Here is a 56,227-nt window from a genome sequence, read left to right on the forward strand (position 1 = left end):
AACCGAATGCACATCAGCCACAGCAACCACAGCCTCAATATGGCGGACAAGCATACGGAAATAATCAACCAAATCAATCATTTGGTGGCTCTATGCCTGGACAGGGTTCATTTGGCAGCAATCCAGCTTATCAGCAAAATCAGCCTCCTATGAATCAGCCGAATTATACGCGGGTGGATGAAGACCCATTCGCGAATAATAGGGGCCCAATTGAAGTATCTGAGGATGATTTACCATTTTGAGATGATAAGGGGGAAGGACCATGGCATCACAAGTAGCAGAGCCAAAGTTCTTTTATGAACTACTTAGAATTTTAAAAAATGCTTACACAGGTGATCGAATTAATATAGCTCATGATGCTGAAAAAATTGCTGAAAAATATGAGAAAAGAGGCTTGCAGGAAAAAGCAGATAAGCTTCGAGTACAAGTTCAGCGATTAGGAAACCAAAGAGGCAACAGTAACCTAGACGAAATGGCAAAAAAATTAGGTTATGAATTATTTTACCCGAATGAAGCGGCTATTCGAGCAAGAGATTTTGTGCCAACACAAAAGAATAAAGAAAAAATTGCAGAGTTAATTGCTGTGGTAAGAAAAAAAGAAGTTTTTTGGGAAGCTGAAATACCGATACCTAACAAAACACTCCTGTTTGGTCCACCAGGTACAGGAAAGACGATTAGTGCTCACTACATTGCCAGTTTATTGAATTTACCGCTCATCCTTGTTCGATTGGACACGTTGATTGACAGTCATTTAGGAGGCACAGCCAATAACCTGCGAAAACTTTTTGATGTAGCTAATAAACAATCATGTGTCCTGTTCTTGGATGAATTCGATGCGATTGCTAATAATCGTAATGCGCTAAAAGGAGATGGACCAGAGAGTGAAATGAAACGAGTAGTCAACTCATTACTTCAAAATTTAGATGCTTTGAATGACGAGGTAATATTATTAGCTGCTACAAACCTTGATAGTGATATAGATCCCGCTGTATGGCGCCGCTTTCATAATCGTATGGATTATGAGTTGCCAAATGAAGATGAGTTGCTTTTCTATTTGAGTAAGAACTTAACAGATAATTTCCTAATACATGAGATATTAACGTATCTAATTGGCAGAAGCTTTTCAGACATTGAAATAATTTTAAACAAGGCTAAAACTAAAAGTATTTTAAGGTCTGTTGAATTGTCTGCAGCACTCATTCAAGAATCTTTAGACGAGCTAATACTTCAAGATAGGAGTACATCATGAGTCGTTGTAAAAGATGTAACAGACCTTTAAAAAGTGGTGAATCCATAGTACGACAATATGGGTTCACATGCTGGCAACGGCATTTGGATGACCTCGAGGAGGAGTTTTTGAAAAATCAGCTCACCATATATGACCTGTTAGAAGCGGAAAATCAAGAAGAAATGGGGACACAGGATGTTTCATAATCAATCAACTAAACAGCGTGCGAAATCAGTAACACATGCTAACCGTGGCAAATTTTTAGAGCATGTCATTGATATGGCTAATGAAAAATACCGCAATGCAGGGTTAGCCGATATTCGCAAAATACCCACACCTATACAGGTGACAAAGGATAAAGGCCAAACAGTTGAGGGACGAAAGGAAAAGCCGGAATGGGTGGACTATGCAGGTGTATGTAATGGGCGAGCTGTAGTATTTGACGCAAAGGAAACGAAAGGCAAAAGTTTTCCGCTTCAAAATTTACATGAGCATCAATATGAACTGCTCCGCTCCTGGTACGAGAAGGGGGCTATATCCTTCTTACTCGTTTATTTCAAAGATCTGGACAAATACTACCGCTTGCCATTTCCACCGCTTCAAGCAGCTTGGTTAGGAGCAAAAAGAGGGGAACGAAAATCAATTCCACTTGTTACGTTTGAAGAAAGCGCAAGTGAAGTCAAATCCATGGATGGGTATACATTGCATTATTTATTGCCATTTATCGAAAGTAGGTGGTAAGGATGCTGCAAGGAAAATGCATTGATGCAGGTGCTTGTACCAATTTAAAAGTGGGAGAGGAATATTACCTTTTCCCACACGGGGGATTGGCTTATAACGTAAGCAGATTTCCACATACTGGTGCTCATTTCGGCACCTACCAAAAGAGCCGTTTTGAATTAGTAGATGCTGCTATGAAAGTGTCAACACAAATTAAAAGCAAATACCTAGCTCGTGTAGTGAAGCCTCCATCGCATTTTTATAGGGTTGGCGAGGAATATGTCATCACGGAACCGAAAGCAAACGGCTACTACGATGTGTTTTTGAAATCCCGCCCTGATGTTGCTCCTGTTGGTTCTTACAAGAATACTAGTTGCTTTGAACGTATAGAGCACTTAGGCGATTCAGAAGCGTCTGTGGTCGGTGACATCGTAGAAATTATGGATGAATCGCTCATAAGACGTAAACATTATGAAAATGGTAAACAGGCAACAGTGATAGAAAACTTTTATGGCTGTATATCAATTCAACTAAACAAGCAGCCAGTAGATAAAAAGGTCATAGGTAGCGTGCTCTTAGTAGGCTCAGAACTACAGGCGATTAAAAAAGTTGTATCAGATCCTGTACTAAAAGAAGCGGACATGGCGAACGATATGCCAAAAAAGGTCCGAAAAAAGACGGAAACTGTGAACGAACCTGGCAAAAAACAAAAATATGAACAATTGAGCTTATTTTGAGATAAAGGTGATGAATATATGAAAGCTATCACAATAAAGCAACCTTGGGCGACATTGATCGCATTGAGGGAAAAACAGTTTGAAACACGTAGTTGGCAAACGAAGTATAGAGGAACTTTAGCTATTCACGCTGGTAAAACAATTGATAAAGAATATTGCGAATATCCACCGATTAAGAAAACACTGCAAAAGCATGGAATTGAAATTGCAGATTTACCATTGGGTGCTGTCATTGCTACCACTGAATTAGTTGAATGTCATTTGATACCGAATGAGTTAAGTGTTGCTGGCATTGAATTCGGAAAAAAATTAGAGGGTGATGAACTGTACTTTGGTGATTTTATGAATGGTCGATATGCTTGGGAGCTGAATACAGTGAAAGTGTTACCTGAGCCAGTGCCAGCAAAAGGCAAATTAAGCCTATGGGAATGGGATGGTGTCTGATATTCAATTGAACAATTTTGTGCAGCAAAAAAGGCAAAAACAACCGTCATTTTAAACGGTTGTAAAGAGTTACTATTTACTTGCTTACTTTAATAATAGTACCTTGATTGATTTTTAATAAGTCTTGAACATTTATTTTAACTAAAGAGTTTTCTGAACCACCACCAGTATATACGTAATCCATATTTGTCACTTTTGGATCAACTAAAAAATTTGCTTGAAAACCAAAAGAAGGAACTCCACCTGGTGGGAAACCTGTACGTTCAATAATTTCAATTCCATTAGCAAGTCTAGGCTTTTCTATATTTAATGATTTTGCAACACGAGTTGTACTAGCTCTATTGTTTCCTTTAACAATAGCCACTATTAATTCATTATTTGAGTCAATCATGCAAATATTTTTTACAAAATCGTCTTCCGAGCCATTAACTGCTTCAGCGGCTTCTTTTACGGAGTGACAAGATTGATTAAATACGAAGTGTTCAGCTTTTACATTATTAGAACTTAAAAATTCCTTTACTTTAGTTTCATGAGAATTCATAAAGGTAGCCTCCTAATATTTTTATTTATGTAAATATTAGCACAATAATGTAAATCTTAAAATCACTACTGAACAATATGAGAGGCTAATAAAGGAAGGGTCACTTGTCCGGAAGTGACCCTAAGCACCAAAATAGAAGAAAGACTAGAAAGCTTCATACTATTAAAACGTATGATTGATAATTAAAAATTAAGTTTGTGTAACTAATTCTACGGCTTCCACTACTAATGGAGTTCCTGCTGTGATTGTACCAGTAACACCGTTAAATGTTAATTCTGTTGCAGAAATTGTATATGAATCACCTTCTTGTAATACGCCATTAATATAGAAATTATAGTAGCCATTAGCTACTACAGGGAAAGCAGTAGCGGCAGTTCCACTATCGTCTAGAAAGGCAGTTGCAGCAACAGTAGTACCGTCTGTGACAGTTAAATTTGCTGCTAAAACATTAAAGAATCTTGTCGAAGTGCCTGTAACATTTACATGAATATTGATAATTGAAAGTGCCATTTTTTTCACCCCCTTTCAAGGGATAAAGGAATTTTAGATTACATTTGTTGGAAACCTAATGATTCGATAATTATTGGAGTTCCAGCATATATAGTTGCATTAAATGGGTTAAGAGTTAATGAATATGGGGTTACTTTATATGCACCGCCCTCTTGCATTACAGCATTGATGTAAAGATTAACATATCCATTAGGATAAAAAAGTTTGAATTCTGTTACTGGATCGCTATTATCATCTGTAAATAAACTAGCCGGAATGATTGTTCCGTTTGTTAAATCAATATCTTCTGTAACAATATAGAAATATCTATTTATCGTTGGAATAATTGTTCCGCCAGGAATTACGACTGAAGGAGGTTGCATAGAACAAATGTCAACAGCTTTTATACGGGGCCAAAGAACTCGGTTTTTTTCACAACAACTATCACAAATTAATTTTTGTGGGTCCATTTTTTGTCACCTCCATTCCGTAATATGTTAGTAACCCCGCAAGTTATAGGCGTTTGTTACTTATTAATTGTGAAAACTGTTCATTCACTAATATTCTATGAATTAATGTTGGAAGGTGATTGGTAATATGTCTATTAAAGAGAAATAAATAATATTTTTAAGGAAAGCTGTGAAAATAGAGTCTTGAAGAAGTATAGCGGAGATAGTACTGAACAATATGAAAGAAACTATAAAAGGGTCACTGTGGCATCATCAGCGACCCTTAAAAATGGAGGTATAAAGTAAATGGGTTAGCTTTATACACTACTTTTTTATGATGTGATATGTATTTTTGTATGGATGTTTGTCTGTGAAGAAGAAAGAACTTGTTAAACAATCTGATACTGCACAATATGAGTAAAATGAGAAGGATGGTGAGCAGAATCATGAGCAGAATCATGAGTAAAGTGTCTGTAAAAATCGGTAAAGAAATAGTTGAAGGTGAATTAATAGGTGTTTTTCAGTATTCACAGCCTATTGGAGAATCTCCAATGATTGGTGGTCATACAGGCGGCGTTGTTGCTTATCCAGTAGCTGTTGTAAAAATTGAGAACGAATTAAAAGAGGTTCCAATAAATAGAGTGAGCTGTTTATAAGTTGGCATTCTGAGGATTTTGCATAGGAGGGGGGAATATTTATTGTTTATTATCAGTCGTAAAGATGAAGCGAATTTCCCGAAATTTAAAAACCATATTGAAGCTAGAGAATATTTTCAAAAGCGCTATGGTGACAAATACAATTTAGGTTACTGGGAATATATCGAAGGTTGGGGAAAAGTTTATTTCGATGATTTAGATGGACAACCAGTACAAATTCGAGAAGATGGATTTGTGCATGTAGTTTATTAATAAAAATAAAAAGCTGTAGTGTGTGACGACACTACAGCTCTAAATTGATTCCTGCCCTTTTTTAAGTTCAGTCAGATAATTGATTATATCATAGGGGGCAAAACTATGACAGAAACAACAACTCTAACAACAGAACAAATTGAATTGATTACAAAAATAGCTTCTCAAACCGCTTCACAAACAGCTTCTATTGTTGCTATTGAGCAGTACAAACAGGAGCAAATTCAAAAAGAGAAACTAAAACATGATCGCAGGCTTCGAAATGTAAAAGTTCTATTGCGTAATTATCGTTCTTTCGTAAAGCATGCTGCTGATATTAGAAACGACATTGTTAAAATTGATCGCAAATTAGCTCTGGATGAATTAGACACTGATGAATTTGCAGTTGAGGCAATCAAACGATCTAAAAAAAGAACATTGGCTTTAATTAAATTTATTGACCGTATGCTCAATGTATATAAAGAGATGTGTGAGGAAGCTTCCTCAGAAGAAGAAGTAAGACGGTACAATACAATCTATCATTTATATATATCACCTGAGAAAAAAACGCATGCGGAGGTTAGTGAATTTCAGTTTTTAACCGAAAGAACTGTTTACAATGATGCAAAGAAAGCCTATGAGGACTTGACAGTACTGATTTTCGGGGTAGATGGTCTACGCTTTCAACAATGATATGCCATTTCAAAAACACTTCATTTTATTTTCATTACTAACAAAGTATGATGATATTGTAAGACTAATGTGTATAACTGGAAGCGGAGGAAATTAGTCTTTTCTTAACTGAAAGGAGTGGTTTTTATGTGAATGTCACACCTTCTTTTTAATTCAGTCAAACTTACTACAAGCAAGTGCACGGAAATGCACTAAAAAATTAAAACACAATTCTGCCTTACAATAATAAATACTTACAGCTCTTTAATGTGAGAAAATGAGCTGTCTCGACAATTAAATATTTTTATCATGTAGAGCCTTACACCTAGCACGGTAAGGCTTTTTCTTTTGCTTTGAAAAGCAAGTATTGATTAGAATAGCTTCCTCCCTATTCAATTTCGGTGCTTGCTTTTGAGAGTTTATGAAAGGGAGTTACTGTATGAAGATAAAAAATATACCTGTAGAAAAAATCAATCCAGCACCATATAACCCAAGGGAAGAACTTAAACCTGGTGATTCGGAATATGAAAAGTTAGTAAGATCAATTAAAGAATATGGTTATATTGATCCTCTCATTTGGAATGAACGAACTGGCAACCTTGTTGGTGGTCATCAAAGATTTAATGTACTTTTGGCAGAGGGATATACTGAGTTGGAAGTATCAGTTGTAGATTTTTCTGAGGAAAAAGAAAAGTTTGCTAACCTAGCCCTTAATAAAGTAAGTGGTAAATGGGATGAGGAAAAACTTGCTGATCTTTTGGCGGAACTTGAAGGAAGTGAATTAAATCTCGGGAGCGGTTTTGACCAAAAAGAGATTGAATCACTAATTAAGCAATTTACTGAACAGGATGACGAAATGACGGAATTTTTCAATCAAGAACTGGCTTTAGAAACATTTGAAGAGGATAATTTTGAATGTAAATGTCCTAAGTGTGGTTTTGTATTTGATCCTAAGGAGAATAATCAATGAATGAGTGGAATTGGTCATTATGTGAGTTGAAAAATGTTGAGAAAAACAATCTCAAAGTGTTTAGTTGTTTTTCATGTGGTGGCGGTTCAACTATGGGATATAAACTAGCTGGGTATGATGTCATTGGTAATGTGGAAATCGATTCAGAAATGATGGAGATATACAAAAATAATCACAATCCTAAATACTCGTTTTTGATGGGCGTACAGCAATTTAAACATATACCTAATAAAGAATTGCCCGAAGAATTATTTAATATCGACATTCTAGACGGCTCACCACCTTGTAGTGTTTTTTCTACAGCTGGAAAAAGAGAATCGAAATGGGGCGCAGCACATCATTTTCGAGAAGGGCAAGCTAAACAACATCTTGATGATTTATTCTTTGACTTTCTTGATGTAGCAGCGAAGTTACAACCGAAAGTTATAATTGCCGAAAATGTAAAAGGGATGATTATAGGGCAAGCAAAAGGTTTTGTAACTCTTATAATGAAAGCCTTTGAGGATATTGGTTACACGCTACAAATTTTCTTATTGAACAGTGCAACTATGTGCGTTCCTCAACGCCGTGAGCGAGTTTTTTTTATCGCGCATCGAAAAGACTTAAACCTACCAAAACTTGAAATGTCGTTCAATGAAAGACCTATCTTATATAAGGAGATTCGTTCAGGTAGAGGAAAGCCACTTAATCAAACGACTACGACCTATAAGCGGTGGTTAAAAAGACGTCCTATCGATAACAACATAGGTGACATTACTAAACGGACTGAGGGAAAAGATAGTTCATTTAATACAATCCTTGTCAAAGACAACAAAGTTCCATATACATTAGCTAGTAATTCGCAGTTCATCAGATATGATGAGCCTTTTTTTATTAGCGAGACAGATGTTATTCGAATTCAAAGTTTTCCTTATGACTATGATTTCGGAAATACTGATACACAATATGTATGCGGTATGAGCGTTCCGCCAGTAATGATGAAAAAAATAGCAGAACAAGTCTTTCTTCAGTGGTTGAAATAAAAAAGAGAGGTGCGCTAACACCTCCCTGAAGTATGTGCCGAATATCGGCAGAGATAGCGTTACACCGTGCACGGTTTTTTCTCAATGCGCTATCTCACTTTCATTATAGATGAGAGGTCGGTATGAGGCAATGAAAAATAGAACAAACGTTCCTTTGGAAAGTGAAGAGAATTCACTTTTATTACTACAGCATGAAATAGAAGTAGTGGAGAATATAAACGAGTCTAAGGAGAAGTACCGAAAAATTGTTCAAGCTGGCATTGCTCAGTGGATTAAGGATTTCAGAAGCGGTCACATAAAAATAAATACAGTGGATGATCTAAAAAAGCTAATCGAGCTTGACATCAACTTGTTAAAAGATGAGGAATTGTGAAAACAAACACAACTTAATGGAAGTGCTGGAGGTGGTGTTTATGACAGATGACTAACTGGGACGACATAAAGAAAGAGTGGGAAACCACAAGCATAACTTTAGCCAATTTAGCTAAGAAATATGATATTAAATTAGGAACATTAAAAAGCCGAAAAAGCAGAGATGCGGAAAAAGGCGAAGAGTGGATAAGGGTTGCAACCAATAACAAAAAGGTTGCAACCCTTTCTGATTCGGTTGCAACCAAAAAAGGAGCTCCCAAAGGCAATAAAAACGCTGTAGGTAATAGCGGTGGCGCTCCGAAAGGTAATAAGAATGCTGTAGGTAATAAAGGCGGTGCCGCTCCATACAGAAACAAGAACGCTGTTACAACTGGCGAATATGAAACGATTATGTGGGATTACCTAGACGATGAAGAAAAAGCAATCTTTGAATCAATTGAAACAGACCCGCTTTTTCAAATTGATTCAACCATACGTGTGTTGACAATAAGACAGCGCAGGATGATGAAGCGGATTAAAAATGTCGAAGATGGTCTTTCAGAAAAGCAAAGGCGTGTACTGAAGCAATTGCGCAAAGTGAAAGAAGCCGCTTCTACTTTTGATGAAGAAACAGGCGAAACTAAAATGGTGCCAATTGTTAAAGAACGATTGGTGACTGTTGAAGTTGAGGAAACCGACTTCAGAGCTATTGACGATATTTTAAGTATTGAAGATGCTCTAACTAGAATTACAAAACAGCTTGTTCAGGCATTAAAGCAAAAGCATGATATTGAAAAATCATATAGTGAACAGCAATCGAGACTCGAACATTTGCAGCTTAGATCAGAAAAGATTAAAGCTGATATTGCTAAAGTTCGTTCCGAAACAAAAGGTGCTGGTGGTAGCAACACCGCAGGCGTTGATTTAAGTAATTTAACACTGGAGGAGTTGAGAGCTATTGCAAACTCTAAGCGATGAGGAAATGAATGCACTAGCATATGAAGCGGAAAAAGAACTGGCAACCCGCTTCTATCGTGATTATGTTGAATACGTACATCATGGGAATTATACACATTTTGCACACACAGAACTTGTATGCAGCGTGTTACAACGCATAGCAGATGGAGAGCATTTATCTGTATTAATTGAAATGCCACCGCGTCACGGGAAATCAATGACCGTTACAGAATCGTTTCCTAGCTATTTTCTAGGAAGGAATCCGAGTAAGCGTGTCATTACTGCTGCCTATAGTGATGGGCTAGCAAAAAAATTCGGACGGCTAAACCGTAATAAATTTAATGAGTTTGCTTATGAGTTATTTGGTGAACAACTGTCTGAATCCAATTCTGCCGTTAAAGATTGGGGCATTGAGGATAAACCAGGAGGCATGATTTCTACTGGGATAGGGGGCAGTATTACAGGTCAAGGTGCTGACCTAATGATTATTGATGACCCCATAAAAAACGCAAAAGAAGCCATGTCACAAACTATCAGGGATAGTATTTGGGACGAATGGGAGGCTACACTAGCTACACGTTTGCATGATGGAGCTTCACTTATTGTCATTATGACGCGTTGGCACGAAGATGATTTAATAGGACGCCTAATAGCTCGCAGTCCTCGTAAATGGATACGCCTACGTCTACCTGCCATTGCAGAAGATGAAAATGACTTGCTCAACCGAGTACCAGGAGAGCCATTGTGTCGTGAGCTTGGATATGACGAGGAATGGGCAACTAACAAAAAGGTAGAAGTCGGCTCACGTACATGGGCTTCATTGTACCAGCAAAGACCCGCTCCTGCAGGCGGTAATATCTTTAAACGGGAATGGATTAAATTCTATGTACGTGATGAGCAAATGAAGCGGGATTGGGGCTTGAGTGATGATGTCATTGTATTACCGCTTCACTTTGATAAAATGGCTCAATCATGGGATTGTACGTTTAAGAAAACAGAAAGTAGCGACTTTGTTGCTGGACAAGTATGGTCACGTAAAAAAGCGCAGTATTTCTTATTAGATCAGGACCACAAACGAATGAACTTCCCAGATACAGTTAAAGCAATTCGATCTATGACTGACAAATGGCCGAAAGCTACAAGTAAATACATTGAGGATAAAGCCAATGGTTCTGCTGTCATAGATACATTAAAAGATGAAATCAGCGGTATTATTCCAGTTGATCCGGATGGTGGTAAGGAGGCACGTGCAAATGCGGTGTCTCCTTTATTTGAAGCGGGGAACGTTTACTTCCCACATCCGAATATGTGTCCTTGGGTGAATGATGTCATTGAGGAAATGGTGAGCTTCCCTAACGGGGCTCATGATGACATGGTGGATGCCTTGACACAAGCGTTGAATCAGTTGTATACGAATAATTCTAGCTTGTTAGACAGAACGAAAAAAATGTTAGGTATTGGTAGGTGATGAAGTTTGAGTGCTCTTGAAGTGGCTCGGCAGTACAAAGAGGATTTTATGCAAGGACATGGGAAAGCAGGTACTAAGGATAAGCTTACTCGGCAAGTACCTGGTATTCGCAGAAAGTTAACACATGCTGAAATATCCGCTTTATATGCTGATAATCCGATTGTACAAAACATTGTTGATATTCCAGCAGAGGACATGACAAGACATTGGTTCACACTTCGGATGCAGGATGAACAACTTGCACGAGATATTATGGGGCGATTGGCAGACCTTAAAGCAAAAGATGCTTTTAAGAAAATGAGGATGTACGAACGTATGCGTGGTGATGGCTTCATATCATTAGGTATTACACAAAAAAATAAGTTCAAGTTAGAAGATCCTTTGAAACTAGATAGTCTACTTACTATAGATTATCTACATCCATTCTCATCGATGAAAGTAAGCGAGTTGTTAATTAATGATGATGTATTTGATAAGAACTATGGAAAGTTGGAAAACTTACGAATTAGCCGAGCATCTAGAAGCGGAATACAAGCCGTAGAGACAGAATCACTTGTTCATTATTCTCGCGTATTGCATGACCAAACGAGACGATTAGAGGATGAAGAACAGGGTATGTCGCTTTTAGAGTCGTTATATGATGCTATTACAGTACTTGATACATCCCTATGGTCTGTTGGCCAGATATTGCATGATTTCACATTCAAGGTGTATGAATCTGCTGACATTGAGAATTTGTCGAAAGAGGATAAGAAAGAGCTCTCAATGATACTGGACTTTATGTTTAGAACAGAGGCGCTTGCTCTTATTGCTAAGGGAGAGACGCTCACAAAGCAAACAACGCCCGTATCTGGCATGAAAGACTTGCTCGACTTTGTATGGGATTATATATCCGCTTCTGCTCGAATGCCTAAGAGCGTCATTAAGGGTCAAGAGGCTGGTACACTTACTGGCGCACAGTACGATGTTATGAATTACTATGCTCGCATTACTTCTGCACAGGAAAATGAAATGAAGCCGCTTCTTGAACAACTTATCCGCATGTTGTTGTGGGCTGAAAATGAACCAGGTGGTCGCATCGATCCAGATAAAGTTGAATGGGAAATTAAGTTCAACCCGCTTTGGTCTGTCGATTCCAAAACCGATGCAGAGATTCGAAAGATTGTCGCTGAAACTGACCAAATTTACGTGTCTAACGGTGTTATCGGAGCTGATGAAGTTAGAGAGACACGCTTTGGTCAGTTTGGTGTGTCTGATGACTTCAAATTTAGTGGTGATGATGCACATTGGCGAAGGGTAGCAGATGAGGTATACAGTGCATGGAAGGAAAACGGCACACATGGCTAAACGTGTACCACCTACTCGTTTCCCTGATGTAGTCACAGCATCCTATTACCGCTCCATCGATAAACTTGTTCAAGAAGCGGGCAAGAAAACTTTAGCCATCTATGATACACAATTAAAAGAATACATCGACAACAACCGCGCAGATAGTAGCGGTTTTTTTATTGAGGATGGACCACTAGATTTCATCAAAAAAGTGTTAAATAGCATGAAAAATGCGATAACCCATACCTACTCACAACGTAAAGTAAATACAACTGCTAATTCATTCATGAAAAATTTAAACCAAGTGAATAAAACCAACATGGAACAACAGGCCAAGGTAAAAGGGATTAATCCAGCAGACTCAGAACCTTGGCTAACGCCATTTATGAAAGAGAATGTTGAAAAAAATGTTGGCTATATCACAAATATTCGTGATGATTACACCAAAAAAATTGAAAAAATCGCGCTGGATGGTGTGAATAATGGCAGCAGTCATAAGCAGATACGCCAGCAACTTGAGGACCAAATTGACATGTCTAGGCGAAGGGCTGAATTTGTGGCTGTAGATCAAACTGGTAGCCTTTTTGGACAGATGACTGCTCAACGTCATCAAAATATGGGGGTTAATCGTTTTAGATGGCGAACATCGAAGGATGAACGTGTAAGAAAATCACATAAAGAGCTTGAGGATAAGATATTTTCTTATGATGATCCACCGGCTGTCGGTTTACCTGGTGAGGATTTCCGGTGTCGTTGTATTGCACTGCCTATTTTCGATGATGATGAGGAGGAGATTGAATCAACAGCAGAACAACCTGTAAATGAGGAATTGACAGAGGAAGAAACGAGGGCTGTGAATCAATATATTAGCTCGGATTCCTATAAATTGAATGATAAGTTGAGAAGAGAATTGCCTCTTGATAAACAGGATGAGATTCTAATAAAAAATTTAGATGCAGCCTTAAAGAAAGTACCAAAATATGAAGGTGATTTAAGTCGTTCGTTGTATTTTTATAACGAAGAAGAATTAAATAATTTTATGAGTAGTCATATGCTAGGTTCTGTAGTGGTGTATAATGAATTTATTTCCACTACCAAAGGTTATGTTTATAATTTTGATGGTCAAGTTCAGTTGTATATTTTGGATGCTGAAAATGGCAGAAATATTAGTCATTTCAATGAAGGTGAACAAGAAATATTATATGAGCGAGAATCGAAATTCAAAGTGAAAAACATCGAAGAAATAAATGGCACTTATCACATTCAATTGGAGGAATACGATGAGTAATAAAAAACCTTTCAGCGATCCAAGATGGACACAGCCGTTAGGGGGAAAAGTTATTGGGAAAGTTGAGTTTACGGAAGAGGAAAAGCAAGAAAACAAAAAGAAGTTTCGAGAGCATTTAAAGAAAATCGGTGTTATAAAAGAAGAGTGAAAACACGTAACGGCAAAAGGTTAGGTGTTTTTATTTTGGTCAAAATCCCAAACGTTTGTGAATTTAGAATGAGGGAATGATTTTATTTGTATGTGGATAAACCTAGTTTCACAATTAAACCCGATAAACCTGTTACTTTGAAAGGGGGTGAAACCATGCCAATGACACCAAAAGGTTATGTTAGCGCAGAATTAGAGAATCGCTATTCTTATCATTCGCCCAAAGAGGACCAACCAAAGCGATATGAGGCTTTGCGAACAAAAGCTAAGGAGTTGGCTCATATGATTGATGAGTTATGCCCTAACAGCCGCGAAAAATCGTCTGCACAGACGAATTTACAACAGGCAATTATGTGGGCAAATGCTGCTATAGCTATCAATGAATAGGAGGAAATAGCTTGAAACTACAACGCTATGACCGCAGTTTAATAAACGATTATGCAGAGACGCCAGAAGGGTATTTAACGGTACGTGTGCCGATTACTCGTCCTGGTGTTTTTCCATATGCTCGACATGATGGCACTGTACGAATGGAAGCCAAGCTGCCTGATGAGATTTTCAGTGATCGCACAATGTATTCAGCCCGCTCCAAACCGATTACAGATGAGCATCCCAACGTACCAGTGACTTTAGATAACTATCAAACTTATTCAAAAGGTATGAGTCATACAGATGCCCATGTAGAAGATTTGAAGCTTTATGTATCCATGACTATTACAGATAAGGATCTTATTCAAAAAGTTTATGATGGCAAGCGAGACATAAGCATCGGCTTTATGAGTGACGTTGTGGCAGAAGCGGGTACATACAACGGGCAGGCTTATGAATATGTACAGCGCAATATCGAAATTAATCACATCGCTATTGTAGATCAAGGACGAGCCGGACCAGAAGTGGCTATTCGTTCTGACAGTGATGCATGGCAGATAGATGCAGATGAAAAAGGAGGAACAACATTGGCAAAGTACAAAATTAACGGTGTAGAATATGACATTGACCCAAAGGTAAAGGCTCACATTGAGAGTTTAGAAGCTTCCACTTCAAAAGACGAAGATGATGAGGAAGAGGAAACAGAACCAGGAAAAAAGGAAGAGCCGAAAAAGAAAAAAACGGATTTTTTAGACGTTTTACAAGGGCGTGTAGATGCTTTAGAGCAAGAACTTGCTAATGAGAAAGCGAAGCAAGCGTCAGCAGATGAACTCGATAAAAAAGTGGCAGAACGTGTGCAATTAATCGAAACAACAAAGCCATTTCTAGGGGATTCGTTTGATTTTACTGGAAAAACAGAACGTGAAATCAAAGAGGCAGTTATTGCAACAACCAATAAGGATTTCAAAGGGGATGGAAAGTCAGATGATTATATCAATGCTCGTTTTGATACAACAATTGAGTTAGTACAATCAAATGGCTACTCATCTACAGGACCTAATTCCATGATTATAGTTGATTCAAGTCAAAATACAGATGTAAATGCAATGCGAGCGCAACGTTTAAATATGCGTTCTTAATTTACTTATAAAGGAGGGCTATCAGATGGCCATTACAGAATATGGACAATACATGTCGATTGCGGGTAAACCGGGACAATTAGCAAATTATCAAGAGTATGCTGCAGACAGTTACCCAGCAAAGGAAGTTATTCCATTTGGTGCAGCTGTGCAATTGAGTGCAGATGGCACAGGGATTGTACCAGTTAAAGTAGGCGGTACGCCAATCGGCATTGCATTAGCGCGCGAAATCCATGATTACACAACTAATGCAGACGATCAAAAATATTTAGTCAGTCAACCAGTGCCAGTTGTGAAACGTGGCAATATTTTTGTAGTTGCTGGCAGTGACGTGTTGAATGGTGCGGCTGCACAGGTGGATGCTGCAACAGGAAAATTTGTTTCCAGTGCTGGCATTGCTTTTACACGTGCTGTTTTTCGTGCAAATGCTACAGCAGATTCGCTTGTACAAATTGAAATTAACTTACCTTAAAGGAGGAACAATCAATGTCACAATTTCGTGAAGATGCTTTACTACGCCCACAGGATTTGGAGGCGGTAGATAAAAAAATTTACGAGCCTAAAAAAGAAGAACTAAAGGCTCGTACCATTTTTAATGTGAAAACAGACGTACCAGAAGGAGCAGAAACCTATTCCTACGATGTAATGACACGCTCAGGTGCAGCTAAAATCTTAGCACCAGGAGCAACAGATATCCCATTAGTAGACGCTGATTTAGCACGTCATACAGCACATATTTACTCTATTGCAGTAGGATTTAATTTGTCTGTACAGGAAATTCGTAATGCACAAATGGCACGCCGTCCAGTGGAAGTAACAAAGGCGGATACAGCACGTAAAGCCATCGCAGAAAAAGAAAATAAACTCGTGTGGATTGGGGATAAAGACCACAATATTTTAGGTGTTGTCAATGCTACTGGGATTCAAGTGCTTGCTGTTGATAACAACGAAGCCGGCACATCGACAAAATGGAAGGACAAAGCAGGTGTTGAAATCGTTGAGGACATTAAAAAGGCGAAAAACTTAATCAATAAGTTACCTGGTCACATTGCAGATACATTATTAGTAGCGGCAGATCAGCATGAGCATCTTGAAAAAGTCTACAATGTGCATACAATGCAAACGTGTTTACAGTATATCCAGTCCCAAAACTGGTTCAAGCGTATTGATTACACGTCTGATATTAATAAGCAGGGTACTGCTGGCACAGACTGCTTCTTGGTGCTAGATTCATCTCCTGATGTGGTGGAAATGCTTGTGTCGATGGATATTACACGCCATCCGCAGGAGTACAAGTTCCCGAATTATAAGATTCCACTTGAAGAACGTTGTGGCGGTGCTATTGTACGTTATCCAATGGCTATCGTGCGCGGGGAGGGTATCTAATGTTAGTACACAATCGAGGTAATTACACACGCATTGCTAATGATGTAAAGGTTATTCCTGGTGCAAATACATTAACGGACGATGAATTTAAGGCTTTTACGAAGCATCCTATGATGAAAACATTAATCAATCATGGTGAAATTGTCATCCCAGAAGGTCAAACCATTGTTAACGCGGTTTCTCTTAAAGATTTAAACGCTGATGATGCTATTGAATTAGTAAAAGACACGTTTTCCATCGAATATTTAGAGCATTTCAAATTAGATGAAAGTCGTAAAACTGTCTTAGCTGCTATTGAGGCACAAATTGCTGAAATTCAAGGCGAATAAATGAAAGTGAGGTGTATGATATGCCTGCTTTAACAACAATTGAACGTATACGCTTGTTAGGAGCTGAATTTGAAGCGATTCCTGATACACGCCTGGAAATGTATATCGAGGATGCTTCGTTAGAAGTGTCCTCTTTGGGTATTCCTGTGGCGCACCATGAACGCCTTACACGCTATTTAGCCGCACACCTAGCTATTCTATCAACAGAGCCAAAACAAGCCGTTATACGCGAAAAAGTGGACGTTATAGAGCGTCAATATAGTGATCCAAACAAAAACTTAGGGCTGTTAGGGTCGAAATACGGACAAGAATACCAACGAATTTTAGAAGATTTAGCCGAGTTAGAAAAAGAACCGAAAAAACACTTGAATTTGATGGTGATATAGATGGGTGTACAAATTCAAAGTAGCAACAATATTCCCCGTATCCTTCAATCACTAAAGGAGCTTAAAAAGTACGAAATCCAAGTAGGGATTTTCGGCAGTAATGGGGCTGAATACGTCATGATTGCAGGTGTACATGAATTTGGTATCACTATTCGTAAAACAAAGGGTTCAATCATTATTCCTGAACGCTCGTTTTTACGAGCTGCTTTTGACGAAAAACAGAACGAATGGTTCAAATTTTTACAAAAGCAATTAGAGCATGTTTTAAGTGGTCGAATAACCGCGCGAGTGTTGTGTGAGAGGCTAGGGGCTAAAATGGTGGGAGATGTCCAAGAAAAGCTTACAGATTTAGATACGCCAGTCAATGCACCGTCTACCATAGCGCAGAAGGGTTCTAGTAACCCATTGATAGACACAGGCGGCTTGCGTATGCGTATCACTTACAAGGTGGTGCAAAAATAATGCCAGAAAAAATGTCATTTGCATCCGTTATTCGGTCGCAAGGTGTGCCTTTTGTGGCATTTGTAAAGGGTAAAGGCGGTTATGTCGATGGCGAGTGGGTTGATGGTCAGGAAGCACCTGAAGGAATGACAGGTATTATCCTACCTTTATCTAATGATGATATAAAGTATGTAGAAAATGGCACATATACAGTCAAGGAACGAAAGTTGCTGACGGTGGAGCAAATTCCAGAAGGCACTAAGGTAGAATACAATGGCTCTAAATATACCGTACAAGCCTTCAAGGATTATTCAGCATATACAGATGTTAATATCTATCTCATGAGGTGGCGCGAAAAATGAATTTAATGAAATTAATTCGGAATGAAGTAGCTGCTGACGCGTCTATCACAATTATTCGTGCGGACCAGTTCGGAAAGTTGCCATCTTTGCCATATGCTACTTATAAAATCATTGGTGATCGCAAAGGCAAAGGGCGAGAAAATATATCTCATAAAGATCAACCAAATGAATTACAAGAATCGAGGACACAAGAACGCAATGCTACAATTTCATTCAATGTTTACGGAACTTCGCATGATGACGCTTATGAAGTAGCTTCACAGCTTCGTAGGTGGTTTGAGGGTAGGTGGTTTGAGGGGCGAGGCTCTTTCTTTTTAGATAGCCTAGAAGTTGCAGTTGCAAATGTTTCCGATGTACAGAATCGAACCACTTTTTTAATCGATTCCTACGATGAAAAGTGGGGATTTGACGTAATTATTCGTTACAACGAAACCGACGAATATGAAATAGACTACTTTGACAAAGTGGAATATGAACTAACAGTAGAAAGGGAGTGACAGCATGGCTACATCCGATAAATCACGGTTTGTAGAAGTTAATATTACACGTGAGACTAAGCCAGTTGCAGAGAAAGGTTTCGGATTACCTTTGCTTCTAGCGACAAATAAAGAGTTAGATTACAAGATCTATACAGATATTTCAGAAGTAGCGGAGGATTTTGCAGAAACAACTAAAGAGTATAAATTAGCTACTCGTATGTTTGGTCAGTCACCAAAAATAAGAGAGCTTGCTTGTTATGGTACCTCATATGTTTCTGGAGCTGATGATGTTACAGCATTGCCAGCTGCTCTAAATGATCTTGTGAAAAATAATAACGATTGGTTTTACCTTGTATCTGTAGAAAGTGGCGATGCAGAAGTCAAGGCGTTATGTGAATGGATTTCGACACAAGAGAAAATTTATGGCGTCACGACTAAAAATATTGCGTTAACAGAAGAACTGAAAAATAAATATGAAAATGTTCTAGTATCAGTGCATGAAGATGGACATGCATACCACGCCGAGGGATTAATTGCTTATGGTGCTCCACAGGTTATTGGCTCTTATGTATTCAGTCATAAGCAAATCAATGGTGTTGGTGCTGCTAAGTTATCCAATGCAGAAATTAATGCAGTGATCGCAAACAATGCCACAACATGTATTAGTGAAATGGGTTGGCTGATTAATGCAAGCGGAAAAGCGATTGGTGGAGAATATTTGGATGTGATTCAAGCGGATTACTTCCTACGTGCTAGATTACGTGAGGACGTGTTCCAATTGTTGGCGACTGTGAAGAAAGTTCCTTACACAGATGCAGGTATTGCAATGGTTGTGGCTCGCATGGATACACGCTTTAAATCGGCTTATCGACAAGGCATTATTGCAGAGGATGACAATGGCGAACCAGATTATCAAATTACATTCCCGCGCCGTAAAGATATTCCGAAAAATACGATTGCACAGCGTATTTTACCAGATATTAATTTCCGTCTAGTAATCGCTGGTGGAGTGGAAAAAGTACAAATCAATGGTGTACTAACACTGTAAGGAGGGATTTAATTGGCTGTACACAATTTTAAACATACACAGGTTATCGTAGCTGGCAATATTATTACTGGCTACGGTGATGGCGATGCTATTTCAGCGGAAGCGAATGAGGATAAGTGGACACAGAGTGTCGGTGCAGATGGCGGTGTGACTTACAACGAATCCAACAATGAAACAGCAGCACTCACATTAAAATTAAAGCCTAGTTCGGCATCTGTTCCTATTTTGCACCAGTTGTACAAAAGTGGTGAGTCATTCGATTTTATGATCCAAGACACGGAATTAAATGTGCGTGCAACAGGAGAAGATTGCCGCATACAAAAGTGGCCGACATTTTCTCGTGCGGAGGAGGAAGAACCACGCGAGATTGTTATTTTAGCTGCACATTACAAAGAAGATTAATAAATAATAGGAGGAATAAGTATTATGGCATTTCAAGCAAAAACAAAAGAATATACATCAGAAGTAGGTAATAAATACACTTTTCAGAACGTGATGAACTCAAAACAAGCTGAAATTATAGATGAAGGAACAAATGTAGTAGGGAAAGTGCAAAATGTTAAAATGATGCCTCTGATGTTAAAGCATGTTGTTGTATCTCCTCAAGGACTTACGATGGATGATTTTGATACTTGGACTGAGCTAGAAGAGGTAGCAAACGCAGCATTTCGCTTTCTTCAAACAGGACTATAAAAAAATGTCATTTGCGGGGGTATCTAATATCCCTGCTCGTTATGTAAATAAAGTAAAAATGAATTTATGGCCATATGTAGTAGCAAAAGAGTTTGGCTTAGATCCGTATGTTGTTATGTCATGGGATAACGATTCCATTATAGAAGCCCTTTCCTCATTAAACGTGATGGGAGTGATTAAGTGAGCGGATCAATGCGGGATATGTATGTAGGGGTTAGCCTTCGTGACAATGCTTCAAACACACTACGACGGATTGATAACACGATGACGAGGTTGGAAAACCATTTTCGACAGTTCGGAAGTCATATTAATAGTTCTTTTCATAACATTGGTGGGCTTAATTCGCATATCAATACATCCGCTTCGGGGATGCACTTGTTACAACAACGTACACAACGGCTGGAACGAGAGATGTCAGAAGCACGAGAAGAAATGCAGCGTATGACTGAACGTATTAGGGTTGCTGAAGCGGAAACCGAAGATTTACGAAATGAAATGCAACATGTCAATAATCAAGTAAATAATGCTAATAAATCTATGGGTATTTTCGGGTCTACGGCTGGTAAAGTTTTAGGCATTGTTGGTGCAGTTTTTGCAGCTGATAAAGTTAAAGATTTTGCACTTTCGGCTATTGAATCAGCTGCCGGATTCCAAGCTATGGATGCGCAATTTGAGCAAGTTTTCACTGGCTTGCAATCAACATCAACAGATAGTTTAAATAAAATTGCAAAAGATACAGGCATGTTACCCGAAAGGCTTAAAGGCAGTTTTACACAAATTGCAGCATTTGCAAAGACGACAGGTGCTGATACTGCTGCAGCACTATCTTTAACCGAACGTGCAACTTTAGCTGCAGCTGATGGTGCAGCATTCTACGATCGATCTATTGAGGAAGTCATTGAAAACATGCAATCATTTTTAAAAGGGAACTTTGAAAATGATGCAGCATTAGGTATTTCCGCCACTGAAACCACACGTAATGCTAAAGCCAATGAATTATACGGTAAATCATTTATAAAATTGGATGAGGCTCAAAAGCAATTAACTTTAATGGCAATGGTTGAAGATGGGAATAAATTATCCGGTGCTTTAGGACAAGCATCACGAGAAGCAGACGCTTACGAAAACCAACTAGGTAATTTAAAACAGTCCTGGACTAACTTTAAAGGAAAAATTGGTGGTCCATTACTAGAACCGTTTGTACAGTCTATGAAATCTGCGTCACAGTGGATAGAAAACATAGATACAGATAAATTAGTGAATAAATTTGGTCGTGTAGTTAATTTTGCGGGTACTGTTAAAAATACTATCGTTTCATTATGGAATAACACAGGGGATATTTCCGGTTTATGGCAAAAATTTGGTTTATCGAAAGAGGCAAGTGGTGATATAGCTGCGTTTGGTAATACAATGCGTAAGGTTGTAGTTGTAGGAATAAAAGCGGTAAGTATGGCATTCAACGGATTAAAAGCAGGAATAGGTTGGTTAATTGACCACAAAGAGGCTGTGATAGCAGTGGGTGGAGGTATTGCAGCTGGTTTTGCAGCTTTTAAGGGTATTAATACTGCCATCCAAGCCTTTAATACAATTAAAAGTTTTGCCGGCGCTTTCACAATGTTATCAAATCCAGTGGGTATAGCTGCGTTAGCTATAGGCGGTTTAGTAATGGCAGGCATTTATTTATATAGAAATTGGGACACCATCAAAGCAAAAGCGCTTGAATTGTGGCAAACTTTACGTGAAAATCCCATGATGGCAATGGTAGCAGGCCCTATAGGAGCCTTGATTGGTGCAGGTGTCTATTTATATAACAATTGGGATACTATCAAAGCAAAGGCGATTGGCTTGTGGACTACCATAACGGAAAAATTTGCAGAAATTAAGCAATCTGTATCTGATTTTGTACAACCAGCTATTGGGTGGTTTGAGTCAATCGGTCAAAAATGGGATAGCTTTAAAAGTTCCTTAGCGAATTTTAAAGTACCTGAATGGGTTTCTACAGTAGGCAGTAAAATTGGTAGCTTGGCTGGTGGTGGCGTGTTCAAAAAATTATTTAATGGGTCCCACGCCACTGGACTTGAACGTGTACCATTCGATGGTTATGTTGCTGAGCTGCATAAAGGCGAATCAGTTTTAACGGAACGACAATCAAATGCTCTTAGAAGTGCAGGAATATTGTCTCAAAACTCTGATGGCACGCCAGAGCTGAACATGGGAGGCGGAGGCACAACTCAGCAAGCACCAAATACAGGTGGTGGAGGTCATCAATTTATTTTCCAAATTGCTGGTGATAATCCAATGGACATAGCCCAAAAAGTGCGAGATGTACTTAGCGATTTGCTAGGTGAGGAATTACAAATTATGTAGGTGGTGATAGGATGCCTTATATTAAAGATGTATTAATCGATGTTATTACAAAGGTGTCAATGCCTGAATCATCTACAACGACAGATCATGCATTGGAAGATGGTGAACAGATTACGGACCATGTAAAAAGTAACCCTATCACCATCTCATTAACAGGTAATATCCTTGATGATACGGAAGAAAAAGTATTGAAGCTTAGGGAGTACCGAGAAAAAGGCGAAATCATCGATTTTGATTATATGACAGCCTTAAAACATGTTGTCATTACAGATTTTAGTCGGGACTATGAAGCTAAAATTAAAGATGGCTATGCTTTTACAATGACATTAAAGCAAATTAAAGTAGCTAAGGTTGCTAAATTTGTAAGTGTATCAGTGCCAGTAAAAAAACAAACTAAACCTGTAAGTAACAAAGGTCGACAGCAAAAGAAAAAGACTCCTTCCAAAACATCAAAAACGAATAAAACCAAATACACTACGCCACCTAAAAATACATCAAGTGGTGGTTTAGCTGGATTGGAGGGGCGTAAAGCGTAAATGATGGATGAATACATTGAAATTGATAAAAATGAGATTCCATATGCCTTCGAAATGGAATTGGCAGGAGAAATATTTGAATTTGAAGTCAATTACAACCAAGCTCATGATTTCTTTACCTTAGATTTATTTAAAAATGGAGGGGCTCTTGTAGTTGGAGAAAAGCTTATCTTGAATCGTCCATTATTCAGGAATCGTATAGATATACAGTTACCAAAAGTACAAATTATACCGTTAGACCGAGCTAATTCAGCGACTCGTATTACCTACGAAAATCTGAATGAGACGGTCTTTTTATATGTGAATGAAGGTGAAGAAAATGAGTAATTTATACATGCGAAAAACGGCTTTTCTTGTAAGTGATCGAGAAATATCAGATCCACTAACGATTAAATTTAGTGTGCCATTTGGAGACAATGAAAAAGTTGATACCATTGATATACAAGTTTTTAACTTGAAAGATGATACAATTAACGCCATTTCTACAAATAAAATAGCTATTTTAAGCGCGGGCTATGTAGATGATAACGGCGTTATTTTTAGTGGCACACTAAAAAAGAAGGAAACGAATTGGGAAGGGCTAGACAAAATTACGACTTTTAAGTGTATTGATTCAAGTTTAGATTATACGAAGGGTGTTATCAAAAGAACTTATGGACGAGATACCTCAGCTTCTCTCATTTTAAGAGAGCTAGCTCGTGATGCTGGCCTTGCAATTGGTGACATTGATTTACCTGTAGATTTTATCTATCGAAGTGGCAAAGTGTTGAATGGAAAAATTAAAACGCTGGTCGCTGAAATTGCAAAGGATTGTGAGGCAAAGCTACACATTAATAAAGGGCGCATCTATGTACGTGACAGTAAAAAGGGCGATAATTTAGGGCTCGATATTTCTAAGGAAACAGGATTGATTGATGAACCAGAGGAAGTCGAGGAAGAAATGAAGGATGAAAAAGGTTCTAAATTAAAAAATGATAAGAAAAAAATTAAAGGTTACAAAATCAAAGTGTTACTAAACCACCGTATTACAACAGATGTCATTATTAAACTTACATCTCGTAAAGTAAGCGGTGTTTTTCGTGTATCAAAAGGTGAACATAAAGGCGACACATCCGGCCAAGAATATTATACAGAATGTGAGGTTGTGCCAGTATGACAAAAACATCAATGACTCAATTTGTAAGTGAATCTATTGATGAGAGCTTGATGAATATGAATACATGCTTGATTTGTGAAGTGCTTGAGGTAGATATGAACCTGTATAAGGCTGATGTTCTTCCTTTAAATGATCCTGATGCTACACCGATTTTAGATGTACCTATGGTATTTTGGCAAACAGAGCAATTTGTTATCCAAGTGCCATTTAAAAAGGGTGACAAGGTGTTAGTTGTATGCTCACAAGCGGACATTGACCCTCTGATGTTTGGCGGAGGAAAGGCTGCAAGTAGGTCATTTAGTGCCAATGATGCATTAATAGTGGGGGGCGTTCATTATTTCACAAAGCCACTGCAAAATGAGCATCCTGATGATGTGATTATCACAGACAAACAATTTAGCAATAAAATTCGTATTCAACCCGATGGGCAGATTTTTATTGAATCAGAAAATCAAATTACAGCAGTTGCACCAACAATTCATTTTAATCCAAAAGGTAGGTGATTTTTATGGGAGTTTTAGTAGCAAGGGTAACAGATAGACACGCTGGCACATGTAGTCATGGCGAGCCATGTTGCCCCCATGGTGTTAGTGGACCAATTGTAGAGGGAAGCCCCGATACATTTACAAACAGCCTACAACAAGCTAGAGACAGTGATTTAGTTCACCACAATTGTCCTCATTGTGGTATAGGTTGGATTGTAGCAAGTAGTGAAACAGTCTTTGTTAATAGTAAGAAAATAGCCCGACTTGGTGACACTGTAATTTATCCAGGAGGCAGCGGAAAAATCGTGGAATCTAGCCCTAATGTTTATTCAGGGTAGGGGGAGTTATATGCACACGTTTAAGTATAATGACGATGGCGATTGGGAATTTAACGAGTTGGTGCATGGTGATGAGCAGCTCATACAGAATTTGAAGCACTTGTTACGAACAGTAGTCGGGGAATGGATGTTTAATGATAATCATGGTTTTAGGCGAGCAGTTATTGAACAGAAGATACCAAACAAAAAGCAAACCGTACAAGCTATGCATGATTGCCTATATCAAGAGCCACGAGTCGCTGAGGTGCTTAGGGTAGAATATGACTTCAATCGCATTAAACGCCATCTAACCATTAATTTCAGAGCAAGAACTGTGGAAGGTCATGAGATAGGAGGGGAGGCAATTGTTAACCAAATCGGGATTTAAGCGCCAGCGCACGGCTGATTATTTGCCAATAATTGAGGAGCAAGCTAGAGATTTATATGGCGAGGATGCCGATTTATCAGATCGTACACCTGTTGGTAAAATGATTCATTTGCAGGCCCAACAAAGGGCGGAGGATAATGAGCAACTCGAAATGGTCTACAATGCTCGTTTTGTCGATACTTCGGAAGGAGCAACGCTAGAAGCAAATGTAAAACGTGCATTACTTACTCGAAAACGGTGGATCAAGGCAAGCGGTGAGGTCATTGTCAATTTAGATAAAGGTGCAAAGATCAATATAGGTGATTTGTTTCGGACGAAATACAACGTGTATTTTAAAGTTTTAGAGGCTATAGACGCGGTGGAAGATGGAAATTATCGAGTAGACGTTGAAGCCCTTGAATATGGCGCAATAGGCAATGTAGAACCAGGAGATATAAGTATAATTGTGAACCCACAAAGCGGCATCAATTCGGTAACGAATCCAGATGCTTTTTTTAATGGTCAAGATGAAGAAATAGACGCAGAATTGCAGGATCGTTACTATGCATCACTTGGAAAAGTTGGTGCTCGGCGTGTAGAATCCATCGAAGCAAATGTACTTGATGAAGTGGAAGGGGTACGAGCTGCTATTGCAATTGAAAATGACACAAATGTTGTGGATGAAGAAGGACGCCCCCCTCACTCGGTTGAAACGGTTGTGCTCGGTGGTTTAGATGAAGATGTTGCAATGGCGATCTTTAGGAAAAAAGGTGGCGGCATACAAGCGTATGGACAAACTGTTTATACATTTAAAGATAGTCGTGGCATAGTACATGAAATTGGCTTTACTAGAGCAACAACAGTCAGTCTTTTTGTAAAGGTATATATCAAAAAGAGCAATCAATATCCGTTAAATGGTGACAATTTAGTCATTGGTCAAATAGTCAAGTATATTGGTGGCACATACAATGGCACGCTCTATAACGGTGTTGGTATGAGTAAAGATGTCATTTGTACAAAAGCAGAGGCCCGTGTGTTATCTATAGATGGAGTTGAGGATGTACGTGTTGAATTTTCAGTAGATGGTAATACTTATGAGCCAAATAATGTCACCATTGCATTTCCTGAAGTTGCAGAATCGGACGAATCTAAAATTGAGGTGTTGAACCTTGTCTAATCAACGATTACAAACTTTATTAGACCGTATGCCTCGTCAATATCCAAAAAACGAAGAAAGTAATAACTATAAGCTCCTAAAAATTATTGCTGAAAATGGTGTGGAAAATTTAGCGATACAACAAACCATTTTAAAGTATTGGGATGTGGACCAAGCAGAAGGATATGGATTAGATCGACTAGGTAAAGATGAGGGCATTTCTCGAGGCGGTTGGGACGATGAAGAATATCGCAAAATGATAAAAATTCAATGCATTCTCAATCTTTCGGAGGGCGATATCGACACTATGAATCAGATTATGGATGCTTATATGGGCAATGATTTTGTCGGATTTGAGGAAGGGTGGCGTGATTTTGAGCCTGCTACATTACTGCTCAACATACGTGCTTCAGCTAAAACAATTCCTGATACTTTGGTTAAGCGTATTAAAACAGCAGCGGTAGGCATTTACATTCTTTTAAATGAGTTAAACGAATTTATTTTATTATATGCTGGCACATACGCATGGCAGATAAATTACAAAATTTGTAGCCGTTTTAAAACAGCACCAACGCATGGAGCATTAGGAAAAGAAATTATCAATGTTATCGATGGCATTTATGGCTTTAAAACAAATAGTCGTATTTGTGGTCGATTTAGAGCAGGGGGTGCAAGAACTTGAATGAAATACAGCCATTAATGCTTGAGCTAGTACAACAATATTTAAGTGATATGGTGGCAGGTGCAAAAGTAACCATTGATGGTGTTGTCCATGATAAAGAAATCTATCATACAAGCACTAAGTATGGATTGAGAAAGTACGTAAAATTGTCGATGGAACAAGGCTTGGTGACTCGTGCGGCATTAGTTGATAGCCATGGACGAGAATTGTATGTAAAAACCATGAACTACCAAAAAGGAGTCCAGGGGTATGTAATTGCATTCCCATTGCAGCTCGAAGCAAAGGAAGTGAAAGTAAATGCGTAATCTAATGAATGGTGAAATACCATTAAATTTTAAGAAAAATCCGTATGATCGTACACAATGGCATGATGATGTGACGGATCCAGTAACCGGAGAAGTCATTGAAGATGGTACACCATACATGTCAGAGTTTGCGAATAATTTTGAGTGGGGAATCTATAATGCCTATCGTTTTTTAATCGAAATATATCGTCAAATGGAACGTATGCGTGTGCAGTTAGAGCTAGATGGTCGTGTTCCTGGTAACAGTGGAACTTTTGCAGACGTGTTAGATGGTAGTGCCAATAAAATCGTACTGGATAAGACATTGACCGATATAGTAGAGTCTGTGACTATTGGGACCACAGTATTAAAGGTTGCAAGTGTAGAAGGATTTACACCTTTTTCACAAGTAACTATTTTTGATGATCTGCATAGCGAGAACGTCATTATCACAGCTATTAGTACAAATACAATAACTGTACAAGCACTTACTAATAACTATAAAAAAGGTGCAAAGGTAGCTCGCAGTAATGTAGCCATCGATACAACATTGTCAGAGATGAGTATTGGTAATTGGCAGACATACAAAGTTGAATTAGTAGAGGTGGTTTAATATGGCTCGATATTACTGGAATAGGTATAAGGCTACGCCTGTATTTATCAGTGCGTTGCGATCACAGAGTTCTAAAACTGTATATTCATTTGCTGATCTTCCTAGTGGGTATAAAGGTTTTACATTCATTAACGGGGTATATAACGATCAGGGAGAGAGTACTCGACTGAGCGAAAGTGTAAGTAGTGTATATGCTTTTGGTAAATACGCTAACGGTCACGAGAATATCATGACACATTATACCAATTTAAGATCAATGGGTTCTTACTATACGTTTGATGAATCTATTTATGAACCAAAAATAGATGGATATAAAAAGGATGCATTTGTTGGGACCATCCAAGCAGATGAAAATGCATATACCAACAACGCAAGAAATCCAGACGGCTATTGGTATGAAAGGGGTGCAAAAGTAAATACAGCACCTACATTTACACAAATTCCTACACAATCTACTAAAAAAGATATACCTATTACAATTAATCTAGCCAATTATTTTAGTGATCCACAGGGAGATCCATTGAGCTATGCGGTATCGTCAAGCAATCCAAGTGTAGGGACAGCTAGTGTGATAGGTAATACATTAACTTTGACGGGTAAAGAAATTGGTAGTGCTTGGATTACAGTTGATGCAAGCGATGGAGAATTTACTACTTCGCAAGGCTTTGCGTTAAATGTTACAAACACTGCCCCAACGGTATCTGTAACATCACCAAATGCAAATATGACTCTGTATGAAAATGATGTGTTTAACCTCGCTGGAACTGCAGCTGATGTAAATGCTAATCAATCTGTGACGATATACGCCCAGGTTAATCTTGAGCAAAGGATTGTTTTAGGAATAGGACTAAGTAATGCTGCCATTCCGTTTAGCAAACAGCTAAAATTTAAAGGTGGCAGGCTATTTGACGGTGATATAGGAGTTACAAGAAATTTAACAGATGGCGTTCCGCATACGCTAAAAATATGGGCACAGGATAGCGATGGTGGGCAATCACCTATCACAGAGCGTGTATTTTATGTTGTACCAAACCGTCCACCAATCTTAACCGTGGATACCGTACAACCGTCAGGCATCATTAATACGGACAAGTTTGCAATATCAGGTACAGCTAGTGATCCAGACGGCAACGATATGACAGCTTCTTATCGGTTAAACGGAGGCAATAGCGTAGCATTAGAAATCATTGAGGGTAAATGGGCTTTTGACATTACACTTGCTCAATTGCAAGTGGGTCAGAATACAATTGTTGTAGAGCTAATGGACAGTTACGATTTCAAGGTGTCTAAAACTATCAAATTAAATAAAAATGAAGTAAAAACGCCTATTTTGCAATCTGTAGCGAGGTACAAAATTTCTCCTCCGAAGGGTTCAGTAAAGGGCGTTTTATTGTGGATTCAACGTGACAAAGAACTTGATTTAACCGTTGATTTATCTATGACACTCAAAGGTGAGCAAGAATCCTATGTATCACTCACAGCTACGCACACAGTACCAGTGTATGAAAGTGTCGTAGAGGATGAATTTTATTATGAGACTCAGGAACCAAAGGATAATATCATTCTCAAACTAACTACTACTAGACCTAACGTAAATATTAACAATAAAATCTATTTGATTATGGGGGTGCTTGAATAATGTTGAGACGAAAAAGATTGCCAGATGGTACATTTGGTGAACTTGAAAAAGTAGGCACCATCCCCACAACGGATGAACAGGTTAAGTCATTAGGAGAACAGTTAGCCCAAGAGAAAGTGAAAAATATTCAAAAGGACATTCTTCTAAATAACTTTGGCGCACAACTCACACAGTTAAAACTCGATATGATCTCAATGAAAGGCGGTGGAGAGTGATAAATTTTTGGCAAATTGCTTTTATCTCGAGCTGGGTAACAGCAGAGCAATTACGTATTGCTGTAAAAACGGATACTAATCCTTTCGGCGAAATCACTCCTGAGCAGTATAAAGAAATCACAAAGGAAGATTTTGAAAATCAAGTAGAAGCTTAGCATTTTTTTATTGTCAAAAAAGCGCAAAATAATAAAGGGATATACCATATTTTGTAGAATATTAGTAAATAAAGGAGGTGATGTAAAATGTCAACACTAGTTGCTTCAACGACTGCAGATGCTGTTAAATATGTTAAAGACAATCTAGAAAGATTAGGTGAGTTACGATACATTGAACATAGTAGAAATAGTAATAAAATCGAGTATAAAACTATTATCGTGGGTGAAATAAACGATTTAGTAATTGAAGGCGGTTTAGGGTCTGGTTATACTGGTGAAGGACCAAGTGGTTTATTAAAGGTATTAATATTACTAGGTATTGATAATGAAACCGCTAATAAGCTGGTTTATGAAAATACTCAAAATACTTATACTTTTAAGCATAAATTTTAATTAAGTTCAAAGCACTCTCACTCGAGGGTGCTTTTTAAATTCCTAAACGTTTGGGATTTTGAAGGATATGTCATTTGACGTGTCCTTTTTATATTGAAAAAAGGAAGTGTTTAAATGAATTTATTCAAAGAGTATTCACAATTGTTAATTGCCCATCCTGCTGTAGGAGCAGTCGGTACAGTGGCAATGATGGCAGTTAATTTTATGTTTGGCACAGGGATTACACTTACAGCAGGTTTAGTATTTTTGGCAGTTCTTGCGCTTGATTGGTTGTCTGGTCGAGCTGCATCAAAGAAAGACGGCACAATGGCAAGTGAGTATGGCATAAATGGGGCGTATCGCTCTGCATTTATGGTAGGAGTTATTGTATTAGCCTATCGTGTAGATATTGCGTTGGGCTTGCCTTATATCGTATTTGCCTACTTTTTATTTAATTTCGGGCTACCTACGTGGAAATCAATGACTGCAAATGTTTATCGTGCAGGATGGGAACGTTGGATACCTGGTTTCGTATTGGATCGGGTAGCGGATGAAATTGAGCATAAAACGGCCAGAGCTAATAAGCGATTATCCGAAAAAAATAAATATTTGGAAGGTGATAATAAATGAGTATAAGTATAACAACAACGTGTCGTGATTTGGCTGAGTTAACGCCTGCTGCACAACTTGCTTGTCGACTTTTGTTTCAAGAGTGTGTAAAGGTTGGTATTGATGACATTTTTATCACTGAAACTTTCAGATCACAAGCACGCCAAAATTATTTGTATGAGCAAGGTCGTACAAGACCGGGTTCAAAGGTCACTTGGACTCTAATAAGTAATCATACATCACGTAGGGCTTGGGATATTGCTGTAGCACCGCCTAGAAATTTATACGATATTTCCACTTTATCAAAAGTTGGAGCAATTGCTAAAAAGCTTGGTATTACGTGGGGAGGATATTGGTCATCAAGTAATTATGATGCACCACATTTTGAGATTCCGACAAACTGGCAAGTTCCTGCAGGTTATAAGTTAGAAGGTACTGTAAATATTCCTTCTAATAGTAAAATGAGGGTGCAATTGATCGTTAATGATAAAGAACAAGCTCTTGAAGGTGTCAATGATGGTAAGCTATACCGAGTGCAATCAGGAACCTTTACAACACAAGCCCAAGCAAATGCTGCTAAACAGGCGTTAGCAAGATACAATATAGCTAATCCTGATTACGTGCGTATTGTTCAAGATGGCGATAAATGGCGTTTTATCACTGGTTCATATAAAACACAGGCAGTTGCCAATAATGCAATTTCTGAAATGAAACATCTTGGCATTTTAGTATATGCTGAGTCCATTTTGGCTTAACAAAAAGACCAGGTAATCACAAAAAAAGTGAGCCTGGTCATTTTTTTATTGCTAAAAAAGGAACGTTCGTTCTATAATGTATACAAACGAATGTTCTTACTTTGAGGAGGCGTAAAGATGGCAACTAAAACAAAAACACCAGCAAAGAAAAAAGAACCAAAGCACTTAGAACGAGATGAATTTGATTTAGAAGAAATCGCATACGCATTAACTGAAGCAATGAATGAATCAAAGTACAAAGCCTTTTCGGTCTATAAAAAGGATGAACCACTCTTAGGTATAGTCACTAAAATGGATGCTAACACTAAATTAATTCACATTAAAGATAAGTACAGGATTGTACATAAGGTACATTTTCTTGATATTTTAAGTATTTCTGATGTTGATTAATGGAGAGTGAATTACAATGATAAGAGATCGTGGATCAATGAAATGGACAGCAATGATGCTTCCAGAGCATCTCGAAAAGATTCGAGAATGGAAACAAGAGCAATTTTATGATAAAAAGCGTGATTTGACTGATTGGGAACTAGAAGAGATTGAACAAACAATACAAAGAGCATTTAAATTACGAAAACTAGTTACACTTACATTATGGCATAATCATAATTTTCATGACGAAACAGGATTAGTTACAGGAATGGACCGGCTCAAGAAGGAAATGTTATTAGATACTGATATAGCCATAAAACGTATTTTGTTTGATGATATTCAAAGTGCAAAGTTGTTAGATGTTGACGAATAGATGAAGAAAAGTCACTCGTTTGTAGAGAAAATGAGTGACTTTATTTATCAATATTTATTTTAGTACAGCGTCATTAATCAAAACATTAAAATCATCAATCTTACTTTGGTCTCTTCGAATTACATAATTAGAAATAATACCTTCAACAGTGATCTTTTGACCAAGAGATAAATCAGCGTCTTGTTTTAAATCAACAATTACAAAATTAATAATTTCTTCTGGATATTTCCCTAAAAACCTCTGTTCTTTTTCTTCTTTATGAATTAGTTCATCATACGTAATTTCGCTAAATTTCGAGATGTCTTTATCACCCATATAAATAGTGAATTTGTCTGTCCGTTGAGCTGTAGTGGAACCTTCTCTTCGTTTCTTTTGTCCAATGTTAGAACTTTCAAAGGCAAATTCAGTTATTACACCAGAAGCTGTTGCTTTTCTACCAAGTAAATCAAAGTCATCTTTGAATTGTTTTCCGTTTTTATGACCAAGGACAATCATATCCACCAATTTTTCATCCTCAACTGTTAATAACTTATTTGTAAAATCCGCAATCGTTTTTCCTTCTAAATTTTCATCGATAAACTGTTTGCTTTGTTCTTCTAAGGATATTTCTTTAGCAGTAACCGGTGTTTCTTTTTCAATTTTCTTTTTGTCAGTAGACTCAGCTACATTCTTAGAGTCTGAGTCTGATTTTGAGTCTGTAGGAGTCATAATAAATCCAACGATAAAGATCGCTATTGAAATACCTAAGATAAGACCGCCTTTTGTTTTCCGTTTCATAACAACTCCTGCTATTAACAAAATCGAACCTATAATAATACCTACTATGCTTAAAAGTATGAGTAAGAAGCTTATGTTAATCTCTCCCTTTATGTTATGTATGATAAAAATTTAATTTAACTATACCAAAATTCCCATATTCCGTTAATACTCAAATTTATTTATTAATATAGATAGAGACACAACATATATGACCCTGTTGTGCCTCTGCTATAGAATAAAATGTAATCTTTGATAAAGATTATAAAAATACTAGTTGATGTAAATAATTTTTGATATGATTTTTAATATAATACGTACCTGTCCATAACCATAATAATTAAATATTTTTCACTGGGGCACCATTTCTAAGAAAAACTACAAGTGCCCCAGAAAGTGCCCCAAAAAGTACCCCAGTTAAATACATTTAGATACATTTAGTTAGAAAGGTATAAAAAATGTCCTTCCTGCAAATCCTTCATCTTATGCATATCTATAAAATTAAAAACATCAGGTTAGAAACCAAGGTCATAAGTTATGCTTATCAAAAAAGATAATATTAATGTAATTTACTTATGAATATAAATACGTTATCATGGGTATTGGAGAAAAGTTGCTTTACATAGGCCTTTTCAAAAAGATATTTAGGGGGATCCGCAAATGGCACAAGGTAATTTACACAACAGCCGCGCATCATTCGAAGTAAATGGTAAATCTTACAATTACTATGACTTAGCTGCGATTGAAAAAGCTGGCGTTGCAAAAGTTTCAAACCTTCCTTACTCAATCAAAGTATTATTAGAATCTGTTTTACGTCAATATGATGCGTATGTAATCAAAGAAGAACACGTAAATGAATTAGCAAAATGGGGTAACGGTGCAGATCCAGAAGCTGAAGTACCATTCAAACCTTCTCGCGTTGTATTACAAGATTTTACTGGTGTACCAGTAGTAGTTGACCTTGCATCTCTTCGTTCTGCAATGAAAGAAATGGGCGGCGACCCTAGCAAAATCAACCCTGCTATTCCAGTTGACCTTGTAATTGACCACTCAGTACAAGTTGACAAATATGGTAATGCAAGTGCACTACAAGCAAACATGGACCTTGAATTTGAACGTAACGCTGAGCGTTATAACTTCTTAAAATGGGCTCAAACTGCTTACAATAACTTCCGTGCTGTACCACCAGCAACTGGTATCGTTCACCAAGTAAACTTAGAGTACTTAGCTCCAGTTGTACATGTAAACGAAAATGCTGACGGTACATTCGAAACATTCCCAGATTCAGTAGTTGGTACTGACTCACATACAACAATGATCAATGGTATCGGCGTTCTTGGATGGGGTGTTGGTGGTATTGAAGCTGAAGCAGGTATGCTTGGTCAACCTTCATACTTCCCAATCCCAGAAGTTATCGGTGTTAAATTAGTTGGCGATCTTCCAAACGGAACTACTGCTACTGACTTAGCATTAAAAGTAACTCAAGTATTACGTCAACGTGGCGTAGTTGGTAAATTCGTTGAGTTCTTCGGACCTGGCGTATCTAAATTACCACTAGCTGACCGTGCAACAATCTCTAACATGGCTCCTGAATATGGTGCTACATGTGGTTACTTCGCAATCGACGAAGAATCATTAAACTATATGCGTTTAACTGGTCGTGACGAAGAGCACATCGCGGTTGTAGAAGCTTACTTAAAAGCGAACCACATGTTCTTTGATCCAACATTAGAGCCAGTTTACACTGACGTATTAGAAGTAAACTTAGCTGAAATCGAACCAAACCTTTCTGGTCCAAAACGTCCACAAGACTTAATTCCGCTATCTCAAATGCGTTCTCGTTACAAAGAAGCAGTAGTGGCGCCACAAGGTACACAAGGTTTCGGTTTAACTGAAGATGAATTCGCAAAAACTTCTGTAGCTAAATTTGCTGAAGGTGATGTAGAAATTCCAACAGGTGCTGTTGCAATCGCTGCAATCACTTCTTGTACAAATACATCTAACCCTTACGTATTAATTGCTGCGGGCTTAGTGGCGAAAAAAGCTGTAGAAAAAGGTCTAACAGTGCCTAAATGGGTAAAAACTTCTTTAGCACCAGGTTCTAAAGTAGTAACTGGTTACCTAGAAGATTCAGGTTTACAATCTTACCTTGACCAAATCGGGTTCAACACTGTAGGTTATGGTTGTACAACATGTATCGGTAACTCAGGTCCATTACTTCCTGAAATCGAAGATGCAATCAAAGCTAATGACTTATTCGTAACATCTGTTCTTTCTGGTAACCGTAACTTCGAAGGTCGTGTACACCCACTTGTAAAAGCTAACTACTTAGCTTCTCCACCACTTGTTGTTGCTTATGCACTTGCTGGTACAGTGGATATCGATCTACAAAAAGATTCATTCGGTAAAGACAAAGATGGTAACGAAGTATTCTTCGCTGATATCTGGCCTTCAACTGAAGAAGTTAACGCTGTATTAGGTACTGTTGTTAACCGTGAATTATTCCAAAAAGAATACGAAACTGTATTCACAGCAAACGAAGCTTGGAATGCAATTGAAACATCAACTGAGTCTCTTTACACATTTGATGAAAATTCAACTTACATCCAAAACCCACCATTCTTCCAAGGTCTTGCGAAAGAGCCAGAAGCTATCAAAGGCTTAGACGGCTTACGCATTATGGCGAAGTTCGGTGATTCAATTACAACTGACCATATTTCTCCAGCTGGTGCAATTGGTAAAGAAACACCTGCAGGTAAATATTTAATCGAAAACGGTGTTGCAATCCGTGACTTCAACTCTTACGGTTCTCGTCGTGGTAACCACGAAGTAATGATGCGTGGTACATTTGCAAACATCCGTATCCGTAACCAAGTTGCTCCTGGTACAGAAGGTGGATTCACTACTTACTGGCCAACAGGCGAAGTAGAGTATATCTATGACGCATGTATGAAATACCAAGAGCAAGGTACTGGCTTAGTAGTACTTGCTGGTAACGACTACGGTATGGGATCTTCTCGTGACTGGGCTGCGAAAGGTACATTCCTACTTGGCGTGAAAACTGTTATCGCACAATCTTACGAGCGTATCCACCGTTCTAACTTAGTAATGATGGGTGTTCTTCCTTTACAATACTTAAACGGTGAATCTGCTGATTCTCTAGGTTTAACTGGTAAAGAAGAAATCTCTGTAAACATTACTGATGATGTAAAACCACGTGAAATCTTAACAGTAACTGCTAAATCTGAAGACGGCACAGTTAAAACTTTCCAAGCTTTAGCTCGTTTCGACTCAGAAGTAGAAGTAGACTACTACCGTCACGGTGGTATCCTACAAATGGTTCTACGCGCAAAAGCTGCTGAGTAATCATTTTTTAAGAAACCGATCTCCTTGGAGGTCGGTTTTTTTATATGTCTAAAGGCTCAAAAGTTTACAAATTTTCTACAACTATATATTTATTTATTCAAATTGACCCAACATATAGCAATCTATCATAAATTTGTTTATAATTAATAATGTTATACATACCCTAATGGGATTAGTAGAGGAGAGCAAAATGATGAAAAATAAGAAAAGAAAACTTTATACTACAACTGCAGTTGCATTAGCAGTAACGGCGGTAGCAGCAGTACCTGCATCAGCAGCAAGCCCTTTTTCAGATGTAAGTGAAGACCACCCACATTTTGAAGGAATATCTTCACTTTATACAGCAGGTGTTTTACATGGTTATAGTGATGGTACATTTAAACCATCCCAAGCAGTAACACGTGGTCAAGTTGCGAAAATACTTGTTAATGCTTTCGGACTTGCAACAGCGGATACAGCTTCTGTTGAAAAGCAAAACTTTAAAGATCTAAACAAATCAAATGAATACTATGATGCTATTAAAAAGTTATCAGCACTTGGTGTGGTGAAGGGGTATGATGATCATACATTCCGTCCATCCGAAACTGTGACACGAGGACAAATAGCTGTGATGATTGCACGAGCATTAGACTTAGATGCAAAAGGTAAAAGTCCGTTTGTGGATGTTCCAGAGACTAGCTCCTACGCTAACGCTGTGACAGCACTATATGAGGCAGGGATTTCAACAGGAATTTCAGCTACAGAATACGGTGTCAATGAAAAAGTAACACGTGGTCAATTAGCTACCTTGATTGTCAATACATTGACAGCAATGTCAACACCATCAACAGAGCCGACAACACCACAGCCTAGCTTAACATTAGAAGAAGTATTTAATAAATCTCTAGCTAAACAACAAGACGTGAAAAGCATGAAAGCTAGTATGACGATGACACAAGCAATAGAAGTAAATGATGGAAAAGAAACATTCAAAACAAACACAAATAGCAAAATGTCAATGGATGTAGTGGTTGATCCAATGCAATTTTTCATTGAGGGAACAATTGCTATGACAGAGCCTGAAAGTGGCGAAAAAATGGAGATGCCATTAAAAATGTACATGACAGCTAAAGATGGAATGTATATGTATGAGGCAACACAAGGCGCATGGCTTAAGTTCCCAACTGATATGTATGATGCTATGCTTGAACAAGCAGGTGTCCAAGCAAACGCAGCTGACCAGCTTGAAATGCTAAAAGACTTTGCAAAAGACTTTACATTAAAAGAAACAGATGATGCTTATGTTTTAACACTAAATGCAGATGGTGAGAAATTTACAAAACTGGTTAAAGACCAAATTTCAACTTTATTACCGATGTTGGAAGCAGGAAATGCAACAGCAACAAAAGATTCAGCAGAGGTACAAGTGGGGACAACAACAAAAGATTCAGCTGAAGTAGAAGTAGGGGCAGATGACATTTTAGCTTCATTGAATAATATGTCATTTGACAATATAAAATATCAATTAACGATTGATAAAAAGACATTCGATATGAAAAACATTGAAATTGATATGACTTTAGCAATGAATATGGCGGATGTAAAAATGAAAATTAACCAAAAATCAGCCATCACATATGATGCATATAATACACTTTCTACGATTACTATCCCACAAGAAGTGCTAAAAAATGCAAAGGATTTATCAGAATTAACAGCGAAGGAAATGGAATTAGTTTCTTCAATCAATAAATAAAACTGAATGCATTTAAACTGTTAATATGATGGCAGTGGATTTATTCCTCTGATCATAATGACAGTAAAAATGGACTAAGAAGTAGCCATCTAGTATCGACATAGTCGGTGCTAGGTGGCTATGTTGTTTAGAAGGGGGATTTGCCTTGGATGTGTAAAATACATGAAGAAAGTGGTGGAAGACACTTGATTTACATACTAATAAGAATATCTATAGGATATAAATAAGGTTCTTCAGGTATTTTTATTTCTTTCCATTTATTAATTTTAAGCAATGGAAGTTCAACATTATTATAGTACCCAATATCAATAATTCCTTCTGCTTCAATCCACGTATCTTCTTCTAGGTTGCTTGCTTCTGGTATCTCTGACAGAAAACCAACGATGCTTGCATCAGCTACACAATGTGTAATTAAGAATCTAGAAATCACTAACTGATTCTGTTCAAAATCATCTTCTTTCAATACAAATCCACTTATATGAATGCTTTTCCCTTGATAGTTTAATAAGTTATTATTAATGTCCTCATAATAAATGGAATATACATAATCCGTCATTTCAACCAATGGATTTTTGGCAAGTTGTTGTTTCAACAACTCATATTCTTTTTTTGGCATTTCCTGTTTTTTTTCCAATAAGTTTGGATCAACAGAGTGTCCTTCAGTGGAATCATTCAACGTTGCTACGTCCTCATCACCAGTAAGCGCTTGTGATTGGTTGGTCATCATAATCGTGGCTCCTTTTTTTTCTGCAATCGAAGCATCTAAAACCTTGGTTGGCATGCCTAATCCAGTGACTATAGGGATGATAAGGATAAAATAGGACACCCCCTTTTTTATAGAAAGTGATGTATTTTCCTGTTGATGTGAGCAACATCCACATGTAATATGATATGAAGTACTTTGATTTGAAAAAGTAAAAACTCTTTTTAGCTGTACTACGAATAATAATAAAAAAATAATCGCTACTGCTTTACTTAACATATCATATTTCGGATTTATTAATTTTGTTATGTTACCTGTGACATGAAAACTATAGATCATAGCAGAAAATGCAAATAAAATGGCTGCTTTGACTGCTTGTTGAAAGTGAAATTGCATAAATTTCCCCCTAAATATATGGTGCTGCCAGCCATAACAGAGTAAAGACAACAGCAATGACTATGAATAATAACCATAATACAAATTTAATCCTAAATACGCCCAGCATCATAATGGTATTTTTAAAATCAATCATCGGTCCAAAAATTAAGAAGGCAAGAATAGCAGGCGAAGGGAAAATCGAACTAAATGAAGCACCAATAAATGCATCAGCTTCAGAGCAAAGTGAGAGTATATAAGCTAGAGCCATCATGACAAATATTGAAGATGGTAGATCACTTCCAATGTTAACTAATGTCTTGGTTGATAGAAATGTTTGGACAAATGCAGCTAGAAAGGCACCAATGATTAAATATTTCCCCATATCAAAAAATTCATCGATTGAATGTGTTAACATATGTGAGCATTTTTTATTAAATGGTAATTTTTCTGCATGGGCATGTGGTTTATTAATGTGAATACCTTGTTTAAATTGTGTTCCTTTGAAGGAAAAACTTATTATGAGAGCTATTATAATGGCAAAAAGAAATCCTAAAATCATTCGTAAACCTGCTATTTTCGCATCATTCCCAAATGCCATATAGGTAGAAATGATGACAATAGGGTTAATAAGTGGTCCAGTTAACATAAAGCCCATTGCAGCATGAATAGGTACTCCTTTTGAGATTAGCCTTCTTACAATGGGAACAATACCACATTCACATGCAGGAAATAATGCACCAACAATACAGCTCATAAAAACAGCCATCAATTTATTTTTAGGAATCCATTTCTGTATATGATCCTCTGTGATAAATATTTGAATAAAGCCTGCAATAAGAACCCCGATTAACACAAAAGGTAGTGCTTCTATCAAGATACTTAAAAAGATTGTATTAAGATTTAATAGGGAAGGACCAATAGCAAATAACAAAGGGATATTAGAATAGAAGGAAGGTGTTAGAAAAAGAGCTAAGATTAGCAAGAATAAAAACCAAAAATTAAAAAAATATTTTATGGCATAACGATTCACATGTACCTCCTAAATATATGTCTTCTGTTAAAAATAGTAATGATTACGTTTTAAAGTATGTGCTTTTCTATTAGGTTATTACTAAATCCACCAAAAAAATAGAATCACCGCAAATTTTCCAGCGGTGATTCTTGTAGTGAAGATGACTCACTTCTATTTAAAGCCCATTAAATCCTTCACATTCCTTGTATTTTCAATTGATGTTAGCATTTCAAGCAAGGAAAAAGCCACGTCAAAGGCAGTACCAGGATTGGAAGATGTAATAATATGTTCGTTTTGGACAATTCGCTCATTGACAATGACTGCACCATAGGATTGGAGCTGTGCTAAACGCTTGCTTGTTGAATGATTATAAGTGGTAGCTCTTCGATTTTGTAGAATGCCACTATGACCTAAAATAAGAGAAGCTACACAAACCGTGGCAATTGGTTTTTTATGTTCATCGAAGTAACGGACAATCTTCTGAAATTCTTCACTGAAGGCATCTGTATAAAAGCCCGCTTCCTCAAAGCCTCCAGGGATGGCTAGTGCATCAAAGTCCTCCAATGAGATTTCGTGAAGTAATTTTTCTGGGGCTACGTTGAAATTCCATGTACATTGCAGTTGTGGATGTAATCCTACAGTCACTACTTCTGTTGACCCATCGCCCTCCCATTTATTCCAGCCAAGAACATCTGTAAAAACACTCGCTTCAACAGCCTCAAAGCCATTTGCTAATAATAATAAAATTTTTTTCATGCTGAATATGCCTCCTTTATATATTTCATTGTAGAGGACGAGGTTTCACAATAACAGAAGTTGTATAATGTAATTATAAGGATTTAGTTTATAATATAAGGAAATTTCTTAAATCTAATTAATAAAAAAAGGTGGAAAACAATGGATCAAATAGATACTGAAATCTTATTGCAATTACAGCGAAATGCAAAAATTTCAATGAAGGAATTAGCGGCATCCGTTCATTTATCCTCGCCAGCTGTCATTGAACGTGTTAAAAAGCTAGAAGAGCAAGGAATGATTGAAGGGTATAAAGCAAAAGTAAATTTAAAAAAGATACAGCGCACAATTCAAGCTATTATTTTATTTAAATCGATTGATTGTAAAAGTCTTTCAGATTTTTGCAATGCCCACCCAGATGTTTTGGAGTGTTATCGAGTAGCAGGTGAGATTAGTTATATTGTGAAGCTTGCTACATATTCAGTGGAAACATTGGAGCGGTTTATTGATGAGGCAATGCCCTATGGAACACCTTCAACTAATATTGTGCTATCTTCAACAGAAAAAACAGTCATTGCTCCATTTTTTAATGAGAATTTAGACAAATAAGAATAGAGTATGTTTAGTAGCCGAGAAAACTGCTCAGGTCAGGGGGAAACTGCTCGGGTAGCCAAGAAATGTGCCCAGGTCAGGGGAAAATCTGCTCGGGTGACCGAGGAAACTGCTCAGGTAAGTGAAAAAATTGCTCGGGTAGCCAAGAAACTTGCTCAGGTCAGGGGAAAACCTGCTCGAGTGACCAAGGAAACTGCTCAAGTAAGTGAAAAAATTGCTTGGGTAGCTAAGAAACCTGCTCATGAGCCAAGGTTGTGAATCACCTATATCGTGAAGATAGGAATTTACTGCAGCTTTATAGAGAAAAAATTTCAAAAAATGCAAACCTCTAGCTTGTGAGCACCGTTTATAGGGCAGAGAGGGGGAGAGATGTTGCTTGAGATTTATGAACTTGAAGGAATAATGGAGCAGCATACTGAAAGGCTGATTCGACTGGCCTTTTATTATGTAAGAGATTTACAATGTGCAGAAGACATCGTTCAGGATGTATTTATTAAATTTTATGACCATCAACAAAACTACGAAGAACGTGGGGAATTGCGGGCTTATTTATCAAAACTTGTTACCAATAAAAGTAAAGATTATTTACGTAGCTGGACTTACCGTAAAATTCAGGTACAACAGAAAATTTTTGCGAAGCAAACTGTGATAAGAAGGGACATGCTTGTTCAGCAAGATGAACAAACATTAATTGAAAATGCCATTTTAGCACTACCATTAAAACAGCGTGAGGTTCTTATTTATTTTTATTTTGAGGAATTACCTGTTATGGAAATTGCCGAGCTATTAAGTATTCCGGAGAGCACAGTCAAAACAAGACTGCGTCGTGGAAGAGAGCTATTAAAGCCAAAGCTACAGCATATTGAATGGGAGGTGCTACTGCATGAGTAAAGTGGATGTGACAGTAATAAGGAATCTATCGGAAAGTAAAAAGAGGGTTATGGCAAATGTTGTGCAGCATATAGAACGGCGTGACAATAAAAAAAGAGCTTGGCGATGGCAATATAGTTTAATAACCATTGTTTTTACAGCATGTATAGGGTTGTTTTTCTATTCACAATTACAATTTGATAATAAGCTTCATTTATCTTCAAATGAGCTGCCAATTCTAGATGAAGATGAAATATCCATAATGTTGTTGAATGCATATAATCCTCAAAGTGAACAATCTCGTAATGATTTTTTTCAATTAATGATAGAAATGAATGCTTATTACGCATATGCTTTAAGCAAGGGAATTGAAATAAATGAAGAACTGATAGACAAGAATAGAATAATAAGTAAACGAGATTTCGAGAATCAATTAGAAGATGAAGATTTTAATAATATTCTTGCAAGTTTAGAGCTTACATTTGATGAGTATTTTGAAAAATATATCGAACCTTTAAATATTAAGGGAATCGCGCGAAACGAATTACTCAAAGATTATCAAAAGAGATATGAAAATTCCTTTCCACTACATGCTTATCTTGGTGTTAAAAAAGAGGCAATGGATTATCTTACTGCAAAATATCCAGATAAAATTGCCTATCTAAAGAAAAAATATCAATTTTCAATCGATCCAAAAGATGCGTATGTATCTGATACAAAGTATAAAACAGGTTATGTTGTAGCAATTGAAGAAGATCGTTTCTTGGTTGTTTCTGGGGAAGTAAAAGATTTAATTGGACATTTATCAAATGAAGAAATGTTAAATCAAAAAGAAAATGGCATTTGGTACCCACTTCATGAAGTAAAAGATAAAATTGCAATAGGAAAAATGGTAAACGTTACCTATAGTATGCAAGAGCGTCTTGGCAAATATGGCTTTGTAGCTAATTTGGATGAAATTGAAATTGTGAAATAATAGAAAAACAGCTTATTAAAAATGATATGCCCCAACTCACAATTAGGGTCATTTTCATTTAGGATAAGCTGTTTTTGGTGGTAAATTAAGATACAATTATTGTAAGTAATTACAGCATTATTACATAAAAAAAGAAAGAAGGGGGTGAAGGCTTTGTTTATAATTATGGATTTTGCAATCGCTTTCCTGTTAACTATTCCTCTATTATTTTTACATTTTAAGAGTAAATATATGGAGCATTGTAAATGGCAGCTATTTTCTTCAATAGGGTTATTAAATTTTTTAACTATTTATTATGTGATATCCTTTGGTGATATCTTTTGGATTGTGCTTGTTTGGCAGTTACTATTTATTTGGCCAATCTGTATCGTTTCTTACTTGTATTTGTATAAACAGAATTATCACTCTTCTTATTATTGGGGTTTAAGAAAAAAACATTTCCTTTGGATAGGAACACTCACAATCATTAGTATCTTTACGGTGTTTATAGGTATGTATGGAGCTAATAAAAAAGTCATTGCCTTTCATCAGCAAGTAATGCAGGATTTTGAGGACAGCCGTGACCGCCAGCTTTATTTAATCGAGCATGCAATTGCCCCAGCTACATTGCTAGATTTATCGGATCAAATAGAAAAAGTGAGAGATGGGCAAGTGCGTGCATTAACCTTACCGTGGCGAAGCAAGGTAATTGTGACGATAGACAATAGAGAACAGAAGGAATTCACTTATGTAAGGTTTTACAATGGCTGGAAGTTAGATGGAATTTATCGAGAAAGTTATACTATGGAAATAGACAGGGGTACAGAGAATGATTGATTATTTTGAACGGATTGTGCGCTTGACTGATTTGGAAGTCTGGTCAATCCGTATCGAGCAAATACATTACTGCATAGTTATTATGGATGAACGAAGGAAAGCTTCTATTGAGGAAATGGAATTACCAGATGCTATCATTGATGAAGATGCTCAACGGACAAACTATGTATCAGTTAGCATTTTTTCTGAAATCGGTGTAAAAAAGGAACATAAAGAAGTTTTAGATGATTATGCAAAGCGTTTCACAAATCATTTAGCACTTGCCCATTGTAACGTGGTTGTGAAATTTTATTTGGAGTGGCCAGAAATTGCAGTAGATCGAATGTTGTATCAGAAATATGGTTATAAATTAGCAGATATACCATTAAAAAAATTATGGCATTTGAATCAAGAATAAGGAGAGAACATGGTACTTCATGAAAATGGTTAAACATTCTTAAGGACATTAAAAATAGAGCAGCAAGAAGAGCAAGCCGAACTTTTACAATCTGCGATAATACATAACAAGTGGCAGGCTTCATAATACAGTATTTATTTCATAAAAGTATTGAGGCATGTCTAGAGGCATTTTTAGTATTTTGAAATTGTTGACAGGCAAAAATTACTTTGTTAAGATGAATGACAATAAAAGCATACAAATTCGTTGATGAGAAAGAGTAATGTTTCATTTTGTTCTACAGAGAGCCGACATTTATGGTGAAAGTCGGTGTGCAAATGTTACATGAAAATCCTCTCTGAGAAGATTAGCCGAACATAGTAGGTTAATCCGGGTGTCTACCGTTAAAAAGAACACGTATGATTGTACGTTGCTGAGTGCTATTGAACGATGCGTCAATAGAATTAGGGTGGTATTCGCGGTTAACCCCGTCCCTTGCTTGGGACGGGGTTTTTGTATGCCTTTTATACAAATGGATTGTATAGGAGGAAGTCACATGCAAGTGGAAAAGAAAAAAGAAACAACTGTAGAAAGAGAGTTAAGGATTCGTGCATTATGGGAGCAAGAAGGAACGTTCCAGGCAACTGTTGCGAATCGTTCTGGCAACAAGCCTTTTGTATTTTACGAAGGGCCACCAACAGCGAATGGATTACCCCATGTGGGTCACGCATTTGGTAGAACAATTAAAGATGTCGTTGCTCGCTATAAAACCATGCAAGGCTATTTAGTCGAACGTAAAGCTGGATGGGATACACATGGTTTACCTGTAGAATTAGGGGTAGAAAAAAAGCTGGGTATCTCTGGTAAACAAGAAATTGAGAAATATGGTGTTGAACAATTTATCCAGGAGTGTAAAGGAAGCGTCTTTACCTATGAGAAGAAATGGCGCTCCTTTACAGAACAACTAGGCTATTGGATTGATATGGATGATCCCTATTTAACACTTAGTAATGAGTATATCGAGTCCGTATGGCATATTTTAAGCCATGTGCACAAGGAAAAGCTTTTATATAAAGGGCATCGAGTGTCACCATATTGCCCTAGCTGTCAAACATCTTTAAGCTCTCATGAAGTGGCACAGGGCTATAAGGATGTTAAGGATTTATCTGTAACAGCGATGTTTAAGCTCAAGGATAAGGACGAATATTTTCTTGGCTGGACAACAACGCCATGGACATTACCTGCTAATGTTGCGTTAGCAATGAACCCAGAGCTTACGTATGTGCGTGTGAAGCAGGGGGAAAAAGTGTATATTCTAGCAAAATCACTTGTCAATAAGGTTTTTACTGAACCGGTGGAAGTGTTAAGTGAACATTATGGTCATGAATTTGAAGGTGTGTCCTACATCCCACCTTTTTCATACGTTACAGTTGATAAAGGGCATAATGTTGTACTAGCTGATTATGTGACAGAGCATAGTGGAACCGGCATCGTGCATATTGCACCTGCTTATGGAGAGGACGATTATAAAACTGTTCAACAAAATGGTCTGTCATTTGTCAATGTTGTGGATGGAAAAGGTTGTTATACAGGAGAGGTGCCAGAGCTAGTCGGTAAATTTGTCAAAGAATGCGATGTTGACATTATTAAATTGCTTGCCAAAAAGGAGCTACTGTTTGATAAGGAAAAATATGAGCATAGCTATCCTCATTGCTGGCGCTGTGATTCACCTTTACTTTATTATGCAACAGATAGCTGGTTTATTAAAATGTCAGCATTAAAAGAAAAGCTATTAGAAAATAATGAGCAGGTCACATGGTATCCAGAGCATATTAAACACGGTAGATTCGGAAATTTCTTAGAAAATTTAGTGGACTGGAATATTAGTCGTAATCGTTATTGGGGTACACCCCTTAACGTATGGATTTGTCAGGATTGTGGTCATGAAGAAGCACCAAATAGTATTATGGCTTTAAAGAAGTTAGCGAAGGGTACTTTACAAGATGTCGAGCTTCATAAGCCATATATCGACGAGGTTATTTGTAGTTGTCCAAAATGTAATGGTGAGATGGAACGCACACCTGAAGTGATTGATGTATGGTTTGATAGTGGCTCCATGCCATTTGCACAGCAGCATTATCCTTTTGGAGACCTTGCTGCTTTCAATAATCAATTTCCTGCTGATGTGGTCATCGAAGGCATTGATCAAACACGAGGATTTTTCTATAGTCTATTAGCGGTTTCAACTTTATTTACAGGAAAGGCACCTTATAAAAAAGTACTTTCCTTAGGGCATGTTTTAGATGAGCACGGTCAGAAAATGTCGAAAAGTAAAGGAAATGCATTGGAGCCAGTAGAACTAATAGAGCAATATGGAGCGGATGCTTTGCGATGGTCATTTTTAGTCGACAGTTCTCCCTGGAATCCGAAACGCTTTTCAAAAAAAATTGTTATGGATGCGAAATCAAAGTTAGTTGATACATTGGATAACATATTTAAATTTTATCAGTTGTATGCTGAAATCGATGGCTTTGAGTACGATGCAAACAATACAGGCACACGTACAAATTTAGATCATTGGATATTGTCTCGTTTACATTATACAATTCAGCTTGTGACAAAATGTATGGATGATTTTCAATTTACACAGGCAACACGTGAAATTGGAAAGCTTGTGGAAGAGCTAAGTAATTGGTATATCCGACGTTCACGGGCAAGATTTTGGGCAAATGGGTTATCGGAGGACAAACGAGGAGCCTTTAGCACGCTATATGAGCTATTAACAATAATTTGTCAATTATTAGCACCATTCACACCATTTATTGCAGAGGATTTGTATCGACAATTATGTGGAAAAAGCGTGCATTTACAGGACTATCCGAAATATAATGAAGCACTTGTTAATGCGAAGCTCGAAAAAGAAATGCAAACTATTTTAACAATCGTAGAGCTGGGGCGTAGCATTCGCAATAGTCAGGGGATCAAGGTCAAGCAGCCATTAAGCGAAATCATTGTCTCTGTTGATGGACAATTAACCGATTTTCAGCCATATAGCGAGCTTGTGAAAGACGAACTAAATATGAAAGAATGTTTATGGACAAATGATTTTTCAGCATACGAAACAGTTCATTATAAACTGAACTTTAAAACAGCAGGAGCAGTATTTGGAGCAAAAGTGAATAAAGTAAAAGAGTATGTAGTGAATTTTAATGATCAGGAAAAACGTGAGTTACAGAGAACAGATGAGGTAACGTTTACGATTGACGGGGAACAGCTAACATTGTTAAAGAAACATGTGTTAATGGAATCGATGGTAAAGGATCAATATATTTTAGCAGAAGATGCCTCCTGTCGAATCCTTATGAATGTTCAGCTTACAGCAAGCTTACTGGAAGAAGGACAAATAAGAGAATTAATTCGCACAATCCAAGACACACGTAAAAAGTGGCAACTACCAGTAGAGCAGTATGTTTCAATTTCAATTGCTGGAAATACTAAAGCAACGTCTATTATCCAGCAGCACGAAGCGTTATTAAAAGCAAATGTGTTGTTACATGATATTGATTATGTAAGTGAGAGTCAGAGTGAACGCTATATTGAGACAGATATGTTTGATGAGAAGATTACCGTTTATTTTAATAATTTTTAGTTCACAGGAAGTTTAGTAACCCTCGAGTTCGTTTAGGTCACAGGAAAAGTGCTCGGGTAAGCTCGAAAACAGCTCAGGTTGCTAGGAAAAGTGCTCGGGTAAGCTCGAAAACAGCTCAGGTTGCTAGGAAAAGTGCTCGGGTAAGCCCAGAAACAGCTCAGGTCGCTAGGAAAAGTGCTCGGGTAAGCCCGGAAACAGCTCAGGTCGGCTGGAAAAGCGCTCGGGTAATCCTGAAATCCGCTCAGGTTGCTAGGAAAAATGCTCGGGTAATCCCGGACTCGGCTCAGGTTGCTAGGAAAAGCGCTCAGGTAACCCTGGGAACTGCTCAGATTGTCAGGAAAAGCGTTCGGGTAACACCAGAATTTACTCAGGTCGCCAGAAAACGCTCAGGTAACCAAAATTGGAAGAATCCTGAGCGTTTTTATGTAAAAATTAAAATAACCCATTAATTAGATAAAGAGCTGTAGCCCAGATAAAGATAGCGGAACATTTATTAAAAATACTCATTAGTTTCCCTGAGCTATCGAGTTTTTTGAAATAGGCTCCAGCAACAGTGAGTCCAAAAAACCATAGCCAAGAAATCAATACACAAGCAGTGGTGAACAATATTTGCTCAGTGCCACTATATTTTAAAGCACTCGTCCCAATCACACCAATTGTATCTAAAATGGCATGTGGATTTAAAAGTGAGACAGAGAGCGCGAATAACATCTGTTTTTTCACAGGAAGTGCTTCGTTATTATCAGCTGTGGCTGGGTCGGAGCGCCAAATAGTATAGCCCATATAAAGTAGGAAAAGTATACCAACCGTCATTAAGGCAAAACGTAGCCACTCAAACTGCAATATGATGATAGATAAACCGAATACTGCAAGCAAAATTAGAAGTGTATCACAAATTGCGGCTGTGATGCTCGCAGGGAAGGCTCGAACTAGATGAGGCTGTGTTGCACCCTGTGAAAAGACAAAGACATTTTGTACGCCTAATGGCAAAATAAGTCCAAAAGCTAAAATCATTCCATGAAAAAATGCTTCCAAGAAAATTCACTCCTTTCACTAAACATTCTAGTTATGATATAACTAAAAGAAAACGACCAATTGGATGGTTTTTTTACCATCCAATTTTAAGTGCTTGAGGTGATTTGATTGAACTGGCAGCCAATTAAACAGGGTGAAATGACATTACAGCAGCAAATTATCCAGTGGATTACTGGACATGTTGAGCGAGGAGATTGGGTGGCGGGAACAAAGCTACCAACACAAAGACAGCTTGCCATGCAGTTTGGAGTCAATCGCAGTACTGTTCAGCAGGCATTAGAGGAGCTAAAGGCAGCTGGTATACTAGAAGCAAAGGTCGGCTCAGGTATTTATGTAGCTGATAATTCCTGGCATTCATTAATTACACAAACACAACCAAATTGGCAAAAATATATAGACACTAGTCTTCATAAGCCCAATTACCATACCATTCAAATAATCAATGAATATGAACAGCGCGATGATGTCATTCGTCTGGGAACTGGGGAGCTTGCACCAAGTCTACTGCCAACTACTGATATAGAAGCCTCACTGAAGGAGCTCTCTTTGCAATCAAAAGCTTTAGGTTATTCATCACCCCAAGGCAACGAAAGATTGCGAGCTGCAATTTGTAAGTATGTGAAAAAGAGAGGCGTCCATGTACAGCCTCAAAATATTTGTATTGTTTCAGGCGCACTTCAGGGATTGCAGCTGATTGCTGTTGGATTACTTGAGCAGGGCGCTATTGTGTTCCAGGACCAAACATCTTATTTAAATTCAGTTCATCCCTTTCAGTCGGTGGGGATGCAAATGATGGCCATCCATCGTGGTGAACAGCTTGCCCAAACATTGGCTCAACAAAAAAGAAAAAGACAGGCTGTGTTTTATGCTGTTCCTACGTTAAACAATCCAACTGGTGAGGTATGGACAACGCAAGAAAAAAGGCAACTTTACGAAGCGTGTAAAGCATCTCGCATTCCTATTATTGAAGATGACGTTTATCATGAATTGCTCTTTGAAGCGGCAACACCTCCAATAAAATCAATGGATGATAGTGGGCAAGTCCTCTATATTGGAAGTGTCTCGAAAACCTTAAGCCCTGGCCTTCGTATAGGCTGGTTAATCGGTCCAACAACAGTGATTGAACGATTGGCAGATATAAAAATGCAAACAGATTACGGTTCAAGCGCCATTTCGCAGGAAATTGTCTTACATTGGTTACAATCTGGTAAATATGAAAAGCATATTGAAGACTTACGCCAAAAATTACAGCGACGTGCAGATTATGTAGAGACTATTTTAAAAGAAAAATTTGATGATTTGGCTGACTGGAGCAAGCCAAAGGGAGGCTTTTATATTTGGTTAAAGTTTCATGAGCCCATCGTTGATAAAGAATTATTTACCCAGCTATTGTATCAACAGGTCCTTATAAACCCTGGCTATATTTATGATCCACAGGATTCCCATCATATCCGATTATCCTATGCCTATGCCACCTATGAAGAATTACAGAGTGGCTTGGAAATATTATGTAAATGTGTAGTGGCATTGGTTGAAAAACGGAATGAAAAAACTCCATTTTGAATAAAAGATTGATCAAAATGGAGTTTTTTTTTATAAAATTTCAATAAAGCTGCTGTAATATACTTTTAGGTAAATGATGTTTATACATTTCTAATATGTATCAGTATGTTCTGTTCCTTTAATAAAGTAATGAATTTAATTTGGCTTAACATAAATAACAGAATAATCTTTTTCATTTTTTCTGGGGTGTCAAACAATATTAATCATTAATCAATTTGATAAAAGCATACTTCTTATCAAATTGGCTAAATATTTCGTTAATATATATAAATTAAGATATATATATGGATTTAATGTAGAATTTACCATTCCTTTGCACTATAATAAACTTACAAGATTAAGTATAAATACATATAAAAGGAGAAACGTTTTGAGAAATCTAATTAAAATCACAATTTCTTTTATTTTCTTGCTAGTGGCAACTGTCTCATTCTTTAGTCTGTCCGCCGATGCGACTAATGAAAAAGTCTCTAAAATACATAGAGTATCAGATCCAGAGTTTTGTAAGAACAAAAGTTTCCCAGCACAACTATCTAATGGGTTGACAATCGGAGTAAATAAAGGCTTATGCGTTCCAGTAATCCTAAAAGGAAAGAATGAAGTATATTCTTTCGGAGGTCCATTTATGGAAGGAGAATTGCAGTTTACTATTACTGGAAACAAAGATACATTTATGTATTATAAAGATTCTGGCCGTGGCGGTGACAGTCTTGAATTAGTCGGCGTTCGCCCAAATGGAGAAATTTTCTTAGAGAAAGAAATTGATAATGGTGTAGGTATCAACGCCGAATTCCTTTCGCCTAGTATTATTGAAATAGGTATAGAGAGGTATAATGAAGACTACGTTGCCATGGGCGATAGATTTACAGGCTTATTCGATACAAAATACTATCTACTTACTAAAGATGGAGAGATGAAAGAGATTGATTATATCGATCAGGAATTTGCCGACCTAGCGAAGAAGGGGCAATTAAAATGGGTACCAGGGAATATAGGCATGAACTATAAATCTCTAAAAGCCAATATTAAAGGTATGCTTGAGTATGGCGAAATTCCTTTTTATATGACACCAAAGGCATCATACGTTTTCCCTCCTAAAAATAAGCTTGAAGGAACGGAAGTAGTTAATGCTATAGGCAAAAAAGCGATAATAGCGGGCTCGAAAAAAGAGCTAACTGAAAAACTACTAAAATATTTCGGTAAGCCTGTAGCAGAAAATATAAATGGTAACAGCTATGTATATGCTTACAAAGCTGGTCAATATTATGTAGTAATAGATGGAGACGGCAAAAACAAAGAAGCTCGTCTTTATATAGGTTCAAAGTATGGAATTAACGTTTTATTTTGGCCAATGGATGGAGGCATAGAATAATCGTCATAAGACTACTCTATATTTCGTAATTAAAACCAATATACTTAAAAATAAATAAACTGTTTATGAACACGCTAAAACCAAATGAGCCACCAAAAGGTTCAAAAATCTTAGTGTGTTCTTTTTACATTCCGTTTAGTATTCAATTGAAAAGAAAATCGTTGAAGGCAGAGATATTGCAATAAATAACGTCTCTGTTTTTTTTATTATTGTAAAATCATTTTTCCGGGATAGAAAAGTTGCGAAATAAGAAATAGAGTGTTACTATTATCTCGAATTCAAGACAAAAGAATTCAAACCTTTTGCGTCATTAGAAAGGTGGGATTTAGAAATGAGTTTTTAAATAGATTCTTTACTTCAAATAAAAAGGAGGAAGAAGCAATGGCAGAACTAAATATCGGCATCATTATTGGATCAACACGTGAAGGACGAGTAAGTCCACAGGTAGCACAGTGGGTAAAGGAAATCGCAGATCAACGAGGAGATGCGAATTATACAGTAATTGATATTGCAGATTACAATTTACCTTTACTAGGTGAAGTGGGGCAAGATGCTTCAGGTACACAAGCTTGGTCGGAAGCTATTGCCAAACAAGATGGATTTGTGTTTATCGTACAAGAATACAATCATTCTATTACAGGTGCTTTAAAAAATGCGTTAGATTATTTACGTGAAGAGTGGAATAACAAAGCTGCGGGGATAGTATCTTATGGTTCTGTAGGTGGTGCTCGAGCTGCAGAACATTTACGTGGTATTCTAGGAGAGCTTTTAATCGCAGATGTACGCGTTCACCCTGCATTATCACTATTCACAGATTTTGAAAATGGTACAGACTTTAAACCAAAAGCTGTACAAACTGATTCAGTAAATCAAATGTTAGACCAACTAATTCCATGGTCTAAAGCGTTAAATACAATTCGTTAAACATCATGAGAAATGACATCAAAATTTGGAGGAATGAAAAATGAAAGCAGCAGTATGATATGGTCAAAAAGATATCCGAGTAGAAGAAAGAGAATTAAAACAACTAAAAGACAATGAAGTAACAGTTCGTGTAGCTTGGGCTGGTATTTGTGGTTCGGATTTACATGAATACCAAGAAGGACCTGTCTTTGTGCCAGTAGATGGACCAGATGAATTAACAGGTGAGGTTGCACCAATTACTATGGGTCATGAATTCGCAGGGATTGTCGAAAAGGTTGGACCAGCAGTAACAAAATATAAAGTTGGTGATCGCGTAGTTGTTAACCCTACAATTACTCATGGAAACAAACCAGAAGACATTGACAGCTATGATGGTTTTAGCTTTATCGGGTTACATGGCGATGGTGGTTTTACTAAATATGCAAATGCGCCAGAGCATAATATTTACAAATTACCAGATACATTAACATTACAGGATGGTGCTTTAGTGGAGCCTACAGCTGTGGCTGTACAAGCAATTAAAGAAAGTGGTATGCAATTTGGTGACACAGTAGCCATTTTTGGTGCTGGTCCAATCGGCTTATTAACAACAATTGCAGCAAAAGCAGCTGGCGCAAGCAAAATATTTGTCTTTGACCTTTCAGAAACACGACTTGAAAAAGCGAAAGAGCTTGGGGCTACAGAAGTATTTAACTCTGGAAAAATCAATCCGGTTGAAGCGGTGAAACAATATGCTCCAGATGGTGTAGACGTTACATTTGAAGTAGCAGGTGTTGCACCAACATTTAAATCATCCATCGATGTGACTCGTGCTCGTGGTACAGTTGTTATCGTATCCATTTTTGCTCATTCTATTGAATGGAACCCAATGCAATTAACGAACACAGGTGTTAAAGTTACTTCAACAATTGCTTATACACCAACTTCATTCCAGCAAACAGTGGATTTAATGGGTACTGGACAATTAAAACCACAAGGGATCATTACTTCTCAAATTGAACTAGATGATATCGTAGAAAAAGGATTTGAAGCATTAACAAATGACAAATCTCAAGCAAAAATTTTAGTGAAATTAAGCGGAGAGATGTAATTTATTAAATTTTCTTTTATGATAAAAGACAGTAAGAGGGTAGCCATAAAGAGGCTACCTTCTATTATTGATAAAACCTGATGAAAGGTTCTGATTTTGTGGTTAAAATACTTCCAGCTAAAGAAATTTACTTGAAAGGGAATGAGCATGCCATATTGCTTTTACATTCCTTTACAAGCCATACAAGAGATATGAAGAAAGTTGCCAGTAAGCTACACGAAAAAGGCTACACTTGTTATGTACCACTATATAGTGGACATGGTCATATCCCAGAACAATTATTACAATATAATGTAGACGACTGGTGGCAAGATGTGGTGAATGCACATCAATTTTTGCTGAATGAAGGCTATCAAAAGATCTCAGTGATTGGTTTATCAATTGGAGGTATTTTCACTTTGAAGCTTGCTCAATTAGAAGTGTTAGAGCAAATCATTGTATTATCGGTACCTATTAATAAAGAGCCAGCACAATTAAAACAAAGAATCATCGACTATGCTTACAATTATAAAAGTATTGAGGGCAAATCAGTACAACAAATTTCTAGTGAACTCGAACTATTTAACGAAATGCCGTTGGAGACTTCTATAGAATTTCAACAATTTATCAAGGAAACAATGCAACATCTTGATAAAATTACGATACCAATCGCTATTTACTACGGTGAACGAGACGATGATTTATACGCTCACAGTGCAGAAGTCATCTATCAGCATGTACATTCTTCTAAAAAGTACAAGAGAGGTTTTGAAAACTCCAAACATTTAATGACATTAGGTAGGGAGCAAGATGAAATCATTAAGGACATGATGGATTTTCTATAGTCGAAGTTTCAATTAATAGTGAAAAAACTTACCATTAAGAGGTATTGACTACCTTTAATATTCATGATATTATTATCTCGAATTAGAGATAATGTAATTCGAGATATATTTTTGGTGTTATCTCGAAATCAAGATAATAAAGTCAAGTACACAAGAATGGACGAAGTAGAAAGATTCATCAGTAGATGTGAGCAGGGATGGGACCTGTGGAAACTAGCTATATGTTCATTAGGGGATGTTGAGAAAGCATTAGACCTATAGAGTGGTAAATAAAAATGAGGGGTGATATTTATGAGTTTTAAAGAGTACAAAGGAGAAAAAATTACAGTTTATTTTGATGGAGACATTTGTCAACATGCGGCTGAATGTGTAAAAGGATTGCCAGAGGTGTTCAATGTTAAAGCTAGACCTTGGATTTCTCCAGATCAAGCAGATGTAAAGAATGTGGTAGAAGTAATTAATAGATGTCCAAGCGGTGCATTAAAATATAAAATTTAAAAGGAGAATTATTTCAATGGAACTTAAACAGGGTACTCAGTCATTTTATATTGGAAACGAAGGAAATAGTGAAGCCGAGGTTCATTTTGTTCGTGTAGGTGAAAATCGAATCATTTTAGACCATACACATGTTGCAGAACATTTAAGAGGTCA

Annotated in this window: 71 protein-coding genes, 1 pseudogene and 1 other annotated feature (1 of these 73 cut by a window edge); of the genes and pseudogenes, 64 read left to right on the forward strand and 8 right to left on the reverse strand. The window is 37.4% G+C overall.

What is annotated here, in order from left to right; all coding sequences use genetic code 11:
• The 6 genes and pseudogenes from ACQKIM_RS15200 to ACQKIM_RS15225 all read left to right on the forward strand — a co-directional run.
• A pseudogene (locus ACQKIM_RS15200) lies at window positions 1–242 on the forward strand (single-stranded DNA-binding protein); the annotation flags it as partial.
• A gap of 20 nt (window positions 243–262) precedes the next feature.
• On the forward strand, window positions 263–1,249 hold the full coding sequence (locus tag ACQKIM_RS15205) for an AAA family ATPase (protein WP_427545324.1): 987 nt from the start codon (window positions 263–265) through the stop codon (window positions 1,247–1,249).
• Window positions 1,246–1,434, forward strand: coding sequence for a DUF6011 domain-containing protein (locus ACQKIM_RS15210; protein WP_427545326.1), 189 nt, complete (start codon window positions 1,246–1,248; stop codon window positions 1,432–1,434). Before ACQKIM_RS15205 ends, ACQKIM_RS15210 begins: the two co-directional genes overlap by 4 nt.
• Window positions 1,424–1,969 carry a Holliday junction resolvase RecU gene (locus tag ACQKIM_RS15215; protein ID WP_427545328.1) on the forward strand — a complete coding sequence of 182 codons (546 nt, stop codon included), beginning with the start codon at window positions 1,424–1,426 and terminating at the stop codon, window positions 1,967–1,969. The genes ACQKIM_RS15210 and ACQKIM_RS15215 overlap by 11 nt, the downstream gene beginning before the upstream one ends.
• Window positions 1,970–1,971: 2 nt before the next feature.
• Entirely contained in the window at window positions 1,972–2,685 is a 714-nt protein-coding gene (locus tag ACQKIM_RS15220) for a hypothetical protein (RefSeq protein ID WP_427545330.1), read from the forward strand.
• Between the two features lie 18 nt (window positions 2,686–2,703).
• Window positions 2,704–3,129: an ASCH domain-containing protein gene (locus ACQKIM_RS15225; RefSeq protein WP_427545332.1), complete on the forward strand. Its 426-nt coding sequence runs from the start codon at window positions 2,704–2,706 to the stop codon at window positions 3,127–3,129.
• A 76-nt stretch (window positions 3,130–3,205) separates the two neighbouring features.
• Here the strand turns inward: ACQKIM_RS15225 and ACQKIM_RS15230 are convergent, their stop codons facing one another.
• The 3 genes from ACQKIM_RS15230 to ACQKIM_RS15240 all read right to left on the reverse strand — a co-directional run bounded on the left by ACQKIM_RS15230 (window position 3,206) and on the right by ACQKIM_RS15240 (window position 4,629).
• Complete coding sequence (locus tag ACQKIM_RS15230) at window positions 3,206–3,670, reverse strand: aminoacyl-tRNA deacylase (protein ID WP_427545334.1); 465 nt, start codon at window positions 3,668–3,670, stop codon at window positions 3,206–3,208.
• Between the two features lie 189 nt (window positions 3,671–3,859).
• Window positions 3,860–4,180 carry a DUF4183 domain-containing protein gene (locus ACQKIM_RS15235; RefSeq protein WP_427545336.1) on the reverse strand — a complete coding sequence of 107 codons (321 nt, stop codon included), beginning with the start codon at window positions 4,178–4,180 and terminating at the stop codon, window positions 3,860–3,862.
• 38 nt (window positions 4,181–4,218) lie between these two features.
• Entirely contained in the window at window positions 4,219–4,629 is a 411-nt protein-coding gene (locus tag ACQKIM_RS15240) for a DUF4183 domain-containing protein (protein ID WP_427545338.1), read from the reverse strand.
• 425 nt (window positions 4,630–5,054) lie between these two features.
• Between ACQKIM_RS15240 and ACQKIM_RS15245 the strand changes: the two genes are divergently transcribed.
• The 43 genes from ACQKIM_RS15245 (at window position 5,055) to ACQKIM_RS15455 (ending at window position 32,784) form a co-directional block, all read left to right on the forward strand.
• A complete protein-coding gene (locus tag ACQKIM_RS15245) occupies window positions 5,055–5,264 on the forward strand; it encodes a hypothetical protein (protein ID WP_427545340.1) in 210 nt (69 codons plus the stop codon).
• Window positions 5,265–5,306: 42 nt separating this feature from the next.
• On the forward strand, window positions 5,307–5,516 hold the full coding sequence (locus ACQKIM_RS15250) for a hypothetical protein (protein ID WP_427545341.1): 210 nt from the start codon (window positions 5,307–5,309) through the stop codon (window positions 5,514–5,516).
• A gap of 105 nt (window positions 5,517–5,621) precedes the next feature.
• Window positions 5,622–6,188: a hypothetical protein gene (locus tag ACQKIM_RS15255; protein ID WP_427545343.1), complete on the forward strand. Its 567-nt coding sequence runs from the start codon at window positions 5,622–5,624 to the stop codon at window positions 6,186–6,188.
• A gap of 418 nt (window positions 6,189–6,606) precedes the next feature.
• Window positions 6,607–7,137: a ParB N-terminal domain-containing protein gene (locus tag ACQKIM_RS15260; protein ID WP_427545345.1), complete on the forward strand. Its 531-nt coding sequence runs from the start codon at window positions 6,607–6,609 to the stop codon at window positions 7,135–7,137.
• Window positions 7,134–8,159 carry a DNA cytosine methyltransferase gene (locus tag ACQKIM_RS15265; protein WP_427545347.1) on the forward strand — a complete coding sequence of 342 codons (1,026 nt, stop codon included), beginning with the start codon at window positions 7,134–7,136 and terminating at the stop codon, window positions 8,157–8,159. Before ACQKIM_RS15260 ends, ACQKIM_RS15265 begins: the two co-directional genes overlap by 4 nt.
• A 130-nt stretch (window positions 8,160–8,289) precedes the next feature.
• A complete protein-coding gene (locus ACQKIM_RS15270; protein ID WP_427545349.1) occupies window positions 8,290–8,532 on the forward strand; it encodes a hypothetical protein in 243 nt (80 codons plus the stop codon).
• 47 nt (window positions 8,533–8,579) lie between these two features.
• The gene (gene terS / locus ACQKIM_RS15275; RefSeq protein ID WP_427545350.1) at window positions 8,580–9,488 is read left to right on the forward strand and encodes a phage terminase small subunit; all 909 of its coding nucleotides are present in this window, start codon (window positions 8,580–8,582) and stop codon (window positions 9,486–9,488) included.
• Window positions 9,469–10,935, forward strand: coding sequence for a phage terminase large subunit (gene terL, locus ACQKIM_RS15280; protein ID WP_427545352.1), 1,467 nt, complete (start codon window positions 9,469–9,471; stop codon window positions 10,933–10,935). Before terS ends, terL begins: the two co-directional genes overlap by 20 nt.
• A 6-nt stretch (window positions 10,936–10,941) precedes the next feature.
• Entirely contained in the window at window positions 10,942–12,282 is a 1,341-nt protein-coding gene (locus ACQKIM_RS15285; protein ID WP_427545354.1) for an anti-CBASS protein Acb1 family protein, read from the forward strand.
• Window positions 12,275–13,552, forward strand: a complete 1,278-nt coding sequence (locus tag ACQKIM_RS15290; protein ID WP_427545356.1) for a phage minor head protein — start codon at window positions 12,275–12,277, stop codon at window positions 13,550–13,552. The genes ACQKIM_RS15285 and ACQKIM_RS15290 overlap by 8 nt, the downstream gene beginning before the upstream one ends.
• Complete coding sequence (locus ACQKIM_RS15295; RefSeq protein ID WP_427545358.1) at window positions 13,545–13,700, forward strand: hypothetical protein; 156 nt, start codon at window positions 13,545–13,547, stop codon at window positions 13,698–13,700. The genes ACQKIM_RS15290 and ACQKIM_RS15295 overlap by 8 nt, the downstream gene beginning before the upstream one ends.
• Before the next feature lie 155 nt (window positions 13,701–13,855).
• Window positions 13,856–14,086, forward strand: a complete 231-nt coding sequence (locus tag ACQKIM_RS15300; protein WP_427545360.1) for a DUF7681 family protein — start codon at window positions 13,856–13,858, stop codon at window positions 14,084–14,086.
• Between the two features lie 11 nt (window positions 14,087–14,097).
• Entirely contained in the window at window positions 14,098–15,207 is a 1,110-nt protein-coding gene (locus ACQKIM_RS15305; protein WP_427545362.1) for a DUF2213 domain-containing protein, read from the forward strand.
• 25 nt (window positions 15,208–15,232) lie between these two features.
• Window positions 15,233–15,679, forward strand: coding sequence for a structural cement protein Gp24 (locus ACQKIM_RS15310; protein ID WP_427545364.1), 447 nt, complete (start codon window positions 15,233–15,235; stop codon window positions 15,677–15,679).
• 14 nt (window positions 15,680–15,693) lie between these two features.
• Window positions 15,694–16,593 (forward strand): DUF2184 domain-containing protein, encoded by a 900-nt coding sequence (locus ACQKIM_RS15315; RefSeq protein WP_427545366.1) that lies wholly within the window; start codon window positions 15,694–15,696, stop codon window positions 16,591–16,593.
• Window positions 16,593–16,922 carry a hypothetical protein gene (locus ACQKIM_RS15320; protein WP_427545368.1) on the forward strand — a complete coding sequence of 110 codons (330 nt, stop codon included), beginning with the start codon at window positions 16,593–16,595 and terminating at the stop codon, window positions 16,920–16,922. Before ACQKIM_RS15315 ends, ACQKIM_RS15320 begins: the two co-directional genes overlap by 1 nt.
• A gap of 20 nt (window positions 16,923–16,942) precedes the next feature.
• A complete protein-coding gene (locus ACQKIM_RS15325) occupies window positions 16,943–17,308 on the forward strand; it encodes a DUF4054 domain-containing protein (RefSeq protein WP_427545370.1) in 366 nt (121 codons plus the stop codon).
• Complete coding sequence (locus tag ACQKIM_RS15330) at window positions 17,309–17,770, forward strand: hypothetical protein (RefSeq protein WP_427545372.1); 462 nt, start codon at window positions 17,309–17,311, stop codon at window positions 17,768–17,770.
• Complete coding sequence (locus ACQKIM_RS15335) at window positions 17,770–18,111, forward strand: hypothetical protein (RefSeq protein WP_427545374.1); 342 nt, start codon at window positions 17,770–17,772, stop codon at window positions 18,109–18,111. Before ACQKIM_RS15330 ends, ACQKIM_RS15335 begins: the two co-directional genes overlap by 1 nt.
• Window positions 18,108–18,608: a phage neck terminator protein gene (locus ACQKIM_RS15340; RefSeq protein ID WP_427545376.1), complete on the forward strand. Its 501-nt coding sequence runs from the start codon at window positions 18,108–18,110 to the stop codon at window positions 18,606–18,608. Before ACQKIM_RS15335 ends, ACQKIM_RS15340 begins: the two co-directional genes overlap by 4 nt.
• A gap of 4 nt (window positions 18,609–18,612) precedes the next feature.
• Complete coding sequence (locus tag ACQKIM_RS15345; RefSeq protein ID WP_427545378.1) at window positions 18,613–19,638, forward strand: DUF3383 family protein; 1,026 nt, start codon at window positions 18,613–18,615, stop codon at window positions 19,636–19,638.
• A gap of 12 nt (window positions 19,639–19,650) precedes the next feature.
• The gene (locus ACQKIM_RS15350; RefSeq protein WP_427545380.1) at window positions 19,651–20,040 is read left to right on the forward strand and encodes a phage structural protein; all 390 of its coding nucleotides are present in this window, start codon (window positions 19,651–19,653) and stop codon (window positions 20,038–20,040) included.
• A 24-nt stretch (window positions 20,041–20,064) separates the two neighbouring features.
• Complete coding sequence (locus ACQKIM_RS15355; RefSeq protein WP_427545382.1) at window positions 20,065–20,331, forward strand: hypothetical protein; 267 nt, start codon at window positions 20,065–20,067, stop codon at window positions 20,329–20,331.
• 4 nt (window positions 20,332–20,335) lie between these two features.
• Window positions 20,336–20,515, forward strand: a complete 180-nt coding sequence (locus ACQKIM_RS15360) for a hypothetical protein (protein WP_427545384.1) — start codon at window positions 20,336–20,338, stop codon at window positions 20,513–20,515.
• On the forward strand, window positions 20,512–22,698 hold the full coding sequence (locus ACQKIM_RS15365) for a hypothetical protein (RefSeq protein WP_427545386.1): 2,187 nt from the start codon (window positions 20,512–20,514) through the stop codon (window positions 22,696–22,698). Before ACQKIM_RS15360 ends, ACQKIM_RS15365 begins: the two co-directional genes overlap by 4 nt.
• An 11-nt stretch (window positions 22,699–22,709) precedes the next feature.
• On the forward strand, window positions 22,710–23,234 hold the full coding sequence (locus ACQKIM_RS15370; RefSeq protein ID WP_427545388.1) for a phage baseplate protein: 525 nt from the start codon (window positions 22,710–22,712) through the stop codon (window positions 23,232–23,234).
• Complete coding sequence (locus ACQKIM_RS15375; protein WP_427545390.1) at window positions 23,235–23,561, forward strand: phage baseplate plug family protein; 327 nt, start codon at window positions 23,235–23,237, stop codon at window positions 23,559–23,561.
• Window positions 23,554–24,390 carry a phage protein gene (locus ACQKIM_RS15380; protein ID WP_427545392.1) on the forward strand — a complete coding sequence of 279 codons (837 nt, stop codon included), beginning with the start codon at window positions 23,554–23,556 and terminating at the stop codon, window positions 24,388–24,390. The genes ACQKIM_RS15375 and ACQKIM_RS15380 overlap by 8 nt, the downstream gene beginning before the upstream one ends.
• Window positions 24,387–24,893 (forward strand): Gp138 family membrane-puncturing spike protein, encoded by a 507-nt coding sequence (locus tag ACQKIM_RS15385; protein WP_427545394.1) that lies wholly within the window; start codon window positions 24,387–24,389, stop codon window positions 24,891–24,893. Before ACQKIM_RS15380 ends, ACQKIM_RS15385 begins: the two co-directional genes overlap by 4 nt.
• 5 nt (window positions 24,894–24,898) lie before the next feature.
• On the forward strand, window positions 24,899–25,213 hold the full coding sequence (locus ACQKIM_RS15390; protein WP_427545396.1) for a PAAR domain-containing protein: 315 nt from the start codon (window positions 24,899–24,901) through the stop codon (window positions 25,211–25,213).
• A 10-nt stretch (window positions 25,214–25,223) separates the two neighbouring features.
• Entirely contained in the window at window positions 25,224–25,580 is a 357-nt protein-coding gene (locus ACQKIM_RS15395; RefSeq protein ID WP_427545398.1) for a hypothetical protein, read from the forward strand.
• Window positions 25,558–26,736 (forward strand): baseplate J/gp47 family protein, encoded by a 1,179-nt coding sequence (locus ACQKIM_RS15400; protein WP_427545400.1) that lies wholly within the window; start codon window positions 25,558–25,560, stop codon window positions 26,734–26,736. Before ACQKIM_RS15395 ends, ACQKIM_RS15400 begins: the two co-directional genes overlap by 23 nt.
• Window positions 26,729–27,397, forward strand: a complete 669-nt coding sequence (locus ACQKIM_RS15405) for a hypothetical protein (RefSeq protein ID WP_427545402.1) — start codon at window positions 26,729–26,731, stop codon at window positions 27,395–27,397. The genes ACQKIM_RS15400 and ACQKIM_RS15405 overlap by 8 nt, the downstream gene beginning before the upstream one ends.
• Window positions 27,394–27,702 (forward strand): hypothetical protein, encoded by a 309-nt coding sequence (locus ACQKIM_RS15410; protein ID WP_054770887.1) that lies wholly within the window; start codon window positions 27,394–27,396, stop codon window positions 27,700–27,702. Before ACQKIM_RS15405 ends, ACQKIM_RS15410 begins: the two co-directional genes overlap by 4 nt.
• Window positions 27,695–28,294 carry an integrase gene (locus ACQKIM_RS15415; protein WP_427545404.1) on the forward strand — a complete coding sequence of 200 codons (600 nt, stop codon included), beginning with the start codon at window positions 27,695–27,697 and terminating at the stop codon, window positions 28,292–28,294. The genes ACQKIM_RS15410 and ACQKIM_RS15415 overlap by 8 nt, the downstream gene beginning before the upstream one ends.
• Before the next feature lies 1 nt (window position 28,295).
• Entirely contained in the window at window positions 28,296–29,933 is a 1,638-nt protein-coding gene (locus ACQKIM_RS15420) for an Ig-like domain-containing protein (protein ID WP_427545406.1), read from the forward strand.
• Window positions 29,933–30,148 (forward strand): XkdW family protein, encoded by a 216-nt coding sequence (locus ACQKIM_RS15425; RefSeq protein WP_427545408.1) that lies wholly within the window; start codon window positions 29,933–29,935, stop codon window positions 30,146–30,148. The genes ACQKIM_RS15420 and ACQKIM_RS15425 overlap by 1 nt, the downstream gene beginning before the upstream one ends.
• Entirely contained in the window at window positions 30,148–30,303 is a 156-nt protein-coding gene (locus tag ACQKIM_RS15430) for an XkdX family protein (protein ID WP_427545454.1), read from the forward strand. Before ACQKIM_RS15425 ends, ACQKIM_RS15430 begins: the two co-directional genes overlap by 1 nt.
• An 87-nt stretch (window positions 30,304–30,390) precedes the next feature.
• Window positions 30,391–30,696, forward strand: a complete 306-nt coding sequence (locus tag ACQKIM_RS15435; protein ID WP_427545409.1) for a hypothetical protein — start codon at window positions 30,391–30,393, stop codon at window positions 30,694–30,696.
• 114 nt (window positions 30,697–30,810) lie between these two features.
• Window positions 30,811–31,305: a phage holin family protein gene (locus ACQKIM_RS15440; protein WP_427545411.1), complete on the forward strand. Its 495-nt coding sequence runs from the start codon at window positions 30,811–30,813 to the stop codon at window positions 31,303–31,305.
• Window positions 31,302–32,039, forward strand: a complete 738-nt coding sequence (locus ACQKIM_RS15445; protein ID WP_427545413.1) for a M15 family metallopeptidase — start codon at window positions 31,302–31,304, stop codon at window positions 32,037–32,039. The genes ACQKIM_RS15440 and ACQKIM_RS15445 overlap by 4 nt, the downstream gene beginning before the upstream one ends.
• A gap of 117 nt (window positions 32,040–32,156) precedes the next feature.
• Window positions 32,157–32,429, forward strand: a complete 273-nt coding sequence (locus ACQKIM_RS15450; RefSeq protein ID WP_427545415.1) for a YolD-like family protein — start codon at window positions 32,157–32,159, stop codon at window positions 32,427–32,429.
• Between the two features lie 16 nt (window positions 32,430–32,445).
• On the forward strand, window positions 32,446–32,784 hold the full coding sequence (locus ACQKIM_RS15455) for a YolD-like family protein (protein ID WP_427545417.1): 339 nt from the start codon (window positions 32,446–32,448) through the stop codon (window positions 32,782–32,784).
• A 54-nt stretch (window positions 32,785–32,838) separates the two neighbouring features.
• Here the strand turns inward: ACQKIM_RS15455 and ACQKIM_RS15460 are convergent, their stop codons facing one another.
• On the reverse strand, window positions 32,839–33,561 hold the full coding sequence (locus ACQKIM_RS15460; protein ID WP_427545419.1) for a hypothetical protein: 723 nt from the start codon (window positions 33,559–33,561) through the stop codon (window positions 32,839–32,841).
• Window positions 33,562–34,200: 639 nt separating this feature from the next.
• Between ACQKIM_RS15460 and acnA the strand changes: the two genes are divergently transcribed.
• Complete coding sequence (gene acnA / locus ACQKIM_RS15465; RefSeq protein ID WP_427545421.1) at window positions 34,201–36,906, forward strand: aconitate hydratase AcnA; 2,706 nt, start codon at window positions 34,201–34,203, stop codon at window positions 36,904–36,906.
• 193 nt (window positions 36,907–37,099) lie between these two features.
• The gene (locus tag ACQKIM_RS15470) at window positions 37,100–38,641 is read left to right on the forward strand and encodes a DUF6612 family protein (RefSeq protein WP_427545423.1); all 1,542 of its coding nucleotides are present in this window, start codon (window positions 37,100–37,102) and stop codon (window positions 38,639–38,641) included.
• Window positions 38,642–38,831: 190 nt separating this feature from the next.
• Here ACQKIM_RS15470 and ACQKIM_RS15475 read toward each other — a convergent pair whose 3' ends face one another.
• The 3 genes from ACQKIM_RS15475 to ACQKIM_RS15485 all read right to left on the reverse strand — a co-directional run bounded on the left by ACQKIM_RS15475 (window position 38,832) and on the right by ACQKIM_RS15485 (window position 41,490).
• A complete protein-coding gene (locus tag ACQKIM_RS15475) occupies window positions 38,832–39,740 on the reverse strand; it encodes a TIGR03943 family putative permease subunit (RefSeq protein WP_427545425.1) in 909 nt (302 codons plus the stop codon).
• Between the two features lie 10 nt (window positions 39,741–39,750).
• On the reverse strand, window positions 39,751–40,752 hold the full coding sequence (locus ACQKIM_RS15480; RefSeq protein ID WP_427545427.1) for a permease: 1,002 nt from the start codon (window positions 40,750–40,752) through the stop codon (window positions 39,751–39,753).
• A 153-nt stretch (window positions 40,753–40,905) separates the two neighbouring features.
• The gene (locus ACQKIM_RS15485) at window positions 40,906–41,490 is read right to left on the reverse strand and encodes a DJ-1/PfpI family protein (RefSeq protein WP_427545429.1); all 585 of its coding nucleotides are present in this window, start codon (window positions 41,488–41,490) and stop codon (window positions 40,906–40,908) included.
• A 141-nt stretch (window positions 41,491–41,631) separates the two neighbouring features.
• Between ACQKIM_RS15485 and ACQKIM_RS15490 the strand changes: the two genes are divergently transcribed.
• The 6 genes from ACQKIM_RS15490 to ileS all read left to right on the forward strand — a co-directional run bounded on the left by ACQKIM_RS15490 (window position 41,632) and on the right by ileS (window position 48,768).
• Complete coding sequence (locus ACQKIM_RS15490; RefSeq protein ID WP_427545431.1) at window positions 41,632–42,078, forward strand: Lrp/AsnC family transcriptional regulator; 447 nt, start codon at window positions 41,632–41,634, stop codon at window positions 42,076–42,078.
• 372 nt (window positions 42,079–42,450) lie between these two features.
• Window positions 42,451–42,972, forward strand: coding sequence for a sigma-70 family RNA polymerase sigma factor (locus ACQKIM_RS15495; protein WP_427545433.1), 522 nt, complete (start codon window positions 42,451–42,453; stop codon window positions 42,970–42,972).
• Window positions 42,965–43,927, forward strand: a complete 963-nt coding sequence (locus ACQKIM_RS15500) for a DUF3221 domain-containing protein (RefSeq protein ID WP_427545435.1) — start codon at window positions 42,965–42,967, stop codon at window positions 43,925–43,927. The genes ACQKIM_RS15495 and ACQKIM_RS15500 overlap by 8 nt, the downstream gene beginning before the upstream one ends.
• 153 nt (window positions 43,928–44,080) lie before the next feature.
• Window positions 44,081–44,743 (forward strand): hypothetical protein, encoded by a 663-nt coding sequence (locus ACQKIM_RS15505; protein WP_427545436.1) that lies wholly within the window; start codon window positions 44,081–44,083, stop codon window positions 44,741–44,743.
• Complete coding sequence (locus ACQKIM_RS15510) at window positions 44,736–45,140, forward strand: hypothetical protein (RefSeq protein WP_427545438.1); 405 nt, start codon at window positions 44,736–44,738, stop codon at window positions 45,138–45,140. Before ACQKIM_RS15505 ends, ACQKIM_RS15510 begins: the two co-directional genes overlap by 8 nt.
• Window positions 45,141–45,377: 237 nt before the next feature.
• Window positions 45,378–45,618, forward strand: a binding site (T-box leader).
• Between the two features lie 57 nt (window positions 45,619–45,675).
• Window positions 45,676–48,768, forward strand: coding sequence for an isoleucine--tRNA ligase (gene ileS, locus ACQKIM_RS15515; RefSeq protein WP_427545440.1), 3,093 nt, complete (start codon window positions 45,676–45,678; stop codon window positions 48,766–48,768).
• Window positions 48,769–49,200: 432 nt separating this feature from the next.
• Here ileS and ACQKIM_RS15520 read toward each other — a convergent pair whose 3' ends face one another.
• Window positions 49,201–49,803 (reverse strand): LysE/ArgO family amino acid transporter, encoded by a 603-nt coding sequence (locus tag ACQKIM_RS15520; RefSeq protein WP_427545442.1) that lies wholly within the window; start codon window positions 49,801–49,803, stop codon window positions 49,201–49,203.
• 138 nt (window positions 49,804–49,941) lie between these two features.
• On the opposite strand from ACQKIM_RS15520, the gene ACQKIM_RS15525 reads away from it, so the two are divergent.
• The 7 genes from ACQKIM_RS15525 to ACQKIM_RS15555 form a co-directional block, all read left to right on the forward strand.
• Window positions 49,942–51,366 (forward strand): PLP-dependent aminotransferase family protein, encoded by a 1,425-nt coding sequence (locus ACQKIM_RS15525; protein WP_427545456.1) that lies wholly within the window; start codon window positions 49,942–49,944, stop codon window positions 51,364–51,366.
• Between the two features lie 370 nt (window positions 51,367–51,736).
• Window positions 51,737–52,738 carry a hypothetical protein gene (locus ACQKIM_RS15530; protein WP_427545444.1) on the forward strand — a complete coding sequence of 334 codons (1,002 nt, stop codon included), beginning with the start codon at window positions 51,737–51,739 and terminating at the stop codon, window positions 52,736–52,738.
• A 381-nt stretch (window positions 52,739–53,119) separates the two neighbouring features.
• Window positions 53,120–53,662, forward strand: a complete 543-nt coding sequence (locus ACQKIM_RS15535) for an NADPH-dependent FMN reductase (RefSeq protein ID WP_427545446.1) — start codon at window positions 53,120–53,122, stop codon at window positions 53,660–53,662.
• Between the two features lie 73 nt (window positions 53,663–53,735).
• Window positions 53,736–54,752 (forward strand): 2,3-butanediol dehydrogenase, encoded by a 1,017-nt coding sequence (locus ACQKIM_RS15540; protein WP_427545458.1) that lies wholly within the window; start codon window positions 53,736–53,738, stop codon window positions 54,750–54,752.
• Between the two features lie 98 nt (window positions 54,753–54,850).
• Window positions 54,851–55,576 (forward strand): alpha/beta hydrolase, encoded by a 726-nt coding sequence (locus ACQKIM_RS15545; RefSeq protein ID WP_427545448.1) that lies wholly within the window; start codon window positions 54,851–54,853, stop codon window positions 55,574–55,576.
• A gap of 291 nt (window positions 55,577–55,867) precedes the next feature.
• Window positions 55,868–56,074 (forward strand): (4Fe-4S)-binding protein, encoded by a 207-nt coding sequence (locus ACQKIM_RS15550; protein WP_427545450.1) that lies wholly within the window; start codon window positions 55,868–55,870, stop codon window positions 56,072–56,074.
• 16 nt (window positions 56,075–56,090) lie between these two features.
• On the forward strand, window positions 56,091–56,227 hold the 5' portion of the coding sequence (locus ACQKIM_RS15555) for a GNAT family N-acetyltransferase (protein ID WP_427545452.1). The gene runs 133 nt beyond the window's last position; only the first 137 of its 270 coding nucleotides appear in the window; it begins with the start codon at window positions 56,091–56,093; its stop codon lies beyond the right edge, outside the window.

The sequence above is a fragment of the Lysinibacillus sp. NPDC047702 genome (genome assembly GCF_050272555.1).
GTDB lineage: Bacteria > Bacillota > Bacilli > Bacillales_A > Planococcaceae > Lysinibacillus.

Excerpts from the sequence above, each read along its gene's own strand:
- ACQKIM_RS15205 (WP_427545324.1), top strand. The coding sequence starts at position 263 with ATGGCATCACAAGTAGCAGAGCCAAAGTTCTTTTATGAACTACTTAGA.
- ACQKIM_RS15210 (WP_427545326.1), top strand. The coding sequence starts at position 1,246 with ATGAGTCGTTGTAAAAGATGTAACAGACCTTTAAAAAGTGGTGAATCC.
- ACQKIM_RS15215 (WP_427545328.1), top strand. The coding sequence starts at position 1,424 with ATGTTTCATAATCAATCAACTAAACAGCGTGCGAAATCAGTAACACAT.
- ACQKIM_RS15220 (WP_427545330.1), top strand. The coding sequence starts at position 1,972 with ATGCTGCAAGGAAAATGCATTGATGCAGGTGCTTGTACCAATTTAAAA.
- ACQKIM_RS15225 (WP_427545332.1), top strand. The coding sequence starts at position 2,704 with ATGAAAGCTATCACAATAAAGCAACCTTGGGCGACATTGATCGCATTG.
- ACQKIM_RS15230 (WP_427545334.1), bottom strand. The coding sequence starts at position 3,670 with ATGAATTCTCATGAAACTAAAGTAAAGGAATTTTTAAGTTCTAATAAT.
- ACQKIM_RS15235 (WP_427545336.1), bottom strand. The coding sequence starts at position 4,180 with ATGGCACTTTCAATTATCAATATTCATGTAAATGTTACAGGCACTTCG.
- ACQKIM_RS15240 (WP_427545338.1), bottom strand. The coding sequence starts at position 4,629 with ATGGACCCACAAAAATTAATTTGTGATAGTTGTTGTGAAAAAAACCGA.
- ACQKIM_RS15245 (WP_427545340.1), top strand. The coding sequence starts at position 5,055 with ATGAGCAGAATCATGAGTAAAGTGTCTGTAAAAATCGGTAAAGAAATA.
- ACQKIM_RS15255 (WP_427545343.1), top strand. The coding sequence starts at position 5,622 with ATGACAGAAACAACAACTCTAACAACAGAACAAATTGAATTGATTACA.
- ACQKIM_RS15260 (WP_427545345.1), top strand. The coding sequence starts at position 6,607 with ATGAAGATAAAAAATATACCTGTAGAAAAAATCAATCCAGCACCATAT.
- ACQKIM_RS15265 (WP_427545347.1), top strand. The coding sequence starts at position 7,134 with ATGAATGAGTGGAATTGGTCATTATGTGAGTTGAAAAATGTTGAGAAA.
- ACQKIM_RS15270 (WP_427545349.1), top strand. The coding sequence starts at position 8,290 with ATGAAAAATAGAACAAACGTTCCTTTGGAAAGTGAAGAGAATTCACTT.
- terS (WP_427545350.1), top strand. The coding sequence starts at position 8,580 with ATGACTAACTGGGACGACATAAAGAAAGAGTGGGAAACCACAAGCATA.
- ACQKIM_RS15290 (WP_427545356.1), top strand. The coding sequence starts at position 12,275 with ATGGCTAAACGTGTACCACCTACTCGTTTCCCTGATGTAGTCACAGCA.
- ACQKIM_RS15295 (WP_427545358.1), top strand. The coding sequence starts at position 13,545 with ATGAGTAATAAAAAACCTTTCAGCGATCCAAGATGGACACAGCCGTTA.
- ACQKIM_RS15300 (WP_427545360.1), top strand. The coding sequence starts at position 13,856 with ATGCCAATGACACCAAAAGGTTATGTTAGCGCAGAATTAGAGAATCGC.
- ACQKIM_RS15310 (WP_427545364.1), top strand. The coding sequence starts at position 15,233 with ATGGCCATTACAGAATATGGACAATACATGTCGATTGCGGGTAAACCG.
- ACQKIM_RS15315 (WP_427545366.1), top strand. The coding sequence starts at position 15,694 with ATGTCACAATTTCGTGAAGATGCTTTACTACGCCCACAGGATTTGGAG.
- ACQKIM_RS15320 (WP_427545368.1), top strand. The coding sequence starts at position 16,593 with ATGTTAGTACACAATCGAGGTAATTACACACGCATTGCTAATGATGTA.
- ACQKIM_RS15325 (WP_427545370.1), top strand. The coding sequence starts at position 16,943 with ATGCCTGCTTTAACAACAATTGAACGTATACGCTTGTTAGGAGCTGAA.
- ACQKIM_RS15330 (WP_427545372.1), top strand. The coding sequence starts at position 17,309 with ATGGGTGTACAAATTCAAAGTAGCAACAATATTCCCCGTATCCTTCAA.
- ACQKIM_RS15335 (WP_427545374.1), top strand. The coding sequence starts at position 17,770 with ATGCCAGAAAAAATGTCATTTGCATCCGTTATTCGGTCGCAAGGTGTG.
- ACQKIM_RS15340 (WP_427545376.1), top strand. The coding sequence starts at position 18,108 with ATGAATTTAATGAAATTAATTCGGAATGAAGTAGCTGCTGACGCGTCT.
- ACQKIM_RS15345 (WP_427545378.1), top strand. The coding sequence starts at position 18,613 with ATGGCTACATCCGATAAATCACGGTTTGTAGAAGTTAATATTACACGT.
- ACQKIM_RS15355 (WP_427545382.1), top strand. The coding sequence starts at position 20,065 with ATGGCATTTCAAGCAAAAACAAAAGAATATACATCAGAAGTAGGTAAT.
- ACQKIM_RS15360 (WP_427545384.1), top strand. The coding sequence starts at position 20,336 with ATGTCATTTGCGGGGGTATCTAATATCCCTGCTCGTTATGTAAATAAA.
- ACQKIM_RS15370 (WP_427545388.1), top strand. The coding sequence starts at position 22,710 with ATGCCTTATATTAAAGATGTATTAATCGATGTTATTACAAAGGTGTCA.
- ACQKIM_RS15375 (WP_427545390.1), top strand. The coding sequence starts at position 23,235 with ATGATGGATGAATACATTGAAATTGATAAAAATGAGATTCCATATGCC.
- ACQKIM_RS15380 (WP_427545392.1), top strand. The coding sequence starts at position 23,554 with ATGAGTAATTTATACATGCGAAAAACGGCTTTTCTTGTAAGTGATCGA.
- ACQKIM_RS15385 (WP_427545394.1), top strand. The coding sequence starts at position 24,387 with ATGACAAAAACATCAATGACTCAATTTGTAAGTGAATCTATTGATGAG.
- ACQKIM_RS15390 (WP_427545396.1), top strand. The coding sequence starts at position 24,899 with ATGGGAGTTTTAGTAGCAAGGGTAACAGATAGACACGCTGGCACATGT.
- ACQKIM_RS15395 (WP_427545398.1), top strand. The coding sequence starts at position 25,224 with ATGCACACGTTTAAGTATAATGACGATGGCGATTGGGAATTTAACGAG.
- ACQKIM_RS15415 (WP_427545404.1), top strand. The coding sequence starts at position 27,695 with ATGCGTAATCTAATGAATGGTGAAATACCATTAAATTTTAAGAAAAAT.
- ACQKIM_RS15420 (WP_427545406.1), top strand. The coding sequence starts at position 28,296 with ATGGCTCGATATTACTGGAATAGGTATAAGGCTACGCCTGTATTTATC.
- ACQKIM_RS15425 (WP_427545408.1), top strand. The coding sequence starts at position 29,933 with ATGTTGAGACGAAAAAGATTGCCAGATGGTACATTTGGTGAACTTGAA.
- ACQKIM_RS15435 (WP_427545409.1), top strand. The coding sequence starts at position 30,391 with ATGTCAACACTAGTTGCTTCAACGACTGCAGATGCTGTTAAATATGTT.
- ACQKIM_RS15440 (WP_427545411.1), top strand. The coding sequence starts at position 30,811 with ATGAATTTATTCAAAGAGTATTCACAATTGTTAATTGCCCATCCTGCT.
- ACQKIM_RS15445 (WP_427545413.1), top strand. The coding sequence starts at position 31,302 with ATGAGTATAAGTATAACAACAACGTGTCGTGATTTGGCTGAGTTAACG.
- ACQKIM_RS15450 (WP_427545415.1), top strand. The coding sequence starts at position 32,157 with ATGGCAACTAAAACAAAAACACCAGCAAAGAAAAAAGAACCAAAGCAC.
- ACQKIM_RS15455 (WP_427545417.1), top strand. The coding sequence starts at position 32,446 with ATGATAAGAGATCGTGGATCAATGAAATGGACAGCAATGATGCTTCCA.
- ACQKIM_RS15460 (WP_427545419.1), bottom strand. The coding sequence starts at position 33,561 with ATGAAACGGAAAACAAAAGGCGGTCTTATCTTAGGTATTTCAATAGCG.
- acnA (WP_427545421.1), top strand. The coding sequence starts at position 34,201 with ATGGCACAAGGTAATTTACACAACAGCCGCGCATCATTCGAAGTAAAT.
- ACQKIM_RS15470 (WP_427545423.1), top strand. The coding sequence starts at position 37,100 with ATGAAAAATAAGAAAAGAAAACTTTATACTACAACTGCAGTTGCATTA.
- ACQKIM_RS15475 (WP_427545425.1), bottom strand. The coding sequence starts at position 39,740 with ATGCAATTTCACTTTCAACAAGCAGTCAAAGCAGCCATTTTATTTGCA.
- ACQKIM_RS15485 (WP_427545429.1), bottom strand. The coding sequence starts at position 41,490 with ATGAAAAAAATTTTATTATTATTAGCAAATGGCTTTGAGGCTGTTGAA.
- ACQKIM_RS15490 (WP_427545431.1), top strand. The coding sequence starts at position 41,632 with ATGGATCAAATAGATACTGAAATCTTATTGCAATTACAGCGAAATGCA.
- ACQKIM_RS15495 (WP_427545433.1), top strand. The coding sequence starts at position 42,451 with ATGTTGCTTGAGATTTATGAACTTGAAGGAATAATGGAGCAGCATACT.
- ACQKIM_RS15500 (WP_427545435.1), top strand. The coding sequence starts at position 42,965 with ATGAGTAAAGTGGATGTGACAGTAATAAGGAATCTATCGGAAAGTAAA.
- ACQKIM_RS15510 (WP_427545438.1), top strand. The coding sequence starts at position 44,736 with ATGATTGATTATTTTGAACGGATTGTGCGCTTGACTGATTTGGAAGTC.
- ileS (WP_427545440.1), top strand. The coding sequence starts at position 45,676 with ATGCAAGTGGAAAAGAAAAAAGAAACAACTGTAGAAAGAGAGTTAAGG.
- ACQKIM_RS15525 (WP_427545456.1), top strand. The coding sequence starts at position 49,942 with ATGACATTACAGCAGCAAATTATCCAGTGGATTACTGGACATGTTGAG.
- ACQKIM_RS15535 (WP_427545446.1), top strand. The coding sequence starts at position 53,120 with ATGGCAGAACTAAATATCGGCATCATTATTGGATCAACACGTGAAGGA.
- ACQKIM_RS15550 (WP_427545450.1), top strand. The coding sequence starts at position 55,868 with ATGAGTTTTAAAGAGTACAAAGGAGAAAAAATTACAGTTTATTTTGAT.